This window comes from Streptosporangium sp. NPDC006930, from assembly GCF_040635605.1.
Classification (GTDB): Bacteria; Actinomycetota; Actinomycetes; order Streptosporangiales; family Streptosporangiaceae; genus Streptosporangium.
Genome location: NZ_JBEYID010000001.1, coordinates 604,214 through 661,320, shown reverse-complemented (window position 1 = coordinate 661,320; position 57,107 = coordinate 604,214). Strand labels below are relative to the sequence as shown.

Annotated in this window: 52 protein-coding genes (2 of these 52 running past the window's edge); 28 read left to right on the top strand and 24 right to left on the bottom strand. The window is 70.3% G+C overall.

Features of this window, described 5'->3' with window-relative positions; translation table 11 throughout:
- The 6 genes from ABZ664_RS03090 to ABZ664_RS03065 all read right to left on the bottom strand — a co-directional run.
- A protein-coding gene (locus tag ABZ664_RS03090; protein ID WP_362502098.1) for a maleylpyruvate isomerase family mycothiol-dependent enzyme crosses the window boundary here: on the bottom strand, positions 1–253 show its 5' end (the start). It extends 500 nt beyond the left edge of the window; 253 of the gene's 753 nt are visible here — the first part of the coding sequence; the start codon lies at positions 251–253; the stop codon falls past the left edge of the window.
- Between the two features lies 1 nt (position 254).
- Positions 255–2,771: a protein kinase gene (locus tag ABZ664_RS03085; protein ID WP_362502096.1), complete on the bottom strand. Its 2,517-nt coding sequence runs from the start codon at positions 2,769–2,771 to the stop codon at positions 255–257.
- A 324-nt stretch (positions 2,772–3,095) separates the two neighbouring features.
- Complete coding sequence (locus ABZ664_RS03080; protein WP_362502094.1) at positions 3,096–3,686, bottom strand: hypothetical protein; 591 nt, start codon at positions 3,684–3,686, stop codon at positions 3,096–3,098.
- A gap of 56 nt (positions 3,687–3,742) precedes the next feature.
- The gene (htpX, locus tag ABZ664_RS03075; RefSeq protein ID WP_362502092.1) at positions 3,743–4,648 is read right to left on the bottom strand and encodes a zinc metalloprotease HtpX; all 906 of its coding nucleotides are present in this window, start codon (positions 4,646–4,648) and stop codon (positions 3,743–3,745) included.
- Positions 4,649–4,657: 9 nt separating this feature from the next.
- The gene (locus ABZ664_RS03070; RefSeq protein WP_362502090.1) at positions 4,658–4,936 is read right to left on the bottom strand and encodes a hypothetical protein; all 279 of its coding nucleotides are present in this window, start codon (positions 4,934–4,936) and stop codon (positions 4,658–4,660) included.
- A complete protein-coding gene (locus tag ABZ664_RS03065) occupies positions 4,933–5,772 on the bottom strand; it encodes a PspA/IM30 family protein (RefSeq protein ID WP_362502088.1) in 840 nt (279 codons plus the stop codon). The genes ABZ664_RS03070 and ABZ664_RS03065 overlap by 4 nt, the downstream gene beginning before the upstream one ends.
- A 148-nt stretch (positions 5,773–5,920) precedes the next feature.
- Between ABZ664_RS03065 and ABZ664_RS03060 the strand changes: the two genes are divergently transcribed.
- Positions 5,921–6,529, top strand: a complete 609-nt coding sequence (locus ABZ664_RS03060; RefSeq protein ID WP_362502086.1) for a DUF3043 domain-containing protein — start codon at positions 5,921–5,923, stop codon at positions 6,527–6,529.
- Between the two features lie 355 nt (positions 6,530–6,884).
- The gene (locus ABZ664_RS03055; RefSeq protein ID WP_362502084.1) at positions 6,885–7,883 is read left to right on the top strand and encodes an aldo/keto reductase family protein; all 999 of its coding nucleotides are present in this window, start codon (positions 6,885–6,887) and stop codon (positions 7,881–7,883) included.
- Positions 7,884–7,959: 76 nt separating this feature from the next.
- Here the strand turns inward: ABZ664_RS03055 and ABZ664_RS03050 are convergent, their stop codons facing one another.
- On the bottom strand, positions 7,960–8,166 hold the full coding sequence (locus ABZ664_RS03050; RefSeq protein WP_350947453.1) for a hypothetical protein: 207 nt from the start codon (positions 8,164–8,166) through the stop codon (positions 7,960–7,962).
- Between the two features lie 396 nt (positions 8,167–8,562).
- Here ABZ664_RS03050 and ABZ664_RS03045 point away from each other — a divergent pair, with 396 nt between their 5' ends.
- Positions 8,563–9,804, top strand: a complete 1,242-nt coding sequence (locus ABZ664_RS03045; protein ID WP_362502082.1) for a bifunctional adenosylcobinamide kinase/adenosylcobinamide-phosphate guanylyltransferase — start codon at positions 8,563–8,565, stop codon at positions 9,802–9,804.
- A 216-nt stretch (positions 9,805–10,020) separates the two neighbouring features.
- Positions 10,021–10,986: an adenosylcobinamide-GDP ribazoletransferase gene (locus ABZ664_RS03040; protein WP_362502080.1), complete on the top strand. Its 966-nt coding sequence runs from the start codon at positions 10,021–10,023 to the stop codon at positions 10,984–10,986.
- Between the two features lie 132 nt (positions 10,987–11,118).
- Here the strand turns inward: ABZ664_RS03040 and ABZ664_RS03035 are convergent, their stop codons facing one another.
- The 3 genes from ABZ664_RS03035 to ABZ664_RS03025 form a co-directional block, all read right to left on the bottom strand.
- On the bottom strand, positions 11,119–12,042 hold the full coding sequence (locus ABZ664_RS03035; protein WP_362502078.1) for a CPBP family intramembrane glutamic endopeptidase: 924 nt from the start codon (positions 12,040–12,042) through the stop codon (positions 11,119–11,121).
- 290 nt (positions 12,043–12,332) lie between these two features.
- Positions 12,333–13,370, bottom strand: a complete 1,038-nt coding sequence (locus ABZ664_RS03030) for a DUF1648 domain-containing protein (RefSeq protein WP_362502076.1) — start codon at positions 13,368–13,370, stop codon at positions 12,333–12,335.
- Positions 13,367–13,714 carry a GntR family transcriptional regulator gene (locus ABZ664_RS03025; protein WP_350947448.1) on the bottom strand — a complete coding sequence of 116 codons (348 nt, stop codon included), beginning with the start codon at positions 13,712–13,714 and terminating at the stop codon, positions 13,367–13,369. Before ABZ664_RS03025 ends, ABZ664_RS03030 begins: the two co-directional genes overlap by 4 nt.
- 90 nt (positions 13,715–13,804) lie before the next feature.
- On the opposite strand from ABZ664_RS03025, the gene ABZ664_RS03020 reads away from it, so the two are divergent.
- Positions 13,805–15,361: a leucyl aminopeptidase gene (locus ABZ664_RS03020; protein WP_362502073.1), complete on the top strand. Its 1,557-nt coding sequence runs from the start codon at positions 13,805–13,807 to the stop codon at positions 15,359–15,361.
- 66 nt (positions 15,362–15,427) lie between these two features.
- Here ABZ664_RS03020 and ABZ664_RS03015 read toward each other — a convergent pair whose 3' ends face one another.
- The gene (locus tag ABZ664_RS03015) at positions 15,428–15,559 is read right to left on the bottom strand and encodes a hypothetical protein (RefSeq protein ID WP_362502071.1); all 132 of its coding nucleotides are present in this window, start codon (positions 15,557–15,559) and stop codon (positions 15,428–15,430) included.
- Between the two features lie 11 nt (positions 15,560–15,570).
- Here ABZ664_RS03015 and lpdA point away from each other — a divergent pair, with 11 nt between their 5' ends.
- The 8 genes from lpdA to ABZ664_RS02975 all read left to right on the top strand — a co-directional run bounded on the left by lpdA (position 15,571) and on the right by ABZ664_RS02975 (position 23,668).
- The gene (gene lpdA, locus ABZ664_RS03010) at positions 15,571–16,950 is read left to right on the top strand and encodes a dihydrolipoyl dehydrogenase (RefSeq protein ID WP_362502069.1); all 1,380 of its coding nucleotides are present in this window, start codon (positions 15,571–15,573) and stop codon (positions 16,948–16,950) included.
- 37 nt (positions 16,951–16,987) lie between these two features.
- The gene (sucB, locus tag ABZ664_RS03005) at positions 16,988–18,460 is read left to right on the top strand and encodes a 2-oxoglutarate dehydrogenase, E2 component, dihydrolipoamide succinyltransferase (protein ID WP_362502067.1); all 1,473 of its coding nucleotides are present in this window, start codon (positions 16,988–16,990) and stop codon (positions 18,458–18,460) included.
- 154 nt (positions 18,461–18,614) lie between these two features.
- Positions 18,615–19,511, top strand: coding sequence for a TIGR01777 family oxidoreductase (locus ABZ664_RS03000; protein WP_362502065.1), 897 nt, complete (start codon positions 18,615–18,617; stop codon positions 19,509–19,511).
- A gap of 49 nt (positions 19,512–19,560) precedes the next feature.
- The gene (locus ABZ664_RS02995) at positions 19,561–20,298 is read left to right on the top strand and encodes a peptidase E (protein WP_362502062.1); all 738 of its coding nucleotides are present in this window, start codon (positions 19,561–19,563) and stop codon (positions 20,296–20,298) included.
- 28 nt (positions 20,299–20,326) lie between these two features.
- Complete coding sequence (gene lipB, locus ABZ664_RS02990; protein ID WP_362502060.1) at positions 20,327–21,004, top strand: lipoyl(octanoyl) transferase LipB; 678 nt, start codon at positions 20,327–20,329, stop codon at positions 21,002–21,004.
- Positions 21,005–21,134: 130 nt separating this feature from the next.
- Positions 21,135–22,064 (top strand): lipoyl synthase, encoded by a 930-nt coding sequence (gene lipA / locus ABZ664_RS02985; protein WP_362502058.1) that lies wholly within the window; start codon positions 21,135–21,137, stop codon positions 22,062–22,064.
- Between the two features lie 129 nt (positions 22,065–22,193).
- The gene (locus tag ABZ664_RS02980) at positions 22,194–22,874 is read left to right on the top strand and encodes a DUF4191 domain-containing protein (RefSeq protein ID WP_350947439.1); all 681 of its coding nucleotides are present in this window, start codon (positions 22,194–22,196) and stop codon (positions 22,872–22,874) included.
- Positions 22,874–23,668, top strand: a complete 795-nt coding sequence (locus ABZ664_RS02975; RefSeq protein ID WP_362502055.1) for a class I SAM-dependent methyltransferase — start codon at positions 22,874–22,876, stop codon at positions 23,666–23,668. Before ABZ664_RS02980 ends, ABZ664_RS02975 begins: the two co-directional genes overlap by 1 nt.
- A gap of 56 nt (positions 23,669–23,724) precedes the next feature.
- Here ABZ664_RS02975 and ABZ664_RS02970 read toward each other — a convergent pair whose 3' ends face one another.
- The 4 genes from ABZ664_RS02970 to ABZ664_RS02955 all read right to left on the bottom strand — a co-directional run bounded on the left by ABZ664_RS02970 (position 23,725) and on the right by ABZ664_RS02955 (position 26,967).
- The gene (locus ABZ664_RS02970) at positions 23,725–24,852 is read right to left on the bottom strand and encodes a serine hydrolase domain-containing protein (RefSeq protein WP_362502053.1); all 1,128 of its coding nucleotides are present in this window, start codon (positions 24,850–24,852) and stop codon (positions 23,725–23,727) included.
- A 155-nt stretch (positions 24,853–25,007) separates the two neighbouring features.
- The gene (locus tag ABZ664_RS02965; RefSeq protein WP_362502051.1) at positions 25,008–25,295 is read right to left on the bottom strand and encodes a hypothetical protein; all 288 of its coding nucleotides are present in this window, start codon (positions 25,293–25,295) and stop codon (positions 25,008–25,010) included.
- Positions 25,295–26,341 carry an RNA polymerase subunit sigma-70 gene (locus ABZ664_RS02960; protein WP_362502049.1) on the bottom strand — a complete coding sequence of 349 codons (1,047 nt, stop codon included), beginning with the start codon at positions 26,339–26,341 and terminating at the stop codon, positions 25,295–25,297. Before ABZ664_RS02960 ends, ABZ664_RS02965 begins: the two co-directional genes overlap by 1 nt.
- 164 nt (positions 26,342–26,505) lie before the next feature.
- Positions 26,506–26,967 carry an RDD family protein gene (locus tag ABZ664_RS02955; protein WP_350947434.1) on the bottom strand — a complete coding sequence of 154 codons (462 nt, stop codon included), beginning with the start codon at positions 26,965–26,967 and terminating at the stop codon, positions 26,506–26,508.
- Between the two features lie 127 nt (positions 26,968–27,094).
- Between ABZ664_RS02955 and ABZ664_RS02950 the strand changes: the two genes are divergently transcribed.
- Entirely contained in the window at positions 27,095–28,111 is a 1,017-nt protein-coding gene (locus ABZ664_RS02950; RefSeq protein ID WP_362502047.1) for a hypothetical protein, read from the top strand.
- 170 nt (positions 28,112–28,281) lie between these two features.
- On the top strand, positions 28,282–29,706 hold the full coding sequence (glnA, locus tag ABZ664_RS02945) for a type I glutamate--ammonia ligase (protein WP_350947432.1): 1,425 nt from the start codon (positions 28,282–28,284) through the stop codon (positions 29,704–29,706).
- Between the two features lie 360 nt (positions 29,707–30,066).
- Here the strand turns inward: glnA (ABZ664_RS02945) and ABZ664_RS02940 are convergent, their stop codons facing one another.
- Entirely contained in the window at positions 30,067–30,552 is a 486-nt protein-coding gene (locus tag ABZ664_RS02940; protein WP_362502044.1) for a hypothetical protein, read from the bottom strand.
- A 428-nt stretch (positions 30,553–30,980) separates the two neighbouring features.
- Between ABZ664_RS02940 and ABZ664_RS02935 the strand changes: the two genes are divergently transcribed.
- From ABZ664_RS02935 to ABZ664_RS02925, 3 genes are all read left to right on the top strand, one after another.
- The gene (locus ABZ664_RS02935; RefSeq protein WP_362502042.1) at positions 30,981–31,184 is read left to right on the top strand and encodes a hypothetical protein; all 204 of its coding nucleotides are present in this window, start codon (positions 30,981–30,983) and stop codon (positions 31,182–31,184) included.
- 335 nt (positions 31,185–31,519) lie between these two features.
- Entirely contained in the window at positions 31,520–32,053 is a 534-nt protein-coding gene (locus tag ABZ664_RS02930) for an NlpC/P60 family protein (protein ID WP_362502040.1), read from the top strand.
- Positions 32,054–32,196: 143 nt separating this feature from the next.
- Positions 32,197–33,033: an LLM class flavin-dependent oxidoreductase gene (locus tag ABZ664_RS02925; RefSeq protein ID WP_362502038.1), complete on the top strand. Its 837-nt coding sequence runs from the start codon at positions 32,197–32,199 to the stop codon at positions 33,031–33,033.
- A gap of 24 nt (positions 33,034–33,057) precedes the next feature.
- On the opposite strand, the gene ABZ664_RS02920 is transcribed toward ABZ664_RS02925, so the two are convergent.
- From ABZ664_RS02920 to ABZ664_RS02910, 3 genes are all read right to left on the bottom strand, one after another.
- Positions 33,058–34,263, bottom strand: a complete 1,206-nt coding sequence (locus ABZ664_RS02920) for a hypothetical protein (protein WP_362502036.1) — start codon at positions 34,261–34,263, stop codon at positions 33,058–33,060.
- Positions 34,264–34,591: 328 nt separating this feature from the next.
- Entirely contained in the window at positions 34,592–37,573 is a 2,982-nt protein-coding gene (locus ABZ664_RS02915) for a bifunctional [glutamine synthetase] adenylyltransferase/[glutamine synthetase]-adenylyl-L-tyrosine phosphorylase (RefSeq protein WP_362502255.1), read from the bottom strand.
- Between the two features lie 259 nt (positions 37,574–37,832).
- Positions 37,833–38,543, bottom strand: a complete 711-nt coding sequence (locus ABZ664_RS02910) for a type 1 glutamine amidotransferase (RefSeq protein WP_362502034.1) — start codon at positions 38,541–38,543, stop codon at positions 37,833–37,835.
- Between the two features lie 214 nt (positions 38,544–38,757).
- Between ABZ664_RS02910 and ABZ664_RS02905 the strand changes: the two genes are divergently transcribed.
- Positions 38,758–39,621, top strand: coding sequence for an alpha/beta hydrolase (locus ABZ664_RS02905; protein ID WP_362502032.1), 864 nt, complete (start codon positions 38,758–38,760; stop codon positions 39,619–39,621).
- 4 nt (positions 39,622–39,625) lie between these two features.
- On the opposite strand, the gene ABZ664_RS02900 is transcribed toward ABZ664_RS02905, so the two are convergent.
- The gene (locus ABZ664_RS02900) at positions 39,626–40,360 is read right to left on the bottom strand and encodes a hotdog fold domain-containing protein (RefSeq protein ID WP_362502030.1); all 735 of its coding nucleotides are present in this window, start codon (positions 40,358–40,360) and stop codon (positions 39,626–39,628) included.
- Between the two features lie 262 nt (positions 40,361–40,622).
- Positions 40,623–41,984 carry a type I glutamate--ammonia ligase gene (glnA, locus tag ABZ664_RS02895; RefSeq protein ID WP_362502028.1) on the bottom strand — a complete coding sequence of 454 codons (1,362 nt, stop codon included), beginning with the start codon at positions 41,982–41,984 and terminating at the stop codon, positions 40,623–40,625.
- Positions 41,985–42,180: 196 nt separating this feature from the next.
- Here glnA (ABZ664_RS02895) and ABZ664_RS02890 point away from each other — a divergent pair, with 196 nt between their 5' ends.
- From ABZ664_RS02890 to ABZ664_RS02850, 9 genes are all read left to right on the top strand, one after another.
- Entirely contained in the window at positions 42,181–43,062 is an 882-nt protein-coding gene (locus ABZ664_RS02890; RefSeq protein WP_362502026.1) for a terpene synthase family protein, read from the top strand.
- Between the two features lie 35 nt (positions 43,063–43,097).
- A complete protein-coding gene (locus ABZ664_RS02885) occupies positions 43,098–43,643 on the top strand; it encodes an EF-hand domain-containing protein (RefSeq protein ID WP_362502024.1) in 546 nt (181 codons plus the stop codon).
- 149 nt (positions 43,644–43,792) lie between these two features.
- Positions 43,793–44,740, top strand: a complete 948-nt coding sequence (locus tag ABZ664_RS02880) for a terpene synthase family protein (protein ID WP_362502022.1) — start codon at positions 43,793–43,795, stop codon at positions 44,738–44,740.
- Positions 44,741–44,976: 236 nt separating this feature from the next.
- Entirely contained in the window at positions 44,977–46,938 is a 1,962-nt protein-coding gene (locus ABZ664_RS02875) for a histidine kinase (RefSeq protein WP_362502020.1), read from the top strand.
- 85 nt (positions 46,939–47,023) lie between these two features.
- On the top strand, positions 47,024–48,490 hold the full coding sequence (locus ABZ664_RS02870) for a BTAD domain-containing putative transcriptional regulator (protein ID WP_362502018.1): 1,467 nt from the start codon (positions 47,024–47,026) through the stop codon (positions 48,488–48,490).
- 2 nt (positions 48,491–48,492) lie between these two features.
- Positions 48,493–50,616: a histidine kinase gene (locus ABZ664_RS02865; protein WP_362502016.1), complete on the top strand. Its 2,124-nt coding sequence runs from the start codon at positions 48,493–48,495 to the stop codon at positions 50,614–50,616.
- A gap of 60 nt (positions 50,617–50,676) precedes the next feature.
- A complete protein-coding gene (locus ABZ664_RS02860; RefSeq protein ID WP_362502014.1) occupies positions 50,677–51,741 on the top strand; it encodes a hypothetical protein in 1,065 nt (354 codons plus the stop codon).
- Positions 51,742–52,030: 289 nt separating this feature from the next.
- Positions 52,031–52,429, top strand: a complete 399-nt coding sequence (locus tag ABZ664_RS02855) for a hypothetical protein (RefSeq protein ID WP_362502012.1) — start codon at positions 52,031–52,033, stop codon at positions 52,427–52,429.
- A 432-nt stretch (positions 52,430–52,861) separates the two neighbouring features.
- On the top strand, positions 52,862–54,646 hold the full coding sequence (locus tag ABZ664_RS02850) for an NAD+ synthase (RefSeq protein WP_362502010.1): 1,785 nt from the start codon (positions 52,862–52,864) through the stop codon (positions 54,644–54,646).
- 80 nt (positions 54,647–54,726) lie between these two features.
- Here the strand turns inward: ABZ664_RS02850 and ABZ664_RS02845 are convergent, their stop codons facing one another.
- From ABZ664_RS02845 to ABZ664_RS02835, 3 genes are all read right to left on the bottom strand, one after another.
- Positions 54,727–55,353, bottom strand: coding sequence for a TetR/AcrR family transcriptional regulator (locus ABZ664_RS02845; RefSeq protein ID WP_362502008.1), 627 nt, complete (start codon positions 55,351–55,353; stop codon positions 54,727–54,729).
- A 7-nt stretch (positions 55,354–55,360) separates the two neighbouring features.
- Positions 55,361–56,923, bottom strand: coding sequence for an MFS transporter (locus ABZ664_RS02840; protein ID WP_362502006.1), 1,563 nt, complete (start codon positions 56,921–56,923; stop codon positions 55,361–55,363).
- 110 nt (positions 56,924–57,033) lie between these two features.
- Positions 57,034–57,107 carry the 3' portion of an MFS transporter gene (locus ABZ664_RS02835; RefSeq protein WP_362502004.1) on the bottom strand. The gene runs 1,129 nt beyond the window's last position, so 74 of the gene's 1,203 nt are visible here — the last part of the coding sequence; its start codon lies beyond the right edge, outside the window; the stop codon is at positions 57,034–57,036.

Below are 57,107 nucleotides of genomic sequence, written 5' to 3'. Positions count from 1 at the left end.
CGGCATATCCGGCCGGGTCGGCGGGCAGGCCCATGTCCATGCCGTCGCGGTCGTGGCGCCTCTCGGCCAGGTCCCGCACCATGGCGGCCACCCACCGATGCACGCCTCCGGTGTGGGCGGTGAGCCTCGCCAGATCCCAGCCTGGACAGGTGAGCACGGAAACGGACAGGTCACGTCCGCGCAGGACGTCGGCCATCCGGGTGATCTCCGCGGCGGCGGCCGCGGTGTGCTCGGCGTGGGTCCACTCCCTCATGTCAGCCCTCTCGCGTGAAGCGCATGAACTGCTTCTCGTACTCCTTGGCGTCGGTGCTGGTGGCCAGCACCCGCTGCGCCTTCCCCTTGAAGTCGAACACCACCGCCTCGTAGCCGGAGCCCTTGCGCCGCCAGCCCGCGATGTGCTCGTCGTCGTACCAGCCGATGAGCCGTTCCGTCTCGAACGGGATCCTGACCTTCGCGGGTGCGTCGGAGCCGGTGGACCAGACGCAGATCTCCTTCTTGCTCTCCTTGCAGTACGTCAGCAGGGAGGAGCCGGACGGCGAGATGTCGTCGCCCTCGACCGTGATCGGGGTGCCCACGTCCAGCAGGGTCTGCAGCACGGTGCCCTGGGTGTCGTAGAAGCGGATGCGCTGGGTCTTGCCGGTGAGCGCCCAGGTGCCGACGGCCCGGCCGTCGCCCCTCCAGAAATAACTCCACGTGCCGGCGTCCTTCTCCTTCACGCGGACGACCCTCGCCTTCTTCGTGGCGACGTCGATGATCGCGAAGCCGTACTCCTTGCTGGTGTCGCCGGCCGCCTCGTAGAGGGTGACCAGACCGCGCTTGCCGTCCGGTGACCACTGCGGCAACGTCGGGTAGACCGGCGCCTTGGTGACCCTGATCCTAGTCGCCGCACCGGATCGATGGTCGATGACCGAGACGACCGCGTAACTGTCCGTGTCATAGACCCGGTCGGTGCCCAGCGCCTGGGTGCCCTCGGCGTTGACCGTGTACTGGAAGTACTTGCCGTTCTTGACGAACCGTTCGGTGCCCTGTTGACGAACGTAGAGGGTCTTGTCCCACTCCAGGCTGTAGGAGCTCAGCTTGATCGGGTCCTGCGTGCTCTCGTGAAGGGTGATCGAGCTGCCGGGCAGCTTGATCGTGCTCGTGTCCTGCGGCACCGTCGGGACGGTGGGGGTGGGCGTGGGGGTGCTCACGCCCCTCGTGCTGCCCGCCTGCGCACCCCCCGGCGTCTCCTTGGTGCCGCGCGTCGCCAGTACGACGCCCCCGGCCACGAGCGCGGTGACCAGCACGCCCCCCACGATCGCCGGCCACATCTTGCGCCCGCGCCGCGCGGGGGCCGACTGCCCCGGGTACGTCGGCGCCCCGGGGTTCTGGTACCGGGGACCCGCGGAGGAGGGGAAGGTCGCGGGAGCACCGTAGGACTGGGGTCCGGGATGTCCCGGATATCCGGGCTGCGGATGCCCGGGGCCCTGCGGGGGGTAGCCGCCCGCGTAGCCGTCGCCGGGGTACCCGCCGGGGAAGTGCCGCGTGGGCGGCTCCTGCTGCGGGTAACCGTGCGGCCCGGACTGCTGGGCGTGGCCGCGCGGGTCCGACTGCTGAGGATGCTGAGAATACGGAACCTGACCGCGCGGATCGGACTGCTGGGGATTCGGGACATGACCGTGCGGATTCGACTGCTGGAGGTGCGGGACATGACCGGCGGGGCCGCCCTGCGGACCCCCCATCGGGTAGCCCACGCCGGGCCCGCTCTGCTGGGGATAAGGCTGTGGCCCCGAGTGCTGCCACTGCTCCCCCTCGCCCTGCGGACGCCGCTGCCCGTACGCGGTGTGCTCAGGATCGTTCCCGCCCGGATGTCCACCGGGGCCGGTCCGCTGCGCCGCGGCGGCCGAGCCCTCGGCGAGGATGCCGCGCGGCGCGGTGGGCAGTGCGGCACCGGTCGCGCCGCCCGTGTCGCCGGGGCCACCCGCGTGGCCGAGCAGCCTCAGCAGCGCCTCACCCGCGGTGGGGCGCTGGGTGGGGTCCTTGGACAGGCACTGCCCGACCAGGTCGCGCAGCGCCGGATCGGCGATCGCTCCCAGCTCCGGCTCCATGTTCATGATCCGGTTGAAGATCGCCGGAAGGCTGTCCGTGCCGAACGGCGGCTGCCCGGTGGCCGCGAAGACCATCGTGCAGCCCCACGCGAACATGTCGGCGGGCGAGCCCGCGTTCTCCCCCGCCAGCTGCTCGGGGGTCATGTACGAGGGGGTTCCGATCGCCATCGCGGTCAGCGTGGAGGTCCGGTCGAGCGCCTTGGCGATGCCGAAGTCGATCACTCGGGGGCCGTCGGAGGCGAGCAGCACGTTGGAAGGCTTGAAGTCGCGGTGCACGATCCCCGCCTGGTGGATCGCGACGAGCGCGGTGACCGTGCCGATCGCCAGGCGGTGCAGGCCCGCGCCCTCGCGAGGCCCCTCGCCGGTCACGACCGCGTCGAGCGTCGGGCCGTCGATGTACTCGCTGACGATGTACGGGCGATGCTCGTCGACACCCGTCTCGATCACCGCGGCGGTGCAGAAGGGCGCGACACGCTGGGTCGTGCTGACCTCGCGGACGAAGCGTTCCATCGCCTCCTCGTCCTGCGTGAGATCCGCGCGGAGCAACTTGACCGCGACACGCGCTCCCGTCGGGGAAACGCCCAGGTAGACCGTTCCCTGGCCTCCCTCGCCGAGCCGGGCGGTGAGCCGATACTCCCGCACCCGCTCGGGATCCCCGGGCCGCAGGGACACGAGGTCCGCCATGGTCACACCCTTCTCCCGTGATGATTTCCGGTCCCATTGTGAGGGCAAAGGGTCACAGGACGTACATCAAACCGCAAGCCGGACGGGCGGTGTGGCACGCTCCATGCGTCTCACCGGTCACACGGCAGGGCCTTGCGGGAAAGGGGTTCGCGGGAGAACCTCCAGGAGGCAGGGCGCACCTCGCCGGGTCGCACGAGCACGGCGCCGGGGGGCGAACGTCTCGGAGGCCGGGCACACTTCACCGCGCCACGCGGGCACGTCACCGGGGGCGGCGAACTCTCCAGGCCAGGCGCACCTCGCGGGCACGTCGTGGCGGGCCTTTCATCAGAGGCCGGGCGCGCCCCAGAGGGGGAACCAGCGGCCGAGATCGGGCTCGATCTCCAGCTCGCCGCCGATCGCGCCGCGTACCTGCAGCTCCAGGGCATTGTCCCTGCGCTGCGTCTGCCCCGTCCCATGCTCGGCGGGCAGAGGGGCGAACGGGTAGAAGGTGCCCTGCTTGTAGAGGTAGACCAGGGCGAGCCCGCGACCGTCGGGGTCGGTGAAGGAGATGAGCGAGCAGAGCAGGGAGGGGCCGAAACCCGCCGCCTCAAGGGAGGAGTTGACCGCGTGCAGGTCCGTGACCAGATCACCCAGCATGTCGGGACTACGGCGCACCAGCAGCCACGTGTAGCCGAAGGAGTCCTTCGAGATCTCCACCGGGGGGCCGCCTCCGGCGTTCAGCAGCTGGGTGATGTCGCGCTCCAGCTCGGCGAACGCCCCACCCTCGGCCGAGCGGAAGCAGACCGCCCCCACGCCCGTCGGTGCCAGGCCGGTGGCGGCCTGCAGAGTCACCGCGGCCGAGGGCAGCGCGAACAGCGCGTCCAGGTCGGCCTTGGCCGGTTCGCTGCGCCCCATCAGCACGTTCCACCAGCGCATCGATCACTCCTTCGTCTCGTCCCTCCGCGGCCCGGCGCGCCTGTCCGCGCGTCCGGTCATCCACCCTGCCCGAGCTGGGTGGAGATCCTGTTGAGCTGGTCCAGGCGCTGGTTCAGCGGCGGGTGGGTCGCGAAGAGGGCGGACAGGCCCGCCTTGCCGGACAGGGCCGGCGCGAAGAAGAAGGCGTTGAACGGCTCGGCCTCGCGCAGATCCCTCGTCGGGATGCGGGCCATCTCACCGCTGATCTTGACGAGGGCGCTGGCCAGGGCGGAGGGACGCTGGGTGAGCAGCGCTCCCGCGCGGTCGGCGGCCAGTTCGCGGTAGCGCGACAGGGCGCGGGTGAGCAGGAAGCTGACCGCGTACACCAGAGCCGAGACGAGCAGGATGATGAGGCCGATCGGCAGGCCGCCCCTGTCGTCGCGCCCGCGTCCGCCCAGGCCGCTGTAGAGCGCGACCCTGGTCATGAGCCCGGCGACGATGCCGAGGAAGGACGCGATCGTCATGACCGCGACATCGCGGTGGGCCACGTGGGACATCTCGTGGGCCAGCACGCCCTCCAGCTCGCCCCTGTCGACGCGCCGCAGCAACCCCGTGGTCACGCAGACCACGGAGTTCTTCTGGTTGCGGCCGGTGGCGAACGCGTTCGGGACGTCCGAGTCGGCGATCGCCACCCGCGGCTTGGGCATGTCGGCGAGAGCGCACAATCTGTCGATCATGCCGTGCAACTCGGGAGCCTCCTGCGGGGAGACGACACGCCCGTGCATCGCGAACAGCGCGATGCGATCGGACATGAAGTACTGCACGAGCAGGATGCCACCGGCGATCACGAGCACCACGACGGCCCGGACGCCCAACGCGATCAACACGGCCACGAAGGTCACGTAGAGCAGTCCGAGCAGGAACATGGTGATCACCATGCGCCTTGTCAGGCCCCGGTCCGGGGCAAACCGGGTTTTTGCCATATCCCCAATCTAACCGGGGATCAGTCCTTCGTTGCCGAGCATCTCCCGCACTTCGTCCATGGACGCGTCGGCGGGAGGCAAAATCAGCTCCGAGGACTCCAGGCTGTCGTCGGGCAGAGCCTTGCCGACGTGACGGACCTTGTCGAGCAGGGCGTGCAGCCGCACCCGGAAGGTCTCCTCCTCGCCGGCCTCGATGGCGGCCTCCAGCTCGGCGTCCAGCGCGTTCAGCACGTCGAGGTCGGCGGGGGCGATGTCGATCTGCCCCTCCCCCATGATGCGGACGATCACAGGCCCTCCCCCGGCTGGCGCAGCTGCTGAGTCTGGTTGGACTGCGGCTGCTGTTGTGGCTGCTGGTGCTGCTGGGGCTGAGGCTGCTGCTGGTGCTGAGCCGGTCCGGGCGTGATCGCGCCCTGCGGCGCGGGGCCCTGACCCAGCTCGGCCTTCATCCGGGCGATCTCCAGCTCCACGTCGTTCCCGCCGCCCATGCGGTCGAGCTCGGCCTGGATGTCGTCGCCGCGCTGTCCGCTGAAGTCGTCGAGCGCGCCGCTGGCCAGCAGCTCGTCGATGGCACCCGCGCGGGCCTGCATGGAGGCGGTCTTGTCCTCGGCGCGCTGGATCGCCAGGCCCACGTCGCCCATCTCCTCGGAGATGCCGGAGAAGGCCTCGTTGATCCGCGTCTGCGCCTCGGCGGCGGTGTAGGTCGCCTTGATCGTCTCCTTCCTCGTACGGAAGGAGTCGACCTTGGCCTGCAGCCTGTGGGAGGCCGTGGTGAGCTTCTCCTCCTCGGCCTGCAGGTTGTCGTGCTGCACGCGGAGGTCGGCGATCTGGGTCTGCAGGCTGCCGCGACGGGTCAACGCCTCACGGGCCAGGTCCTCACGGCCGACCCCGAGCGCTTTACGGCCCTGCTCCTCAAGCTTGCGCGACTGCGCCTCGATCTGGTTGATCTGGAGCTCCACGCGCTTGCGCGAGGTGGCGACGTCCGCCACACCCCGGCGCACCTTCTGCAACAGCTCCAGCTGTCGCTGATATGAGTAGTCCAGGGTTTCGCGAGGATCCTCCATCTTGTCCAACGCGTTGTTCGCCTTGGACCTGAAGATCAGCGAAAGTCTCTTCATCACGCTCATGCGCGTCGGCCGTCCCCTTCTTCAAGTGCGCTTCGGGTCACCCCAAGTGATTCCAGCCCCACCGAAAAGCACCGGAGCCACCATAGGGTTCACCCTACGCATAACGCGCGGGGGCGTCACTAAGTTGCAGTCCCGGTAGGCTGACGTTGTGTTCCGACGTACCCAGACCACCGCGGACGACTCCCCCGCCTCCGCTAACGATCCTAAGCCTGCGGGCAAGGGGCGTCCCACACCCAAGCGACGGGACGCCGAAGGCCGTCGCCGGCAGCCGGTGAACGCCCCTCAAAACCGCAAAGAGGCCTACAAGAACCTCCGCGAGCGTCAGGCCAACGAACGCGTCAAGGCGCGCGAGGGCATGTTGCGCGGCGACGAGCGCTACTTCCCCGCCCGCGACAAGGGACCCGTCAGGAAGTTCGCGCGCGACTGGGTCGACTCCCGTCGTCTCGTCAGCCAGTATTTCCTGCCGTTCTCCCTTCTCATCCTGCTGCTCACCTGGATCCCGTTCCCCCTTGAGGTCCGTGGTTACATCTACGCCGCGGTGATCACGGTCGGCTGGCCGCTCATGATGGTCACCGTGCTGCTCACCTCGATCTGGGTGGCCTGGAAGGTGAAGAACCTCGCCGCCGAGAAGTTCCCCAACGAGAACCTCAAGGGCGTCGGCTTCTACGCCGCCATGCGCGCGCTGCAGATCCGCAAGCTGCGCTTCCCGCCGCCCGCCGTGCTGCCCGGCGGCAAGCCCGTCCCGCCGAAGAACTGACGGCGGAGCCCGACCCGAGGAGCACCGCGGCCGAGCGCGTCCGTCCCCGAGCCCCGTCCCCTCCATGGAGGGGACGGGGCTCTTCGCATCCCTCCCGCCAGAAGGGCCTCCCCGGCCTCCCGCAAAAAGGGCCTCCCCGGACGATTCCGCCCTCCTGGTTCCAGCCGGGTGACCTCGTCCAGCGGCTCTTCCGGCGTCCGTCTCCGCTCACCGCCACAGGCGGGCGACCGCCACGACGGCCGCCGGCGCCGCGACGGCGAGCGCGAGCCGTACCTTCCGAACAGTGATCAACCGCAACACGTCCGGCGAGGTATCCCGGGTCATCGCGAAGCATGGCGCCTACTAATCTCGAACCATGGAATTCCGCCACCTTGGCCGCAGCGGTCTCATGGTCAGCGAGATCAGCTACGGCAACTGGATCACACACGGTTCCCAGGTAGAGGAGGACGCCGCCAAGCAGTGCGTGCAGGCAGCACTCGACGAGGGGATCACCACCTTCGACACCGCCGACGTGTACGCGGGCACCAAGGCGGAGGAGGTGCTCGGCCGCGCCCTCTCCGGAGTCCGCCGCGAGTCCCTGGAGATCTTCACCAAGGTCTACTGGCCGACCGGACCCGGCCCCAACGACCGAGGGCTCTCACGCAAGCACATCACCGAGTCGCTGCACGGCTCGCTGCGCCGTCTGCAGACCGACTACGTCGACCTGTACCAGGCGCACCGCTTCGACAACGAGACACCGCTTGAGGAGACCCTCAAGACCTTCGACGATCTCGTACGCCAGGGCAAGGTCCTCTACGTCGGCGTCAGCGAGTGGACCGCCGACCAGATCGGCCGGGCGCTGAAGATCGCCGACGAGATGGGCTTCGACCGCCTGGTCTCCAACCAGCCCCAGTACTCCATGCTGTGGCGGGTCATCGAGACCGAGATCGTGCCGCTGAGCGAGAAGGAGGGCGTCGGCCAGGTCGTCTTCTCCCCCATCGCCCAGGGCGTGCTCACCGGCAAGTACCGGCCGGGGCAGCCGCCCCCCGCCGGTTCGCGTGCCACCGACCCCACCGGGGGCAACTTCATCGCCCGGATGCTCAACGACGACGTGCTCACCCGCGTCCAGCAGCTGGAGCCGATCGCCGCCGACCTCGGCCTGACCATGGCCCAGCTCGCGGTCGCCTGGGTGCTGCAGAACCCCAACGTGGCCTCGGCCATCGTGGGGGCCAGCAGGCCCGAGCAGGTCCGCGACAACGTCAAGGCCTCCGGGGTCAAGCTGGAGTCCGAGGTGCTGAAGAAGATCGACGACATCCTTGGCCCGGTCGTCGAGCGCGACCCCGCCAAGACCGTGAGCCCCGAGCGTCGCCCCTAGCGGCAAAAAACCCTTCGGCCCTCGTTCTTCGTCGAGGAGCCGAAGGGTTTCCGTTCACCCGGGTCATTCAGGGCGCTCATTCAGGGCGCAGCGACATTCCCTCGTACTCGACACGTTCGCCTTCGATCAGGGTGACTCTCTCGACCCCGGCCTCCAGCAGCTCACGCCAGCTTTCACCCAGCCACGACTCGGCGTCCGCCTGGCTCGGGAACGTGTCGGAGGGCGAAACGCCTTCGACCACCTCGCCACCATTCGCGTCTTCGTAACGCCAGCGCCACGTCATGCCACAGCTCCTTCTCGCAGGTCCTGCCGGTGCCCCTCGGCGGCCTCAGCGAACCCTACCTCTCCCGGGCACTCCCGGGCATGAAGGCGAGATCTTGATTTCCTCCCCACGGCCGAAGGTGGGAGTTTCCGGCTGAAAGCAGGACTCAAGGTCCAGGACACCGGAGTGTTCACCTGTCGGCGGCCGCCACCGGGAACCTGCCGGATGGCTTACTCCCACAACCGATGAGGAACACGATGACCGCACTGCACCGCCGGGACGTCCCCCACCTCCCCGTACGATGGCCGCGCTTCACCGCCGGACCTCCCCCACCTCCCTGTACGCCACCCGCCTCCTCCCGGAGGCGGGTGGCCCGCAGTTTCTCGACCAGCCTTTCGACACGACAGGAGACCGGATGTGAAGGTTCTGATCTCCGGCACGGCGGGCGCCGGCGGGTGGCCGTCCCCGGACTGCGGGTGTGCCTCCTGCGCCCGTGTCACACCGGGTCGTCGCGCCACCTCCGTGTTGCTCGACGTCTCGGTGGCAGTGGGTGGCCCCCTGCCTTTCTGCGGCTCCCCTTCGCCCGACGCCCCGGCAGCGCCCGACACTTCGACGGTCTCCGGCGGCCCGGCCGCACTCGGCGGTTCGACGACCCCCGACGACCCGATGACGTCCAACCGTTCGATGCCGCCCAACGGCCCCGTGCGGCTGCCGCTGTCCGGCCCGCTCCCGCCCGGCTACCGCGCCTCGCCCGGCCCGGACGGCCTCACCGTCACCACCCCCGGCGGCCGGCGCGTCCTCTACGCCGCTTCCTCCCCGCCCCTCCCACCCCCGTACGGCGACTCTCCGCGCGGTGGGTCTTCAGATGACGAGCGGGGTGAGCGGACGCTGGACCTGGTGCTGCTGGACGTGCTGGACCGGCCAGAACGGCTCGGGGACCTGCGCCGGCGAGGTCTGGTCGGCGAGCGGACGCACGTGGTGGCCGTCGATGTCGACCACCGGGTGCCGACGGAGACGGAACTGACCCGGCGGGCCGCGCTGTGGGGAGTGCGCGTCGTACCGGACGGCACAGTGGTCGACACGAGCGAGCCCCCTCCCGCTCCGGCTCCCCCGCCCAGGAGAACCCTGCTGCTCGGGGGAAGCCGGTCGGGCAAGTCGGCGGAGGCCGAACTGCGGCTGGCGGCCGAGCCCGAGGTGCTCTACGTCGCGACCGGCCCGTCCGGCGACGGCGATCTCGAGTGGCTGCGCCGGGTCCGGGCACATCGCGACCGAAGGCCCGCCCACTGGCGCACCGCCGAGACCATCGGCCTGTCCGGGTTGCTGCGGTCCGCCGACACCCCACTGCTGATCGACGGGCTCGGCACCTGGGTGGCCGCGGTCTTCGACGAATGCGACGCCTGGCCGGGCGGAGCGGGCGACAACACCCCCGGCGCCATGGAGGCTGTCGCCGCCCGGTGCGACGACCTGGTGGCGGCCTGGAGGCAGACCCGCTCCCGGGTCGTCGCGGTATCCGATGAGGTCGGTCTCGGCCTGGTGCCCGACACCGCCGGCGGGCGGATGTTCCGTGACACCCTCGGCCGCCTGAACCAGCGCCTCGCCCTGGAGTCGGAGGACGTCACCCTCGTCGTCTCCGGCCGTCTCCTCCCCCTCCCCCTCTGACCCATCATTCTTAGCGAGGGGACTGCCAGGTTTACCTGGCAGGTGAATCGCTTCCCTGTTACCGTTCCTGTGTTTGAAACGGTCAGGGCTTGGCCGTCGCCTACCTCGACCGAGGAAAGCGAGAAGCCGCTCCCTTCAGGGAGCGGAGGAGTCACCAAGAACGGTGAACGGATGCGGGCACCGCGCCAGGAGCCGCAAGAACTACGATCGTCGGTCATGTCCCAGCCCTCGCCCCCGCCCGAGGACGACCCGTCCGGCTTCACCGACGGAGTGCGTCTCGCGATCGGCACTCTGAGCGTGTTCCCGGTCCGTCCCGGGGTGGTCGACCGCCGGGCAGGGGGGGTCGCGATGGCGGTGGCCCCGCTGGTGGGCGCGGCGATCGGGGCCTGCGGCGGGCTGGTGCTGGCGACCTCCCTGTGGCTGGGGATGACGCCGCTTCCGGCGGCGGTGCTGGCCGTGGCGGCCGTCGCGCTGTTCACCAGGGGTCTGCACCTGGACGGGCTGGCCGACCTCGCCGACGGGCTGGGCAGCGCCAAGCCCGCCGAGCGGGCGCTGGAGATCATGAAGCGGTCGGACATCGGCCCCTTCGGCGTGGTGACGCTGATTCTCGTCCTGCTGGCCCAGGTTGCGGCCCTGCAGGAGGCCGTCACCTGTGCCGGAGCGGGCGCGGGCGCGATCATCCTGGTCGCGGCCTGCACCGCCGGACGGCTCGCCCTCACCTGGGCCTGCCGCGCGGGCATCCCTCCGGCACGCCCCGACGGACTCGGCGCGATGGTCGCGGGCACCGTGCGGCGGAGCGTCGCGGTGATCGTGACCGCGCTGATGCTCGTGGGAACGACGGCGCTGGTCTATCTCCACGGCATCGGCGCCTTCAGCCCGTGGACTTCCGGCTCCCCGTCCGGGTCCTCCGGCGAATTCGGCTATTTCGCCTACATGGACACCACCTACATGGAAACCGGCGACCTGACGGGCATCACCGATGTGATTCCCGTGACGGGCCTGGGGCCGTTCCTCGCCCCCTGGGGACTCCCCCTCGCCATGCTCGTGGGGCTGCTGGCGGCCTGGGCCGTACGGCGCAGGGCCGTACGGCGGCTCGGTGGCGTCACCGGCGACGTGCTCGGTGCCCTCGTCGAGATCGCCACCGCGACGACCCTGCTGGCCTGCACGATCCTCACGAACTGACCGCCTTTTTTGCCTTCTACCAGGACCGAAGCGCGCGACCTCTCTCGCCCCGTCCACTGGATGCCGGCCGAGCGGAGCCCGTCCAGCGGATGCCGGCCGAACGAGGAGGGCGAGAGGGCACTCGCCCGGCTCTCACGCGGCGACGGTGGCCGGGGCCGATCGCTCGACCGGACGGTACTTGAACAGCAGTGCCGAGACCACGGCCAGCAACACCGAGCCGACCAGACCCGTGATCCCCGCGAAGACGAACACCGGCGGGTCTGCCGCGTCACCGAGGATTATCGCCAGGCCCGCGGAGGCGTTCAGTGACCCGTGCCCGACGACCGCGGGCCAGACGCTTCCCGAATAGAGGCGGAGCCAGCTGAGCAGGGCTCCGAAGCCCACGCAGAAGATGATGAACATCGGTGCGGCCCACGCCCCCAGCTCGGGATAGTTGTATCCGCGCAGGGTGAGCGGGAAGTGCCAGAGCCCCCAGATCACTCCGGACACCAGCAGGGCCCGCCAGGTGCCGAGCGGCATCAGGCGCGGCAGCAGCCACCCCCGCCACCCCCACTCCTCACCGAAGGCCGCGATCGAGTTGATCACTGGGGCGACCAGCACCATCGACACGATCTGCGCGATCACCAGGACTCCGACCTCCACCGGGGGCGGCCCGCCCGGCGCGGCCGCCAGGCTCTGGCGGAACAGGCTGAACTCCCGCAGGTCGACGGAGAGCAGGCCGAAGGCGACGCTGAGCGCGGTCGCGACGACGACCAGCACGGGTACGCCGAACCAGGCGAGTGCGACCAGTGCGAGCATGCGGCCCCGGCTCCCGCCCGCCGACAGGCCGGTTCGCACGGCCCACTCACGCCTGGTGGTGGCGTCTCCGAGCCGCCTGTCGCGCAGCCGGACGGCGAGGACTCCGAGCGTCGGGGTGAACATCATCGCCACCCCCATCGCCATGAACACGGGCATGCTGGTCGAGGCGTCCGCCAGCCAGATGGGGAGGGCGAACAACCAGGACAGGCCGAACGCGACGAGCAGGAACAACCACAGGTCAGGGGCTCGGCGAAGCATGACACCACCTTCGGGGGCTTGGACGCGGGGGGACGGGAGGAGCGGAAAGCAGCGGAGACGACCGCAGGAGTAGGGCCGGGACGCCGCGGGGAGCGGGGAGCGGGGAGCGGGGACAGGAACGTGTGGAGGACGAGACGGGGTGGATGGACGGGCGGAGAGCGGAACAGCGGGCGAAGTCCGGAAGACAGGACGTCGAGGGACGGAGATCAAAGGGGGGGGCCGGAGCCGGGGAAAGTCGGAGTCGGGGAAAGTCGGGGAAGGCAGGAGAAGGCAGGACGGAGGACAGGAGGTCAGCGGGCGGACGGCTCGGTGGCCGCCCGGTCCACGAGGGTGTTCAGCAGGGCGGCCCCGCTCGCCGCGTCGTCGATCGAGACGGCGAAGCGGCCACCGGAGACGTAACCCACCATGAGGCACTCCCCGCCGCGGATCATGACCGTCACGGCCCCGGGCAGGCCCCTGATGCCCCAGCCTCCGACGTCGGACGGGAACAGCTGCTCCGACCAGGCCCGCTCCACCCGCTCGATCGGGATGTGCTTGCGGGGCAGGCGGAGCGGCCCGTAGAAGAGCACGACACCCTCCTCGGTGATCTGCACCCGCACCGAGCTGAAGGTCAGTGCCAGCAGGCCCGCCAGGAACGTGATCGTCGCGGGGGTCCACAGCGCGCTGTCGCCGCCGATCAGGGCGAGCACGGCGAGCCCTCCTCCCACGGCCAGCACGGAGCCGCCGAGCGCGACGAGAGGGCCGCTGCTCACCGAGGAGACCCACACCGCGCGCTGGCCGGGGCGGAGCGGGACCCGCCGGGTGGGGACGGCGGACGACTCGGGACGCTCGTCGGGCCCCGGGCGGGCGGCGAGGGCACCGAGCCAGCCGCCCAGCACCAGCCCCGCGACCGCGAGCAGCGCGCCCCACCCCAGGTCGTCGGCCTGCCTCCAGTGGGGGGCGTCGAGGTTGGCCATCAGCGTGACGACCTGCAACCCCGGGAAGAACAGGCCGACGCCTCCCAGCACGGCGCCGAGCGCCATGCGGCTCGTCCTGCGTCTGAACATCGCGGTGTTGACGAACGCGAACCCCAGCGCGCCGCCCGCGAGCAGCGTCCACAGGCCCACCTGGAACAGCAACGACGCGAGGAACGGCATCGAGTTGTCGGGCGCGCCGGACGGCCCCCAGTGGGTGGCGACCGGATCGGGCAGCCGATCCCGCAGCGCCAACGGCGCCGCGATCAGCGCGACGGTTACCAGCCCGAACCAGCAGGTGGCGATGGACAGGAATCGGGCTCGCAGACCCACGTCGGTCCCCTCTTCGAAGGACCGGGCACCCGGCCCGGTCATGACAGTTCCCTGATGAGCTCGATGACGTCGTCGTGGCGGTAGCCGTACTGGACGGCCTCGTCGAGCAGGGAGCGCAGCTTCTCCTCGATGACGCTGCGCGGATTCGGCCGGCTGAGCACGGTCACGCCGCGGCCCCGGCGGAACTCCAGCACCCCCTCGTCGCGCAGGTCCCTCAGGGCGCGCAGCACCGTGTTGGCGTTGATGCCCAACGCGGCGGCCAGGTCGCGAGCCGGCGGGAGCCGGTCTCCCGGAGCGTACGATCCCTCGGCGACGGCGCGCCTGATCGCCTCGGCGACCTGCTCGTGCAGGGGCCGGGGATCGTTGAGATCCAAGGTGAGTAACATGATGCTAGCGACATTAGCACCAATACGCCCGATGATGCCACCCCGAATAGCACCATCGAAGACCACGATTCGTAGGATGAACCCTCGTTTATGCGTACTGCCCCAGCCCGACTAGCATCGGCATACGTGACCACTGTGCGGCTTACCCCAACTGACAACGCTGTCTCGTTCGCCACCGACGCGTTGGTCGTCGGCGTCCACACCGGACCTGACGGCCTGCTCCCGGCTCCCGGGGCCGAAGGCCTCGACCAGGCGCTCGGTGGCAGACTCGCCGCCACGCTGGAGAGCGTGGGCGCCAAGGGTAAGCCGGGCGAGATCTCCAAGATCCCCACCTTCGGCGCGCTGACCGCGCCCCTGCTGGTCGTCGTCGGCCTGGGCGAGGCCCCCGAGGTCCCCCACGACGGTTCCGGCGACGGCTACGACGCCGAGGTCCTGCGCCGCGCCGCGGGCACCGCGGTCCGCGCCCTGGCCGGCACCGGCCGGGTGGCGCTCGCCCTGCCCGCCGCGAGCGCCGAGCACGCCGGCGCCGTCGCCCTGGGCGGCCTTCTCGGCGCCTACTCCTTCACCAAGTACCGCACCAGCTCAGAGCAGGTCTCCCCGGTGTCGGAGCTGGCCGTGCTCACCGACGCCGAGGGCGCCCAGGCCGCGATCGAGCGCGCCGGCACCCTGGCCGAGTCGGTCTCCCTCGTCCGCGACCTGGTCAACACCCCGCCGTCGGACCTGTGGCCGGCCCGCTTCGCCGAGATCGCCGAGCGGGTGGGCTCCGAGGCCGGTCTGTCGGTGGAGGTCCTGGACGAAAAAGCGCTCAAGGAGGGCGGTTACGGCGGCATCGTCGCCGTCGGCCAGGGGTCGGCCAACCCTCCCCGGCTGGTCCGCCTCTCCTACAGCCACCCCGAGGCCGGCAAGAAACTCGCGTACGTCGGCAAGGGCATCACCTTCGACTCGGGTGGCCTGTCGCTCAAGCCGACGACCTCGATGGACTGGATGAAGTCGGACATGAGCGGCGCGGGCGCGGTCCTCGGCGCCCTCCTCGCGATCGCGAGGCTGGGCCTGAAGGTGAACGCGGTCGGCTACCTCTGCCTGGCCGAGAACATGCCGAGCGGCACCGCGCAGCGCCCCTCCGACGTGTTCACCAGCTTCGCGGGCAAGACCGTCGAGGTGCTCGACACCGACGCCGAGGGCCGTCTGGTCCTCATCGACGGCATCGCCCGCGCCGGGCAGGACGACCCCGATGTGATCGTCGACGTCGCCACGCTCACCGGCGCGCAGATCGTCGCGCTGGGCTGGCGGACGGCGGGCGTGATGGGCAACGACGACGACCTGCGCGCGGAGATCGTCGCGACGGCGGGCGAGCAGGGCGAGGCCGCGTGGCCCATGCCCCTGCCCGACGAGCTGCGCAAGGGTCTCGACTCCCCGGTGGCCGACATCGCCAACCTGCACCCCGAGCGTTTCGGCGGGATGCTGACAGCCGCCATCTTCCTGCGGGAATTCGTGCCCGACGGGGTCCGTTGGGCACATATCGACATGGCCGGCCCCTCCTTCAACAAGGGCGAGGCCCACGGCTACACGCCGAAGGGCGGCACCGGGGCGATCACCCGGACCCTCGTCGGCCTGGCCGAGCGTTACGCGGGCGAGCCTTCGCGCTGACCGTCGGCCCCGCGCGGGCGGGGTCACAAGCAACTCTGGACAAATGAAAAGATGCGGTTGCCGGGGTCAGGCCGAGGGCGGGCACCGGTGCGGCGCCGAGCCGGGTCCGGTGGCGGCGTGGATGCGATCGAGGATCCACGCGGCCGCCCAGGGCACGACGAGGGGTGCGACCGTGAAGACGGTATTACGATCCGACAAGGAGCTTTCCTGTGGCTGATGGCAGCGGCCCCTACGACATCGTCGTCCTAGGTGGCGGTAGCGGCGGGTATGCCTGCGCTCTGCGGGCCGCCGAGCTGGGCAAGACGGTCGCGCTGATCGAGAAGGACAAGATCGGCGGTACGTGCCTGCATCGCGGGTGCATCCCCACCAAGGCGCTTCTGCACTCCGCGGAGGTCGCCGACGAGACTCGCGAAAGCGCGACCTACGGCGTCAAGGCCCGCTTCGAGGGCATCGACGTGCCCGCGGTCCACGCGTTCAAGGACAAGATCGTCACGCGCGCCTGGAAGGGCGTGCAGGGCCTTCTCAAGAGCAAGGGCATCACGATCATCGAAGGTGAGGGCCGTCTCGCGGGCCCGAACCGGGTGGCGGTGGGCTCCGAGGTCTACGAGGGCCGCAACATCGTGCTGGCGACCGGCTCCGCGCCCAGGTCCCTCCCGGGCCTGGAGATCGACGGCGAGCGGATCATCACCAGCGAGCACGCGCTCAAGCTCGACCGGGTGCCCACCTCGGTGGTCGTCCTGGGCGGCGGCGTCATCGGCGTGGAGTTCGCCAGCGTCTGGCGCTCCTTCGGCGCCGAGGTGACGATCGTCGAGGGACTGCCGCACCTGCTGCCCCTGGAGGAGGAGTCCAGCTCCAAGCTGCTGGAGCGCTCTTTCCGCCGCCGCGGCATCAAGCAGGAGCTGGGCGTCTTCTTCGAGGGCGTCAAGACCACCGACACCGGCGTGGTCGTCAGCCTGGCCAACGGCAAGACCCTCGACGCCGAGCTGCTGCTGGTCGCGGTCGGCCGCGGCGCGGTCTCCGCGGGCTTGGGCTTCGAGGAGGCGGGCATCGCGATCGAGCGCGGCACCGTCACGGTGAACGAGTTCTGCCAGACCAGCGTGCCGGGCGTGTACGCGGTCGGCGACCTCATCCCGACCCTTCAGCTCGCGCACGCGGGCTTCGCCGAGGGCATCCTGGTGGCCGAGCACATCGCCGGTCTGAACCCCGTGCCGATCGACTACGACGGCGTCCCCCGGATCACCTACTCCGACCCCGAGGTCGCCTCGGTGGGCATCACCTCCGCCCAGGCCAGGGAGCGCGGCCACGAGATCGTCGAGATGACCTACGACCTCGCGGGCAACCCCAAGAGCCAGATCCTGCAGACGCAGGGCGCGGTCAAGATCATCGCGGAGAAGGACGGCCCGGTGCTCGGCGTGCACATGGTCGGCCGCCGCATCGGCGAGCTGGTGACCGAGGGACAGCTGATCTACAACTGGGAGGCCCTGCCCTCCGAGGTCGCGCAGCTCGTCCACGCGCACCCCACCCAGTCCGAGGCCGTCGGCGAGGCGATGCTGGCGCTCGCCGGCAAGCCGCTCCACGTCCACAACTAACGCAAGCCCTCACTCGGAACGCGAGAGAAGACAACCTATGCCGAAGTCCGTACAGATGCCCCAGCTCGGTGAGAGCGTCACGGAGGGCACCGTCACCCGCTGGCTGAAGAAGGAGGGCGAGCGCGTCGAGGCCGACGAGCCCCTTCTCGAAGTCTCCACCGACAAGGTCGACACCGAGATCCCGTCCCCGGCCGCGGGCATCCTCACGAAGATCGTGGTGGCCGAGGACGAGACCGTCGAGGTCGGCGCCGAGCTCGCCGTCATCGACGAGAACGGCACCGAGGGCGCGGCCCCCGCGCAGGAGAAGGCCCCCGAGCCCGAGCCCGAGCCTGAGCCCGCCCCGCAGCAGCAGGCGCAGCCGGCCTCCTCGATCCCGCAGCCCGCTCCGCAGCAGCAGGCCCCCGCACAGGCACAGCAGGCCCCGGCTCCGCAGCAGCAGGCCCCGCAGCAGGCTCCCCAGACCGCCCAGCCCTCCCAGGCCGCGCCTCCGTCCCCGATGGCGGTGTCCGAGCCCGTCGCGCAGCCGTCGGGCGACAGCCCGTACGTCACCCCGCTGGTGCGCAAGCTCGCCGGCGAGCACGGCGTCGACCTCGACTCGCTCACCGGCACCGGTGTCGGCGGGCGCATCCGCAAGCAGGACGTCCTGGAGGCGGCCCGCGAGCAGCGCGAGCGTGCCAGCGCGGCCCAGGCCCAGCAGCAGGCCCAGCCGCAGACCTCCGCCCCGCAGGCCGCCGCCCAGCCGTCCGCGCCGCAGGCCCCCGAGCCGGTCGCGGTGGACACCACGCTGCGCGGGCGCACCGAGAAGATGTCGCGGCTTCGCCAGACCATCGCCAAGCGCATGGTCGAGTCGCTGCAGGTCTCGGCCCAGCTCACCAGCGTGGTCGAGGTCGACGTCACCAAGATCGCGCGGCTGCGTGAGCAGGCGAAGGCCGAGTTCCAGCGGCGCGAGGGCGTCAAACTCACCTTCACGCCGTTCTTCGCCCTCGCCACGATCGAGGCGCTCAAGCAGCACCCCAAGCTGAACGCCACGATCAACAGCGAGACCAACGAGGTCACGTACTTCGACACCGAGCACCTCGGTTTCGCGACGGACACCGAGCGCGGCCTGCTCGTCCCGGTGATCAAGGACGCCGGCGACCTCAACATCGCCGGGCTCGCCCGCAAGATCGCCGACCTCGCCGAGCGCACCCGCACCAACAAGGTGAGCCCGGACGAGATCACCGGCGGCACGTTCACGCTGACCAACACCGGCAGCCGTGGCGCGCTGTTCGACACGCCGATCCTCAACCAGCCGCAGGTCGGCATGCTGGGCACCGGTGCCGTCGTCAAGCGTCCCGTGGTGCTGGACACCCCCGACGGCGAGGTCATCGCCGTCCGCTCGATGATGTACCTGGCGCTCAGCTACGACCACCGCCTGGTCGACGGCGCCGACGCCGCCCGCTTCCTGACGACGATCAAGCGTCGTCTCGAGGACGGCCGTTTCGAGAACCAGCTGGGCCTGCACGGCTAGCCGTCCGTTCTCTCCTTCCGGGCCGGTCCGCGACCTCGCGGGCCGGCCCGGCTCGCTCTCCCCGGCGGCGGACCGGCCGAGAGGCGGGGCGACGCGAATCCGGTGGGCGCCCGGTTTCCGAAGCTCCAGGGGGAGGTCGATTACATTGGACGACATGACGATCATCGTGACCGGGTCCTCCGGGCTGCTGGGAACGGCTCTGGTCGAGGCTCTGCGGGACGACGGCGCCCGGGTGGTCCGTCTGGTCAGGCGAGTGCCGGAAGGCGATGACGAGGCTTTCTGGAACCCCGCGAAGGGGGTCGTCGACCAGGCCGCGCTGGAGGGCGCGGAGGCGGTGATCCACCTCGCGGGGGCGGGCATCGGCGACCGGCGCTGGAGCGAGGACCACAAGCGTGAGCTGATCCGCAGCCGGGTCGAGGGGACCAGGACCCTGGCGGGCGCGCTCGCCGGTCTGGGAGCGAAGCCCGCGGCGCTGCTGTCCGGCTCGGCGATCGGCTTCTACGGCGACACCGGGGACGTGGCCGTGGACGAGACGGCGTCCGCGGGCGAGGGGTTCCTCGCCCAGGAGGTCGTGGTGCCGTGGGAGGCGGAGACGGCGCCCGCCGAGGAGGCGGGCATCCGGGTGGTGAGACTCCGTACCGGCCTGGTGCTGAGCGGCCGGGGTGGCATGCTGTCGCAGATCCTTCCCGTCTTCAGGATGGGGCTGGGCGCCCCGCTGGGATCGGGGCGGCAGTACTGGTCGTGGATCTCCATCGACGACTGGGTCCTCGCCGTACAACACATCCTGAAAAATCCTGGGATCTCGGGGCCGGTGAACGTGACGGCACCCGAGCCGGTCACCAACGCCGAGTTCACCAAGGCTCTCGGCACGGCCCTCCACCGGCCCACGATGCCGCTCGCCGTGCCGGGGTTCGTGCTGCGCGCGGCCATCGGGGAGTTCGCCGAGGAAGGGGTGCTGACCGGTCAGCGGGTGCTCCCGCGGCGCCTGCTGGAGAGCGGCTACGCGTTCCGGCATACGCGTCTCGACGAGGCACTCGCCGCCGTAATCTGAAATCCCCGTTTTCAGCGTTCCGGTCGATGAAACCACTTGGGAGACAGACATGGGCAGCCCCGGGCAGTCGCACATCCTCGCGATCGGAGGCGGCTCGTTCCGCCTCTCCACGCGCCAGGGGACCATGGAGGCGAGCCCACTGCTCAGATACGCCCTCGACCTCACCGGCCAGGACCGGCCCCGCCTGGGCCTGCTCGCCACCGCCACCGGCGACGACGCGGAGTGGCTGCTGCGGATGTACGGCGCGTTCGGCGCGTGGGACACCGAGGTGAGCCACCTGAGCGTGTTCCCGATGCCCAACGTCGAGGACCCGCGCGAGTGGATGCTCAGCCAGGACATCATCTACGTCAGCGGCGGCAGCGTGGCCAACCTGGCGGCCCTGTGGCGGTTGCACGGCCTCGACGAGATCTTCGAGGAGGCGTGGCGGGCGGGCGTGGTCCTCGCGGGCCAGAGCGCCGGGGCGCTCTGCTGGCACGTGGGCGGCAACACCGACTCCTTCGGGCCGACACTGCGGGTGTGGTCCGACGGGCTGGGCATGCTGCCCTACTCCTGCGGAGTCCACTACAACTCGGAACCGCAGCGCCGGCGGCTGCTGCACGAGGCGGTGGCCTCCGGCGAGCTGCCCGAGGGCTACGCGGCCGACGAGGGCGTCGCCCTGCACTACGTGGGCACCGAGTTCATCCAGGCCGTCAGCGTCCATCCGGACGCCTACGCCTACAAGGTGGAGCACGACGGGGCGGGTGGAGCCAAGGAGTTCCGCATCGAGCCTCGGCTTCTCACGTCTTAACCACGGGCGGGTCAACTACTCTTGAGGCGTGAGTGACCTGGCAGTCGTCCGTCTTGGCGTTGACTTTCCCTACGAGCAGGCGTGGGAGCTTCAGCGGCGCATCCACGCGCGCCGGGTGGCCGAGGAGATCCCCGACACCTGCCTGATGCTCGAACACGCGCCGGTCTACACGGCGGGCAAACGCACCGCGCCGCACGAGAGGCCCTCCGACGGCACCCCTGTCGTCGAGGTCGACCGGGGTGGGCGGATCACCTGGCACGGTCCCGGTCAGCTGGTCGGCTACCCGATCGTCAAACTCGGTGGCTCCCTCGACGTGAACGCCTACGTGAGGCTCCTGGAGGAGACCCTGGTGCACATCTGCGCCGACTTCGGGGTCCAGGCGGGCCGGGTGGAGGGGCGCGGCGGCGTCTGGGTGGCCGGCGACCCCTCGCACGGCCTGCCGGACAGGAAGGTCGGGGCGATCGGCATCCGGGTCTCCGGCGGCGTCACGATGCACGGATTCGCACTCAACTGCTCCAACGACCCGAGCTGGTACAACCGGATCGTCCCGTGCGGCATCAGCGACGCCGGGGTCTCCTCGCTGTCGGCCGAGACCGGCCGCCGGATCGTGGTCGACGAGGTCCTGCCGTACGCCGAGAAGCACCTGGCGGAGGCGCTCGGCGCGCAGGCCTTCGAGCTTTTCGAGGAAGACCTCTTCCGGCGCTGATCCGGGCGCCGCGCCCCGGGGCCGCCGCAGCTTACGGCGGGACATAAGCTGGTGAGGTGAGCGAGCGTGACGACATTTACAGCACCTCGATATGCACCACCTCGGTCCCTCGACCGACGAAGGAGCTCGCATGACCGTCGCCCCCGACGGGCGGAAACTCCTCCGCCTTGAGGTCCGCAACGCCGAGACCCCCATCGAGAAGAAGCCCGACTGGATCAAGACCAAGTTCAGGACGGGCCCGAACCACACCGAGCTTCGGGAGCTGGTCAAACGCGAAGGGCTGCACACGGTCTGTCAGGAGGCCGGGTGTCCCAACATCTCCGAGTGCTGGGAGGACCGCGAGGCCACCTTCCTCATCGGCGGTGACCAGTGCACCCGGCGGTGTGACTTCTGCCAGATCGACACCGGCAAGCCCAAGGCGTACGACACCGACGAGCCGCGCCGTGTGGCCGACTCGGTGCGGCAGATGGGGCTCAACTACGCGACCGTGACCGGTGTCGCCCGCGACGACCTGCCCGACGGCGGCGCGTGGCTGTACGCCGAGACCGCGCGGCAGATCCACGCCCTCCTTCCCGGCTGCGGCGTCGAACTGCTCGTGCCCGACTTCAACGGCGACCAGGCCCAGCTGGAGGAGGTGTTCTCCTCCAGGCCCGAGGTGTTCGCGCACAACATCGAGACCGTGCCGCGGATCTTCAAGCGCATCCGGCCCGCGTTCCGCTACGACCGGTCCCTGGGAGTGATCACCAAGGCCCGCCAGGCCGGCCTGGTGACCAAGTCCAACCTGATCCTCGGCATGGGCGAGGAGCGCGAGGAGATCGTCCAGGCCATGCGCGACCTGCACGAGGCCGGGTGCGACCTGCTCACCGTGACCCAGTACCTGCGGCCCACCCCGCGCCACCACCCCGTCGAGCGCTGGGTGAAGCCCGAGGAGTTCGTGGAGCTCCAGAAGGAGGCGGAGGCGATCGGGTTCGCAGGGGTCCTCTCCGGGCCGCTGGTCCGCTCCTCCTACCGGGCGGGGCGCCTGTACAAGCAGGCCGTCGAGGCTCGCCAGCACGCCTGAGCCCTCTTCGGGCGGCTCGTGAAACCGGAAGGACCCCGCTCGCCGAGCGGGGTCCTTCCGGTTTCACGAGCCGGTGCCCGGCAGATTACGTTTTCACTTCTTGACCCCTGGATTTGTATCCTTCAGAACATGGCCAAGAAGCCCGAAGACTCAGAGCGCCCGGGGCGCATCAAGCAGCTCCGCATGATCGCGAAGATCATCAAGGAGGCCAATCCCAAGGGGATGCCGATCGTCTACGCGTCGGCGCTGGGCACGCTCGCGCTGTGCGTGGTGATCGGCCTGGTCACGGGCTGGTTCTGGTATCTCCTCTTCATCGGGATCATGCTGGCCCTCACCGTCGGGCTGGTGGTGTTCGGCCAGCTCGCCCAGAGGGCCCAGTACTCCATGTTGCACGGGCAGGTCGGCGCCGCCGCCGCGATCCTGCAGGGCATGCGCGGCAACTGGGAGGTCACTCCCGCCGTCGCCGTCACCCGCGACCAGGACATCGTGCACCGTGTGGTCGGCTACCCCGGCATCATCCTGGTCTCCGAGGGACCGGGCAGCCGTGTGCAGAAGATGCTGGTCGCCGAGAAGAAGCGCGTCCAGCGGGTCGCACTGGACGTCCCGGTCTACGACATCCAGTCCGGCGACGGCGATGGGCAGGTTCCGCTGGCCAAGCTGCAACGCCACCTGATGAAGCTGCCCCGCAACCTCAAGAAGCCCGCCCTGTACGAGATCAACAACCGGCTGAAGGCCCTCCCGCAGACGCTGCCGATGCCCAAGGGCCCGCTGCCGCGCGGCGCGAAGATGCCCCGCCCGAAGATGCGCTGATGGGCCTCGCCGGGTTGGGGCGCCACCGGGTGGACGCCGCGGACACCTCCCGGGCCAACCGCGGCTGGTGGGACGCCTCCGCCGACGAATACCAGGCGGAGCACGGGGAGTTCCTGCGCGACTCGGGGTTCGTCTGGGGCCCCGAGGGCCTGGACGAGGCCGACGCCCGCCTGCTGGGCGACGTCGCGGGCAAGAACGTGCTGGAGATCGGCTGCGGTGCCGGACAGTGCGGGCGCTGGCTGGCCGGGCAGGGGGCCAGGGTGGCCGCCTTCGACCTGTCCTTCAGGCAACTCCAGCACTCCGGCCGGATCGACCTGGACGCCGGGTCGGCGCTGCCGGTGGTCCAGGCGGACGCCGAGGTCCTGCCCTTCGCCGACCGGACGTTCGACCTGGCCTGCTCGGCGTACGGCGCGCTGCCGTTCGTGGCCGACGCCGGGGCCGTACTGGCCGAGATCCATCGGGTGCTGCGCCCCGGGGGCCTGCTGGTCTTCTCGGTGAGCCATCCGATCCGCTGGGCCTTCCCCGACGACCCCGGCCCCGCCGGGCTCACCTCCGACCGCTCCTACTTCGACCGTTCCGCGTACGTGGAGATCGGCGAGGACGGACGGCCTTCCTACGTCGAGCACCACCGCACGATGGCCGACTGGGTCGGGCTCATCACCGCCTCCGGGCTGATGCTGCGAGGGCTGGTCGAGCCCGAGTGGCCGCCGGGTCACGACCGCGAGTGGGGTGGCTGGAGTCCGCTGCGCGGCCACCACCTGCCCGGCACCGCGATCTTCACCTGCGCACGGTAGGCGCGCCATCCCGCCTGAACAGCCGGTGGGGTGGCGCGCTCGCGCCGAGCGACGCCCTAACGGTCGCCGCCGAGATCCATGACGAGTCCGCCGAGGATGTCGAAGGTGGTGAAATCCCCGGCGGAGACGAGGTTCTTGGTCACGGCGACCGAGATCCCGGTGGCCGTGTCGGCGTACGCGGCCGACCCTCCGCTTCCCGCCATGCCGAACAGGGTGGGGTTGCTGAGGAGCTCGGTGGCGCCGAGGGCGTATCCGAGTGACCGGGTGGCCGGGAAGGCGGTGATCTCGTCCGTCCCGCTGAACTCCACCGCGGTGATCTCGCGGAGCCGTTCCCGCGAGACGAGCCTGACACCGTCCACCTCGCCCAGCAGGGCGGCGTACATCCGGGCCACGGCACGGGCGGACATGGTGCCGCCCGCCGGGATGTCGGAGGTCAGCACGTCGGCGCGGTTACCGAAACCGGCGTCGGGCATCGCCGCCATCGGCGCCGCCGTGTAGCCGTCCACGACCCTGAAGAACGGGATGTCCGCGAACATCTCCGGGGACATCTCGAAGTCACTCGGGGCGTCCTCCAGGCGGGCGAGCCTGCCCAGCTCGGATTCGGGGACGCCGAAGAACAGCTCGTCGGTCACACCCAGCGGTCCGGCGATCTCCTCCCGCAGGACCTGGGAGATCGGCCTGCCGGTGGCCCGGCGGACGATCTCGCCGACGATGTAGCCGAACGACTGGGGGTGGTAGCCGCTGCCGGTTCCCGGCTCCCACCAGGGCTTGGCGTCGGCGATCACCGCGCACATCCCCTCCCAGTCACACAGGTCCTCCGGCGTGGTGGCCACCGGTACGCCGGGAACGCCCGTCGAGTGGGTGAGGGCGTGCCGTACGGTCGCGCGCTCCTTGCCGTGGGCACCGAACTCCGGCCACAGCTCGACGATCGGCGTGTCGTAGCCGAGGACGCCCCGTTCCACCAGCACGTGCACCACCGTCGAGGTGACGCCCTTGCCGGTCGAGGCGCTCCAGATCGGCGTGTCCGGCGTGACGGGACGCCCGGTGGCCGGATCGGCGACGCCCGCGACGACGTCGACCACCGGCTCGCCGTGCCGGTACGCGGCGACCTGCAGGCCCCGCTCGGCGCCGGACTCCACCAGCTTGTCGGCCGCTTCCTGGACCCGCTTCTGCATATCGTTCATCGTCTCGCCCTTCGTGATGAGGTGTGTGACCTGTACGACGGCGGGAGGCCGGGAAAGGAATCGGTCCGGGAGGAGAAATTCGCTCCGAGGTCCGGCGCCGCCCGGTCACGGGAGGTCGGCGCCGGAAAACCGGGAGGGGAAACAGCGCAGGAAGATCAGCGCCGGGAGATCGCGAGCAGGACGGCGGGCTCCCGCCCCGGGTTGCGCAGGGCCCGCACGGTGAGCCCGTCCAGCCACAGCACGTCACCGCGCAGGAAAACCCGGCGATCGCCGTCGGAGCAGACCAGTTCGATCCGCCCTCGCTCCAGCAGGACGATCGCCCCCCGCCACTCGTCCCCGTCGCGGACGTGCGAGTCCCCGGGCGCGACGACGACCCTGCGCACGTCGAACGCCGGCCCGGCCCCTCCGGGAGGGATGGGCGCCGGGTCCTCACCGGCGCCCATCACAACGTCGGGGGAAGGTCGAAAGCCGGGAAGATCTCGGCGCCGAAGGTCGTGATCTGGGTGACCAGCCCTTCCTCGACCCGCAGGACCCCGAGCCACGAGCCGTGGTACTCGGACTCGCCGGGACGCCTGACATACGCCGCCGCGGCGGGCTGCCGGTTGGCGCGGGTGGGCAGGACCCGCCAATCCCCCCACGCCTCGGGACCGATCATGGCGGGGCGCCACGTGTCGACGATCGAAGGTCCGCCCAGGATCCAGATCGGCGCCGGCGGCATCGACTGCCACGCGTCCGCGCGCAGCACCCCGGCCAGGATGGCGGGATCGGCCTGCTCGACGGCGTCGATGTAGCGCTGCAGCACCGCGCGTTCCTCACCGGTCGGATCCGACGACGGTGCCCATTCCAGCCGTCGCGCGGGCAGGTTCTCCCGCATCGTCGACCGGGCCCGCTGCAGGGTGCTCTTCACCGAGACGACGCTCACCTCCAGCAGGGCGGCGGCCTCCTGCGCCGACCAGCCGAGCACGTCGCGCAGGATCAGTACCACCCGCTGCCGGGGAGGCAGGTGCTGGATGGCGGCCATGAACGCCAGCTCGATCGTCTCCTTGGCGACCACGGCGGCGTCCGGCTCGGCGTCGGCGGGCGCGGCGGGCTCCAGGAGGCGGTCCGGGTAGGGACGCAGCCAGAAGACCTCGGTCGCCGACGGCGACGGCACACCGGGAGTGGCGAGCACCGGCGCCTCGCGAGGGCGCGGGCGACGTGGGTGACGGTCGAGGAAGTCCAGGCACGCGTTGGTCGCGATCCGATACAGCCAGGCCCTGAACGTCGAGCGCCCCTGGAAGCTCTCCCGCCGGCGCCAGGCGCGCAGGAACGTCTCCTGCACCATGTCCTCGGACTCCTCGAACGAGCCGAGCATCCGGTAGCAGTGCACCCGCAACTCACGCCGGTACCTCTCGACGAGCGCGCCGAACGCCGGCTCGTCACCCGCCAGCGCCGCGGCCAGGACCTCGGCGTCCTCCGACCGTTCCCGGCCTGTCTCGTCTCCGCTCACGACCTCATACCTCCCGTACGGCGTCCCGCCCTGCGCGGGCGCCCACGGTATGACGACCGCCGGGCGGAAAAGGAATCGGCGGTCTCGGCCCGCACCGGGGGCCGGGAACGAGCACCGGGAACGGGAGAGCGGAGAAGGGGGAAAGAAACCGGGCGCGGGCCGGCTCAGAGACGTACGACCACGGTGTTCGCCGCGCGGTCGTGCAGGCCGCGCTGGTCGCGGTCCCAGACGAGGGCGGGCACGGCGAGGCAGAGCAGGAAGGTCCGCGCGAGCACCGAGACGAACCCGGGGGCGCCGCCGCCGAGCGCGGCGACCCGGATGCCGAACAGGCGCATCCCGAAGGTCATCCCCATGGTGCCGACCAGCAGGAGGTATTCGACGGCGAGGATCAGGACCGGCACCCAGGGCGTCGCGGCGGCGTCGATCCGCAGGAGACCCTGGGTGATGGCCCAGGTGCAGATCAGCCAGTCGACCATGATGGCGCCGATCCTGCGGCCGAATCCGGCCACCGCGCCGCTGCCCTCCTCGGGCATCCCGAGCCGCTCCCCCGGGTAGCCGAGATCGACTCCGGCCGACCGGACGCCACCGAGCCAGGTCTGGGTCCAACGCGGCTGCTTGCTGCTCATGGTCCCAACGGTATCCGCCCCGGGTACCGCCCTCGTACTCGCCCGGAACGACTGGCGAGACCAGGCGAAAGCCATGGATCATATGCGTCGGTATCTCAACAAGCACATTTCCCCCCGGAGCCCCCCCGTGCCTGACAACAACGACATCGACCAGCGGTTCAAGACGCTCACGGACCAGATCAGCGCGCGGGAACGCAAGCGGATGACCAAGATCGCAGAACAGGAGTGGGCGCGGCAGCCCCGCCTCAGGCGGGCCCGCAGGCGGCGGAGGGCGGTAATCGCCGTCGCCGTCCTGGTGGCGGCGGCCGGGGGGTTCGTCGTCTACCGGCCCGACGTCGTCGAGGGCGTCCGCGCCTCGGTCTTCGCGGGGTTCGCGGACTCCGGCACCGGCCCGACGGCCCAGGGTCCCGAGCAGGCGCAGGTGAAAGCGGCGGACGTCTCCCCCTTCCACGGCTCCCCCGCCCAGGACTACGCCGACGGCACCAAGGGGCTGGTCATGCCGAAAGCTCGGGCGCTCGGCGGGCTGAGCCGCAAAGAGGTGTCGACGGCCCTGCTGCACGCGAGAAAACTCCTGATCGCCTCGCACCTGGACCGCAAGGTGCTGCTGGGCGGCAGGCCGAACGCGCTGATCCGGCTGCTGGACTCCGAGCAGCGCGCCCCCTTCGTCAAGGGCCTCAAGCGTCCTGACAAGTCGAAGAAAGGGTACGAGAGCCGAAGGTGGGTGACCAGCCTGGCTCCGAAGAGCGCGGAACTGGTGAGCGAGACCTTCAAGGTCAGCGGCAGGACCCGGCTCACCACCTTCAAGGAGAACGGGTTCAGCGGCGTCCGGATCAAGGTCAACTACCTGTTCGTGTACGCGATCCAGCGGCCCGGCCGGCCGGAGACCCTCACCAGGCTCGTCGCGCACAACCTCGGCACGCTGGACGTGTGGCGGGAGAGCGGCCGGCTGCGCCTCTGGATCGTCGACTGGAACGGTGGAGGAACGGCCCCGGCCCGGTGCGACGTCGACGACGTCTTCGTACACCCGTTCTATCCGGACTCACCCCCCGACCTGACGCTGAAGACCGGCGCGAAGGCCGTGGACGCCTACTCACTGGAGGAGGAGACGAACGAGGAGTGCAGCCCTCTGAAGTCGGACACGTGAAAATCCGGCAAAACCGGGCAAAGGAAGCCTCCGTCATACCCGTCCACGCGAGATCCGAGAACTAGCGTGGAGGCGACTTTCGCTTAACACGGGTGAAACAAACGAGACACGGGGCGGTAACGGCACAGGCATACTTTCGGTCCTGTTAGCCCGTCCCATGGGAGGTTCGCGTGTTCAACTCCGCCGACGACGTCCTGAAGTTCATTAAGGACGAAGGGGTGCAGTTCGTTGATGTCAGGTTCACCGACCTGCCGGGGACGACGCACCACTTCACGTTCCCCTCGGAGAACTTCGGAGCCGCTGTCTTCACCGATGGCCTGATGTTCGACGGATCGTCGATCCGCGGGTTCCAGGCCATCCACGAGTCGGACATGCTGCTGCTGCCCGACCCGTCCACGGCCGTGCTCGACCCGTTCAGGCAGCACAAGACGCTCAACATCAACTTCTTCGTGCACGACCCGCTGACGGGCGAGGCCTACAGCCGCGACCCGCGCAACGTCGCCCGCAAGGCGGAGGAGTATCTCAAGGGCACCGGCATCGCCGACACGATCTACTTCGGCCCCGAGGCCGAGTTCTACATCTTCGACGACGTCCGGTTCGAGACCAACGCCCACTCGAGCTACTACCACATCGACTCGATCGAGGGCGCCTGGAACAGCGGCAAGGCCCAGGACGGCGGCAACCTCGGTTACAAGCCGCGCTTCAAGGGCGGCTACTTCCCGGTCCCGCCGATGGACCACTTCACCGACCTGCGTTCGGAGATGGTCCGCAAGCTCATCGACGCCGGGATCGACGTCGAGATGCAGCACCACGAGGTGGGCACGGCCGGCCAGGCGGAGATCGACTTCCGCTTCAACACGCTGCTCAAGGCCGCCGACACCATGATGCTGTACAAGTACATCGTCAAGAGCACGGCCCTGGAGCACGGCCACACGGTCACCTTCATGCCCAAGCCGATCTTCGGTGACAACGGCTCCGGCATGCACTGCCACCAGTCGCTCTGGAAGGACGGCGAGCCGCTCTTCTACGACGAGGTCGGCTACGCGGGCCTGTCCGACACCGCCCGCTACTACATCGGCGGCCTGCTCAAGCACGCCCCGTCGCTGCTGGCGTTCACCAACCCGACGGTCAACTCCTACCACCGCCTGGTGCCCGGCTACGAGGCCCCGGTCAACCTGGTTTACTCCCAGCGCAACCGCTCGGCGTGCATCCGCATCCCGATCACGGGCTCCAACCCGAAGGCCAAGCGCATCGAGTTCCGGGTCCCCGACCCCTCCTGCAACCCCTACTTCGCCTTCGCCGCCCAGCTCATGGCGGGCATCGACGGCATCCGCAACAAGATCGAGCCGGTCGAGCCGGTCGACAAGGACCTCTACGAGCTTCCCCCGGAGGAGGCCCGCAACATCCCGCAGGTCCCGGGCACCCTGTCGGACGTGCTCGCGGCCCTGGAGGCCGACCACGAGTACCTCCTGGAGGGCGGCGTCTTCACGCCGGACCTGATCGAGACCTGGATCGCCTACAAGCGCGAGAACGAGATCGACCCGATCCGCCTGCGCCCGCACCCCCACGAGTTCGAGCTCTACTACGACGTCTGAGCCACTGAGCTTCCGACCTGGTTGAACACTGGCGGTTGAGCCGCCAGGGCACTCGGGCTTTCCGCGAAAGGCCGTCGACCGCCCCTCCACCGAGGGTGCGTTCGGCGGCCTTTCGCATACGCACCCGTCCCGACGGCATGAAGTTGTGCGGGTCCGCAGCGTGAACCCGGGGTCCTCGTGGCCGAGAAGCTCGGCGAGGTGGCGACCGGCCGCCCTCTGCCGACAGGAAGTCAGGAGTTCACATCTCCTGGGCTCCATCGGTTCAAACGCACTCTCGCCAAAGGACGTCGGCGAGAGTGCGCGACTATCCGAGTGACCACGATCTCTCTTCCGCTGGAAGCCGATCGGTATTCCGGCGACTCAGTTGTAAGGATTGTCGTAGGTCACGGACTTGGTGCGGCTGTTGTAACTGTTGCCGGGATAGAACCAGCCGCCCGTCACATTAATGGTGACATTCCTGAGGGTGGTGGAGTGGGTGTGTTCACCGTTGTAGAGGGACAGGTACGCCTGGCATCCGGGGGGAGCGGTCGCCGTGCCCGTCAGGGTCGGATACAGGGGCGTGCTGCCGTTGACGGTGATGGAGAAGCTCGGGCTGGGGTAGGCCCCGCTCCCCCAGCACAGCTGGAGCGCGTACCTGAACTTCGTGTTCCCGTCGTCGAACGCCACCGTGCCGGTCAGCTGGGCGAGCATGAGCGGTGGGCCTGCGTTCGAGGTCACCGTGACGGACACGGGCTGGTCTGGACCGTAGGTGGCGTGCGCGGGAGTGACGGGCACCAGGATTGCCGCGAGTGTCGCGATGGCGATGACGACGGAGCCTGCCGCACGACGTACTGTGGAACGTGTCAATTTCAACCTCACCTCTTTTCGTGATGTCGGCGGAGCACAACACGGAGATTATTGCCGGGGTCTACAGGCGTCCAGATAGGCGATTGGGAGACACTGATTCGGCTCGGCGTTAACTTGTGCCATGACAGTTCTCTCGAAGATGGATCAGGTATGCCAGCAGGTCGGAGATTAGTCCCGTAGAGCCGTATTAACGGCGTGCCGGGTGAAACTTTCATTCCACCGGAACGCGATCGACTCAGGCAGTGAAGACGGCTGGACCGGCGTGATCGTCTTCCGGGCCTTCCTCGCAGCGCTCCCCTTCCCCTCGGGCGACTTCAACGCGATCAAGGAGAGTGCCCTGCCGCCGTTAGATCGCCGACAAATGGGACAGAGGGAGTGGGCCGGGCGGTGAACGAGTCCGGCCGGAGATCACTATCTGGAGGTTGCGCATGCTTGCTCAGTCCATACGGAAGGCGGCCGTCGCCGCGGCGGCGATGACGGCGCTCGTCGGCCTGGTCGGCGGTTGCGGGGGCGACGGTGACAACGACAGGGATGACAGCCCGGATGTGGTCAACACGACCGGACCCGGTGTGGACGACGACGGCGGCGTGGACGACGACGGCGGTGTCGACAACGACGGGGACGGCAACTGACCGGCACCGACCAATGCCCACCAGCACAGACCAATACTGACCAACACCGGGGCGGCGAACGGCGTCGCCCACCTCACCGCGACCCGCGTGCCCGGCACGCGGGTCGCGGCATGCCGGACGCTCCCCCGGTCGGTGCCCGCGGATCGTCCGGGAAGGCGAACGGGCGAAGAGCCTTCCAGAAGCCCTCATGAGACGCGCGAGGCCGGGTTGTTGGGCAGACTGGTCGTGACTTATGTGGATAAATCAGGCGAGGTGACGTGACAGACGCCGGTCCTCACCGACTTCGCGATCTTCTCGGGCACCGGCGGCAGGCCGCAGCGGCCGCACTACTGGGAATGCTTCTGCTGCTGAGCGCCTCGACGCCGACCCTGCCGGCCGCCCTCAACCGGATCACCACCATCGCGTACGCGATCGAGGCCGGATCACACCAACCCGGCTGGTGGGGCGGCGCGATCCCGTACTCCTGGGGCGGCGGTCACGGCGAGGAGCCGGGCCCCTCCTTCGGCACCTGCCGGGGTTACACGGGGGCGATCAAGCCCTGCCCGGCCACCCGGACCCTCGGCCTGGACTGCTCCGGTCTCACCCGCTGGGTCTACCACCTCGCCTACGGGCGCGACGTCCTGGGGCCCGGCAACACCGACGACCACGTGAAGCGGCTCAAGAGGGTCCCCGCCGCCGTCGCCAAGGCGGGCGACCTCGTCTTCTACGGCAAGGTCGGCAAGCGCAAGGTCCGCACCCACCATGTCGGCGTCTACATCGGACAGGGCAAGATGATCAATGCGCGGAGGACAGGGACCGAGGTGCGGGTCGATCGTGTCGCGGCCCTCGACGACCTCGCGGGCTACTTCCGCTACTCGGGACCCCTCTGAGCCGCCCTCCCGAAAACAGACCGCCCTGAAAACAGCTGAGTGTCGTGGAAACAGGAGAATGCCCTACAGAGGGGCTGCCGTGAGAACCGCACGGCGAGATCCCCGGCCTTCCATACCAGAAAGACATCGACCGTAGGAGAGACATGCGTCTGGGTGTCATGTTCGACCGCGACCTTCCCCCCGAGTCGCTCATCCCCTTCTGCCGCCATCTGGACGCGGCCGAGGTGGACGACGTCTGGGTGGTGGAGGATCTCGGCTGGACCGGGGCGATCTCGTCCGCGGCCACCGCGCTCGCCGTCACCGAGCGCCTGCGGGTGGGCATCGGGATCACCCCCGCGCCCCTGCGCAACCCGGCCCTGCTCGCCATGGAACTGGGCAACCTGGCCCGCCTGCACCCCGGTCGGCTCGCGGCCGGCATCGGGCACGGCGTCCAGGACTGGATGCGCCAGGTGGGCGCCCTCGCCCCCTCACCACTGGCACTGCTTGAGGAGACGATCACGGCGGTACGCGGGCTGCTGCGCGGTGAGACGGTCACCCTGGAGGGCAGGGCGGTGCGGCTCGACGGGGTGCGCCTGATACATCCTCCCGCCGTCGTACCGCCGGTGCTGGCCGGGGTGTTGCGGCCCCGCTCTCTGGAGCTGTCGGGACGGGTGGCGCAGGGCACGATCCTGCCCGAGGGCGTCGGCCCCCGGGAGATCGAGGAGGCCCTGAAGCTGACCGGTGAAGATGATCACGAGATGGTGGTCTTCGTCAACCTCTACATCGGCGACGACGCCGCGACGGTCACCACCCTGGCCGAGGGATCCGCCGGGTTCCTGAAGATCGCTCCCGACGAGGTGGTGATGGCGGTGGGTTCCGCCGAGGAGGCGGCCGACCAGGTCAGGTCACTGTGGGAGGCGGGTGCCCGCACCGTCGTGGTCCGTCCGTTCGGACCCGACCCGCTCCCCCAGGTCGATCTTCTGCTGGCCGAGCTCCGCTAGCGCCGGACAGCGACACGACCCGGACTAGGAACGACTGCCCCGTACGCCGGTGAGGCGGCGCAGGACGTCCCACCAGAACGAGGCGCCGAACAGCAGCGCGACCATGGTGAGCAGATAGCCGGGCCAGTGCCCGAGGGTGATGAGCCGCTCCCACCAGGCTTCGCCGTTCCAGTTGAAGGACGGGTCGGCGGAGCCGTCGGGCGGGATCGTGATGCTCACGATCGCGTGGTCGAAGATCTTGACCAGCGCCGGGGAGCTGAGGGACTCGGTCACGCACTGGTACGGCTCGGCGAGGCCGACCTCGGCACCTGCGCACTTGTCCTTGAGAGCCGTGTACCCGTCGTCGCCGCCCGCGATGGCGCTCACCCCCGCGCGGTAGGCGTTGTCGCGCAGCAAGGTCTTGCCGTACTCCAGCGCGTCCATGCTGAACGCCAGCGTCAGGACCACTCCCAGTACGAAGACCACCCACTTGACGTAGCGGGCGTAGAGCGTGGACAGGCGCTGCATCTCCCCGTTGAACCAGTCCTCGACCCCCTTGCGGAACCTCGGCAGATCCCGCTGCGCCCCCTCCCAGACTCCCTTGAGGTGACCCGCGAGAGGGCTGTTGATCGCCTCCAGCTTCGCGAGCAGGCCATCGATCCCTCCCTCCTCGGCCGCGACCAACTCCATCACGGCGCCGGAGAACCGTGCGGGCGGGATGTTGGCGATGCTGGTGCGGGAGCCCTTGGGGTGGTCGATCTCCTGGAGCCGCTCGTACAGCCGCGCGGTCATGTCGACCGACGGTTCCGACCTCCCGTCCGTCGGAAAGCCGGACGAACCAGAAGAGTCGGAGGGTCCGGGGGATCCGGTACCCGCCTCCCCCGGGGCGATCCCCTCGGCGATCTCCTCCGAGACCTTCTCCCTGGCCTTCTCCGAGGCGAGGACGGCCACGGGGTCGACCCGCATCGGCTCGACCACCGAGGGCGCGGGATCGGAGCTGTGCACCGGACGCGGATCGTCCCCGGAGAAGGGCAGCTTCGCGAAGACGTCGGCTATCTTCGACGGGATCCACGACCTGCCGTCCTCCGAGCCGTCCAGGGTGTCCCTGAGGTAGGCCCACAGGAACTTACTGCGGATCCCGAGCAGCCGGACGAATGCCTCGTTGATCCCGCTCACCAGGAGCGACAGGAGCAGGAAGGCGAGGATCAGGCCGATGGCCAGATCAATGTAAACGGATATCAAATGGATCACCCGGACCGTTGATACACGCCCGCCCCAGGCGGCGCAACGCGATCACCCAAACAGGTTGGTTTTCGTGACCGGGGAACACGCGAACGAGCGGGTCTCCCCTCCGGTGCGGACCGGCCCTCGATCCGCACCGAACACGCCGGCCCCCGGGAACTCCGGCCAGACCGGCCCTCCCGGAAAGACCAGAAAAGGCCGGGGAAGGCCGGGAAAGACCAGAAAAGGCCGGGGAAGGCCGGAAAAGAACGGCCTTCGGAAAGGGCCCGCACCCAGAGGGACCGGTCCTTCCAATCCGACAGGAGTCGGACCGGAAGGACCCGGAAAACCGGGTGGATCAGTCCTCGTAGAAGACGTGCTCCACGACCCGGCGGGCACGACGGGTGACGCGACGGTAGTCGTCCACGAAGTCCTCCGTACCGTCGGGCGGGTAGCCGAGCGCCCGGGCGAGGAGCGTGCGCTCACGGGCGTCCACCGGGATCGCGTCGGAGGCGCGACCCCTCACCACGACGATGGCGTCGCGGATACGGGAGGCGAACCTCCATGCCTCGGCGAGCACGGCCTCGTCGGCCTCCGCGAGCAGGCCCTCCGTGACCGCCGCGCTCAGCGCCTCCAGGGTGCGGGTGGTGCGCAGCGACGGCCGCTGCCCCGCGTGGCGGAGCTGGATGAGCTGGGCCACCCACTCCACGTCGGACAGCCCGCCGGGGCCGAGCTTGGTGTGCAGGGCGGGGTCGGCGCCGCGCGGGAGGCGCTCGGCCTCCATCCTCGCCTTGAGCCTGCGGATCTCCAGCACGGCCGCGTCGGAGATGCCCTCCTCCGGGTAGCGCAGCGGGTCGGCCAGGTGCAGCAGCCCGACGCCGAGTTCGGCGTCCCCCGCGGAGAAACGGGCGCGCAGCAGCGCCTGCGACTCCCACGGCGACGACCACCGCTCGTAGTAGGCGGCGTAGGAGGCGAGGGTACGGACCAGCGGCCCGGCCTTGCCCTCGGGCCGCAGGCCAGGGTCGATGAGCAGCGGCGGGTCGGGGGCGGGCAGGGCGAGCAGGCGACGCAGCTCGTTGGCCACCTCGAACGCCGTCTCGGTGGCCTCGCGCTCGGACACGCCCTCGCGCGGCGAGTGGACGAACATCACGTCGGCGTCGCTGCCGTAGGAGGACTCGATCCCGCCCAGACGGCCCATCGCGATCACCGCGAACCTCGTACCCAGCGGGGTGCGGCGCTCCATCTCGACCTTGTCGATGGCGGCGTCCAGCGCGGCCTGGATCGTCACGTCGTTGAGCCCGGACAGCGTCTGGCCGACCTCCTCGATGCCGATGATGCCGGAGAGGTCGGCGACGGCCGTACGGAGCAGTTCCCTGCGGCGCAGCGCCCTGACCGCGGCCACCGCGCCCTCGGCGTCCCCGGGATGGCGGGCGACCACGGTCCGCGCCTCGGACAGCACCGCCTCGACGGGTCTGGGGGCGAGTTCCGTGTCCGAGCCGAGCATCGCGACCGACTCGGGAGCGTTCATCAGCAGGCCCGTCACGTAGCGACTGGTACCGAGCATCTTGGCCAGGCGCGACGCCACGGCGGTCTCGTCGCGGAGCAGCCGCAGATACCAGGGGGTGGAGCCGAGCTTGTCCGAGACCTGGCGGAAGCCGAGCAGACCGGCGTCGGGGTCGGGGGCGTCGGCGAACCAGCCGAGCATGACCGGCAGCAGGGTCCGCTGGATCGCGGCGCGGCGGGAGACGCCCGTGGTCAGCGCGCTGATGTGGCGCAGTGCCCCGCCGGGGTCCGCGTAGCCGAGGGCTTCGAGGCGGGCCTTGGCCGCGGCCGTGGAGAGCCGATCCTCCGACTCGGGCAGCCGGGCCACGGCCTGCAGCAGCGGCCGGTAGAACAGCTTCTCGTGCAGGCGCCTCGCCTCCATGGCGTGCCGCCGCCACCTGGTGGTGAACTCCCCCACCGGGTCGGCGGTCATGCCCAGGCTCCGGCCGAGGCGGCGCAGGTCGGCGTTGCCCTCGGGCACCACGTGCGTGCGGCGGAGCCGGTGCAGCTGGATCAGGTGCTCGACCTGGCGCAGGAAGGTGTACGCCTCGGCGAGGGCCTTGGCGTCGTCCCTGCCCACGTAACCGCCGCGGGAGAGGGCACCGAGCGCGGGCAGCGTGGCCCTGCGGCGCAGCAGCGGGTCGAGGCGGCCGTGGACGAGCTGGAGCAGCTGCACCGCGAACTCGATGTCGCGCAACCCGCCCGGCCCGAGCTTCAGCTGGCGGTCGGCCTCGCCGCTGCGGACGTGGGCCTCCACACGGCGGCGCATGGCCTGGACGTCCTCGACGAACTTGTCACGGGTGGCGGCCTGCCAGACCATCTCGTTCATCGCGGCGACGTACTGCTCGCCGAGTTCGGCGTCCCCCGCAACCGGCCTCGCCTTCAGCAGCGCCTGGAACTCCCAGGTCTTCGCCCAGCGCCGGTAGTAGGCGAGGTGGCTGGCGAGGGTGCGGACCAGCGGCCCGGCCTTGCCCTCCGGGCGCAGCGCCGCGTCGACCTCCCACAGCGCGCCCTCCGGAGTGCTGGTCGAGCAGGCGCGCATCATGCCCTGGGCGAGCCGGGTGGCGAGTTTGATCGCCTCGTGCTCGTCGAGGGAGCTGTCGGATCCCTCGCGCGGCTCGGCCACGAAGATGACGTCGACGTCGCTGATGTAGTTGAGCTCGCGTGCCCCGCACTTGCCCATGCCGATGACCGCCAGTCTCACCGCCCCCGCCTCCGGGTGCTCGGACCTGGCGATGGCGAGTCCCGCCTCCAGCGCGGCCCCCGCCAGGTCGGACAGCTCGGCGGTCACCTCCGAGAGTGAGACGACCCCGGTGACGTCGCGCGCGGCGAGATGGAGCAGGCGGCCCCGGTAGGCGGCGCGCAGCGCCGACAGGGTGGCGGTGGAGGCGTCGACGGCGACCGGCTCGGGCTCATCCGGCTCGGCACCGACCGCGAGCAGCAGCTCGGAGCGGAGTTCCTCCTCGGTCGGACGCTCCACGGCCGACGCCCCGCCGAGCGTGCGCCAGTGGTCAGGGTGCCTCACGACGTGGTCGCCGAGCGCGGCGCTGACGCCGAAGACACCGATCAGCCGCTCGCGCATCCCGGGGTCGGCCCGGAGCGCTCCAAGAACGCTGGGATCCTGCTCGGCCAGCCGGTTCAGCGAGGTGAGCGCCAGGTCGGGATCGGCCGCGGCGACCAGCGAGGTCAGCAGGTCGATGTCGCCGACGGCCTCCGGTCCCAGTTCGTCGAGCAGTCGCTCGGCCCTGGCACCGTCGGCGAAGCCGAGTCTCGCCAGGCGTCCGGCGGTCGTCTGCATCCGGGGCACGGTTTCCACCGACCCTCCATGGTCCTCGATCACAAGCACGGGTGCCCTTCCTCAATCCCTACCCCGAGCGATCAAAGGTGCACGCTCCCACACTCGCATGGGCCTCGCTTCCCCGGCGAACCGGGAGGGGCGGTGCGATCTGCTTCCGGGTCCCCACCCTGGTCCGCATCCCAGCGTTCGGAGCGTCGCCGCACAGGTTAATCCTGAAACTGTGCGGCGTCGTTAGCGGATTCGGAACGTAATCGCGCAGTCACGCGGTTTGGACGGCGATGACGACGGCGGCGAAACGTTCGGCGAGAGGTCTCCACGCGCCGACCAGGTCGTTCCTCGCCTCCTTCACCCGCGTGTTCAGCTCCTCGACCGAGTGGCCCAGGCCGGTCAGGGTGTCGGCCGATCCGGCCGTCCAGCCGATGAAGATCTCCGGGGTGGCCTCGGGGTGGAACTGCACCGCCCAGGCGTTCTCCCCCAGCCGGTACGCCTGGTTGGGGTACGGGTCGCCGGTGGCGAGCGGCACCGCGCCCGGGGGAAGCTCCGTGATCGCGTCGCGGTGGTACTGCACGGCGAGCGAGGGGCCGAGACCGGTGAACAGCCGATCCGCTCCGGCCGCGGGAAGAGGGAGGACCTCGGTCACGCCGACCTCAAGTCCGTGCTCCCCGCGCCCGACGGCACCACCGCAGGCGAGCGCCATGAGCTGTGCCCCCAGGCAGATCCCCAGGGTCGGCACGCCCTGCTCGACGCAGACGCGGATCAGGTCGCGGGTGGCGGGCAGCCAGGAACACCTCTCGTCCTCCCAGGCCGCCGCCTCGCCGCCGAGGACGATCAGTCCTCCGGTGATCCGCTCGGGCACCGCCTCGCCCAGGTAGGGCCGGACTACCTCGCAGACGGCCCCGGCCTCGGACAGCCATCCGGCGAGGAACCCGAGCCCCGCGTCGGCCTCGTGCTCGATGACGGTGATCCTCATACCGTAATTATGGGTTGATATAGGCACGAGACGGTCACAGCGGGGGGACCTACGAGATCGCCGCGCCCTCTGACGACCGTATGCCGACCGCATGCCGCACTCGTATCGCCAGCCCTATGTTCGGCGGGGACATTGACCTCGGACGTGAGTACCCGCCACCTTGGCATCAGCCCCGCCGGAACCGAAGGCGAGGCTCCACGCGCAAGGAGAACCGATGAATCCCGTCCTGAGTGATGTCGAGGTCCCCGGCGGCACGTTGCGCGTCGCCCGGTTCGGCACCGGGCCCCGCGTGATCGTGGCGGTGCACGGCATCACCGCCTCGCTCATGGCCTGGGCCGGCGTCGCCCGCAGGCTCCCCGCCGAGTGGTCTGTGGTCGCGATGGACCTGCGGGGCCGCGGCCACAGCGCCGGGCTCCCCGGCCCGTACGGCCTGGCCAGGCACGCCGAGGACGTGAACCTCGTCACCCGGTCCGTGGGCGCCGAGTCCGACATCGTGCTCACCGGTCACTCGATGGGCGCCTACGTCGCGGCCCTCGCCGCCGCGGGGCACGACTACGCCAGGGTGGTACTGGTCGACGGCGGACTCCCGAGGCCGCTGCCCCCCGGCGCCGACCCCGACGCGGTGCTGGAGGCCACGCTCGGCCCGGCCATCGCCCGGCTGGACCAGACCTTCCCCGACGCCGACGCGTACGTGGACTTCTTCAAGGCCCACCCCGCCTTCGCCGGCGCGTGGACCGAGGAGGCGGAGGAGTACGTCCGCTACGACGCGTCGGGGCCGGAGGGCGCGGTGCGCTCGCGGGCGCGGCGGGAACCGGTCCGCGAGGACGGCCGGTGGATGCTCACCGAGGATGAGACGGTCGACGCCGCGCTGCGCGCGATCACCTCGCCCCTGTCCCTGCTGCGCGCCCCACGCGGACTGCTGAACCAGCCGGTCGGCTTCATGCCCGACGAGCTGGCGGCCGCGTGGACCAGGAGGCTGCCCGCGCTGGAGGACGAGGTGATCGACGACTGCAACCACTACACGATCCTCTTCGACGACCGCTGCGCCTCGCTGGTCGCCAAGCACCTCTCCCGCTGAGCCCTCAGCCGGTCTTGGCGGGAGTGATCCAGGTGGCCTTGGCCGCGGCGACCAGGGTGCCGTCGGCCTCGTAGACGGCGCTCTCGCCGAAGAGCTTGCGGCCCTCGCGGCCGGTGGCGCGGGCCACGACGGAGTAGATGCCTCCGGGGTAGACCCGGCGGTGGATCCGCACGGTCAGACGGCCGAGCAGGGCGAACTCGCCGGGTCCGAAGTGCGCCCAGCCGGTGGGGCAGTCGAGGGCGGCCCAGACGACCGTGTGGGGGACGGTGCCGTCCGCCTCGGTGATGGTCATCGGGACCCGCCAGCCGGCGGCGATCAGGTCGGTGCCGGGCACGGGACCCGGGAAGATCCGCAGGCCGTCGCCGGGGGCGCGCAGGCCGCACGCGAAGCAGCCGGGGAAGGCGTGCTCGACGAGACCGGCGAAGCCGACCTCCGCCCGCGCGGCCTCGGTGAAGGGCACGAAGTCCGGGACGTCGAACTCCTCGGCGACCGTGATGGCCTCGACGAGGAGCCTGTCGCCGTGGGTGAGGGTCGCGGTGTTGGCGAGGTGGTGCAGGGAGAGCTCGGTGTCCAGTGGCGTGGGTGCGTGCAGCGTGACCTCGATGGCCGAGTCGTGCCGGGCGCCGTGCAGCGCCTCCGAGACCGTGCCCGCGATCCAGCCTCCGTTCGCGGACCCCTCGGGACCACGGAAACGCGCCGGAACGGTCAGCACGGTTTGCAGCTCGGACGTCGTTGTCATGCCGCACCTCCTGTCGCCTTTATGGCGGTCAATCCTCATAAATCAAGTTAATTGGACTGACCGATTTTATCGGACTGCTTGTACATACAGCCAACTCGGGTTCGATGACGCGCTTGTTAGCCGCGAGTAACACCGGTATGACGTTCGACGGACGCTCCCGGATCACCCGCCATGACGACCACGGCGGGCATCCAGGGCGCATGCCTCACGGGCACGGCGGGCGCCCCGGAGGCCCACCGGGCCCGTGAGACCGTGACCGCGGCTAGAGGACCGGCAGGTAGCGGCCGAGCTCGAACTCGGTGACCTGCCTGCGGTACTCGTTCCACTCCGCGCGCTTGTTGCGCAGGAAGTAGTCGAAGACGTGCTCGCCGAGGGCCTCGGCGACGAGCTCGCTGCGCTCCATGACCGCGATCGCCTCGTCGAGCGACTGGGGCAGCGGCTGGATGCCCAGCGCCCTGCGCTCGGCCGAGGTGAGCGCCCACACGTCGTCCTCGGCCCCCGGGGGCATCTCGTAGCCCTCCTCGATGCCCTTCAGCCCGGCCGCGAGGATCACGGCGAAGGCGAGGTAGGGGTTGCAGGCGGAGTCGAGCGAGCGGAACTCGATGCGGGTCGAGCCGCCCTTGTGCGGCTTGTACATCGGCACCCGGACGAGGGCGGAGCGGTTGTTGTGACCCCAGGAGACGTAGCTCGGGGCCTCACCGCCCGCTCCGGCGATCGCCTCGGCGCCGCCCCACAGCCGCTTGTAGGAGTTGACCCACTGGTTGCAGACCGCGGTGATCTCGGCGGCGTGCGTGAGCAGGCCACCGATGAAGGAGCGGCCGATCTTGGAGAGCTGGTAGTCGGCACCGGGCTCGTAGAAGGCGTTGCGGTCGCCCTCGAAGAGCGACATGTGGGTGTGCATGCCCGAGCCGGGGTACTCGGTGAAGGGCTTGGGCATGAAGCTCGCCCAGATGCCCTGCTCCAGCGCGACCTCCTTCATCACCAGGCGGAAGGTCATGATGTTGTCGGCGGTGGTGAGCGCGTCGGCGTAGCGCAGGTCGATCTCCTGCTGGCCGGGGCCGCCCTCGTGGTGGCTGTACTCGACGGAGATGCCCATCGACTCCAGCATCATGATCGCGTTGCGCCGGAAGTCGTGGCCGGAGCTGTGCGGGGTGTGGTCGAAGTAGCCGCCGCCGTCGATCGGCTCGGGGCGCTCGGCGCCCTCCGGCCGGCTCTTCAGCAGGAAGAACTCGATCTCCGGGTGGGTGTAGAAGCTGAAGCCCATGTCGGAGGCCTTCGCCAGGGTGCGCTTGAGCACCCAGCGCGGGTCGGCGTGCGAGGGCGAGCCGTCCGGCATGAGGATGTCGCAGAACATGCGGGCCGCGCCCGGCGTCTCGCTGCGCCACGGAAGGATCTGGAAGGTCGACGGGTCGGGCTTGGCGAGCATGTCCGACTCGTAGACCCGGGCGAAGCCCTCGATGGCCGAGCCGTCGAAGCCGATGCCCTCGGCGAAGGCCCCTTCAAGCTCGGCCGGGGCGATGGCCACCGACTTCAGGAACCCGAGCACATCGGTGAACCACAGCCGGATGAACCGGATGTCGCGCTCCTCAAGGGTGCGGAGAACGAACTCCTGCTGGCGGTCCAAGGCTTCTCCTTCATTGCCGGCGTGCCGCAACACGCCTAGTGGTCTCCCAGTTTGCCCTCTCAGTGTTTCGCACACGTTACGAGGAAGAACGGTGAGATGTGGCACAGGGACCGTCGTGCCTCCACACGCCCGTCCCTCTCTCCTCTTACAGTGTGCGACCGGGGCCGCTGGGAACCCGATCCGGGGGGAGACGACGATGACGCGTACCGAGGTCCACCGATCACCGCACGCGGTCCCGCCACCGGCCAGGCTCGCCGAACGCCTCGCGGCGCTGGCGATGCCCTGCCCCGTCCACCCGTCGATACACCTGGTCGAGGCCGCGACGTCCGACTGGGCGCGCGCGTCGGGCCTGGACCCCGATCCCGCCGCCGCCCGGCTGGCCGGACGGGCGTTCGCCCGTTGCGAAACCGGCGCGGTGACGCGGCTCGCCCGCTGGCTGACCTGGATGTCGTGTCTGCGCCGGGCTCCCGAGGCCCTCACCCCGGTCCTCGCCGTGGCCGCGGGCGGCGAGCCGGGCCGGGCCCCGCTGGAGCGGGGCTTCTCCGGCCTGTGGACGGCGTGCGCGCCGGAGATGGGCGACGCGTGGCGCGAGCGGTTCACGGCCGGGCTGGCCGCCCAGCGCGAGGCGCTCCTCGCCCCCGGGACAGCCTCGGCCGGGGATCGTACGGGGTCGCCCGTGGACGCCTTCGGTCGCTACCTGTTCGACCTGGTGGAGCCCTGCCTGGGGGTGGAGGTGCCCGACCCGGTGTGGCGGAGCACGCACTGGCGGGCACTCGTCGAGGCGAGCGGCGAGGTGGCCGCCCGGTGCGAGGAGGCGGTGGCCGGGCCCGGCCATGTGAACGCCATTTCTCTGGAACGCTCCAATTCCGGGGCGGAAGAGTGGAAGATCGACGGGGTCGCCACCCGCGTGGAGGAGTTGTGGACGGCCGCCCGCGCGATCCCCGCGCTCACGGAGCGGCACGACCTGGGCTTCACCACCGCCCGTGAGGTGACGCGGGTGGCATGCGCTTTCTTGACCATCCCGAGGGCCTACCTGGAGTGGCTGCTGGAAACACCTCGCTATCGTCACTTGGCGTAACCGTTCTTCTTCGATGAGTAATGCTGGAGTAAGCGATGAGCACCACGCTCCTCAATCACAAGCTCGACCGTGCCTTCGGGCATGTGGACGTCGACGGCGACGGATCGATCGAGCGCGAGGACCTTCTCGGACTCGGCGCCCGGATCCTCGTCGGCTTCGGCGAGGCGCCGACCTCCCACGCCGGCAGCAGGCTCGCCCAGGGCTTCGAGGAGATCTGGCGGACCCTCGCCGCGGAGATCGACACCGACGGCGACGGCGTGATCTCGTCCGAGGAGTTCCGCGCCGGCATGACCTCGGCGTTCGTCGAGGGCGACCGGTTCGACACGGTGTTCGCGCCCGCGGCCGAGGCGTTGGCAGGGCTGTGCGACACCGACGGCGACGGGGTCGTGGGGCCGGACGAGTTCTGGATCATGATGGCCGCGTTCGGCACCCCGCGCGAGGACGTGCGGGCCACCTTCGAGCGGCTCGACGGCGACGGTGACGGCGTCGTGTCCGTGGACGAGCTGGTCGAGGCGACCCGGCAGTTCTACACGAGCGCCGATCCCGACGTGGTCGGCAACTGGCTGTTCGGTCCGCTCTAGTGGCCCTCATCCCAACGTTCGGCGATCCTCTGACCCGTCCCCGACCCCACCCACAGCCCTTGCCATCCTCGACGCACCTTTCCCCGCCTCCCTCCCCCGTCCCACCGGCCGGACCACCAAGACCCGCCGGGCCGCCGAGGTCCTCCGGGGTGGCCGCGGCCCTGCTGCTGCCCCTCACCGAACTCGTGCCGGTGATGTCTGCGCCGTGCCCGATGCACCCCTCGATCGACCTGATCGGCGCCGAGCTCGCCGTCTGGGCCCGCGCGGTGGAGCTCGAACCTCCCCCTGGCGCCGGATTCGAGCGGATGGCCGGCCGCGCCTTCTGCGGATTCGGCGTGGAGTCGGCGCTGCTGTTCGCCAAATGGCTGACCTGGCTGTTCCACTTCGACGACGAGTGGGACGAGAAACCCGCCGGGCGCGCGACCGAGATCGTCAAGGACACCTTCGCGCGGCTCGACCTCGTCGCGCGTTCCCCCGTCCACGCCTCCTCGCCCGTCGAGCTGGCCTTCGGCGACCTCTGGAAGGCCACCACCGAGCGGATGAGCATCCGCTGGCGGCACCGGTTCCTGGCCGGGCTGGCGGCCCAGGGCGAGGCATGCCGTACCGAGGCCGAGAACCGGTGCGCGGGCCGTGTCCCCTCCCCCGTGGAGTACCCGCGGCTGCGGCGGGGCACCGCGGGCCCCTACCTGTTCGACCTGGTGGAGCCCTGCCTGGGGGTGGAGGTGCCCGCGGGGCTGCGCGAGAGCACGACCTGGCGGACGCTGGTGGACGCCTGCAACGACGTCACCGCCTGGTGCAACGACGTCGCCTCGCACCACAAGGAGCGGGCCAACGGCGACGTGCACAACTACGTGACGGTCGCCGTGACCGCGTTCGGGCTCTCCGACGCCGACGCCGTCGCCTGGGTGAACGACCGGATCGCCGCCCGTGCCGAGGACCTGCGGACCTCCGCGCGCCGGCTGCCGACGCTGTTCGACCGGTTCGGGTTCTCGACCGGCCAGGCCAGGGACGTCAGCAAGGTCGCGTGCGCGTTCCTCACGGCGCCGAGGGCCCAGTTGGAATGGCTGCTGGAGTCCAGCCGGTACGACGTACCCTGACCGGCCGCCCCCGGGCGGATCCGTCCGGGGGCCCGCCGAGCCCGCACCCCCGGTCCCGGCTCATCCTCGCGCCTCCGCCCCTCCTTCCCCCGGCGCGAGGACCTCCGGTTTCCGCCGGGGGGCCGACGACCCGCGGGCGTCGTACGGCGCCCAACGGCTTTGAGCACTCGTTGATTGAATTGCGGTCTGCGCCGGTTAAGGTCCTTTTAAGCACGAAATGAAGGGCCGAAACCATCATGCGCGGGCTGTACCGTGTGGTCCCGACGGTGACGCCCGTCCAGAGCAGGGTGGTGGCGGTGCTCACCGCCACCGCGTCCGTGGCGATGGTGTGCGTCAACGTCTGGGTCACGGCGCGGCTCCCGCAGCCCTCCTACACACCGCTGCCGTTCGCGCCCGAGGACGTGGCAGGCGTCGCGTTCCCCATCCTCGGCGCGCTGCTGGTGTTCCAGCGGCCCCGGCTCGTCATCGGCTGGCTGCTCTGCCTGGGCGGACTGTGCTCCGCGCTGAACAGTCTCACGGTGAACCTCGCGCTCCTTGACGCGGGGCACCGACTGCTCCCTCAGGAGGCGGTCCGGACGGTCGCCGGGGTGAGCTGGAAGCTGGCCATCCTCTTCCTGGTCGTGCTGCTGCCGCTGCTCTATCCGGACGGGAGACCGCCGTCGCCGCGCTGGCGGGCGCTGGTGTGGGTCTCCGTCGCCGTCCTGTGCGCCGACGTGTTCCTCATGGACCTCATGTCTCTCGACGGGCAGCGGTACACGAGTTCCGACCCCCACCCGCTGCGGTTCTCGCTGGACATGCTCACCAACGCGATCATGATCCTCGCCTTCGCCTCGCTCGCCGCGAGGTTCCGGCGGGCCGGCCGCGAGGAGCGCCGGCAGATCCTCTGGACGCTGATAGCGCTCGCCACCGTCATCGTCCCCTGGGTGATCGGCAATCCGGTGTGGTGGCTCACGTCGTTCACGATCCCGCTCGTCCCGGTCGCGATCACCTTCTCGGTGCTGCGGCACCGCCTCTACGGGATCGACACGCTCATCACCAGGACGCTGGTCGGCGCGGGCCTCGTCGGCGTGATCGGCGGGGTCTACGTGGCGGTGGGCACCGCCTCCAGCCTGTTCCTGTCGGATGTGGACCGGATCGGCGGCCTGGTCGCCGCGCTCTGCGCGGGGGTGTTCTTCCATCCGATGCGGCGTCTGCTCCAGCGTGGCGCCGACCGCCTCCTGTACGGCGGCAGGGGCGACCCGGTGGCGCTGGCCGCCGGACTCGGCCGCAGGCTCCAGCGCATCGACCCCGAGGCCGGCCTGGCAGCGGCCCTGGACGTGCTGCGCGACGGCCTGGCGGTCACCGGCGCCGGCGTGCGCTTCCAGGGCAGCTGGCCCGAGGAGGTGACGGTGGGGACGCTGGAGGAGGTGACGCGCGACATCCGGCTGGTCTGGCACGGCGAGCCCGTCGGGCGTCTGCTCATCGGCCCGCCGGGGGCCCGGCGCCTGCCCGCCGCGCACAACGAACGGGTCATCGCAGCGCTCACGCCGTACGTGGCCGACGCGGCCCACGCGGTCCGGCTGGTCGGCGCGCTGCGGCGCTCCCGGGAGCGCATCGTCACCACCCGCGAGGAGGAGCGCCGCCGCCTCCGCCGCGACCTGCACGACGGTCTCGGCCAGTCGCTCAGTGGGATGGCGATGTCCATCAACGCGGCCAGGCTCTCCCTGCGCGCCTCCCCCGAGACGGCCGAACGCATGCTCGGCGAGCTGCGCTCCGGCATGGACAGCGTCACCGGCGACATCAGACACCTGGTGTACGGCCTGCGCCCGCCCGCGCTGGACGATCTCGGCCTGGCCGGGGCCGTGGCGGAGATGGCGGGCCCCGGCGTCACCGTCGAGGTGAGGGGCGAGCTGCCGGGACTGCCCGCCGCGACCGAGGTCGCCGCGTACCGCATCGTGCAGGAGGCGCTGACCAACGCGCGCAGGCACGCGGGGGCCGCGACGGTGCGGGTGTCGCTGGAGCGGGGCGAGGACGACCTGAGCGTCCGGGTGCGCGACGACGGGATCGGCCTGCCCTCCGGACGCCGTTCGGGGGTCGGGCTGGCCTCGATGCGCGAGCGCGCCGCCGAACTGGGCGGGACATGCGTGATCACAACGCCCCCCGAGGGGGGAACCGTGGTCGAAGCGATACTTCCGGTGAACTTGAATGTGGAGATCTGACCACGGATGATTTCTTACGGCCTGCGAACGATGGTGAGTATTGCTCTATGAGGTTGGTCCAGGTAGCCCTACCCTTACGCCTGCAATGCTGACATTTCGTGCTCTCGGACCGTTCCAAGCGCGTCACGGCGAGACGTCACTCGACCTCGGAGGCCAGCGCCAGATGGCGGTGCTGGCCCGGCTCCTCGTGGCCGGGGGCCGTGCCGTTCCCGTGACCATGCTCATCGACGAGCTGTGGCCCGGCGAGCCTCCCGCCCAGGCCCTGTCGACCATCCAGGGATACGTGTCGCGGCTGCGGCGTGCCCTGGAGCCCGGCCGCGCACCCCGCGAGGAGGCCGAGGTCCTGGTTTCCGCCCCGCCGGGGTACGCGCTGCGCGCCTCGCCGGGCCAGGTGGACGCCTGGAGTTTCGAGAGCGCGGTCAAGACGAGCGGCGAGCCCGCCGAGGTGTGGGAGCGCCTGGATACCGCCCTCGCGCTCTGGCGCGGCCCGGCCCTGGCCGAGTTCTCCGACCTGCCCTGGGCCGTGAGCGAGGCCGGCAGGTTGGAGGAGCTGCGGCTGATCGCGGTCGAGCGCCGCGCCGACGCGGGACTCCTCCTGGGACACTCCGGCGCCCTGGTCGCCGACCTGGAGGCACACGCCTCGGCGCACCCGCTGCGTGAGGAGGCCTGGCGGCTGCTCGCGCTGGCCCTGTACCGCAACGGCAGGCAGGGGGACGCGCTGGGAGCGCTGCGGCGTGCCAGGGCGCTGCTCCGCGACGAGCTCGGCCTCGACCTGGGCGCCCCCCTGCAGCGCCTGGAGTCCGACATGCTGGCCCAGGCCGTCCACCTCGACCCGCCCGCCGAGGTCGTGCGGACCGCGAAGCCCGCCGTGGAACGGGGACCGGCACTGCCGGGGCTGCGGGTCGTCGTGGTGGACGACCAGGCGCTGGTCCGCACCGGCCTGCGCGTGGTGCTCGACAGCGAGCCCGGCTTCGAGCTGGTCGGGGAGGCCGAGAACGGCGAGCAGGCGATCGCGGTCGTCAAGGAGACCTCTCCCGACCTGGTGCTGATGGACATCCAGATGCCCAGGCTGGACGGGCTGACCGCAGCGCGGAGGATCCTGACCGACGAGGCGCCGCCGAAGGTCATCATGATGACCACCTTCGGCACGGACGACAACCTCTACGCGGCGCTGCGGGCCGGGGTGAGCGGATTCGTCCTCAAGACGTCGGCTCCCGAGCAGTTCATCACCGCGATGCGGGCCGCGCAGGCCGGTGACGCGCTGATCGACCCCGCCGTCACCACCCGCCTGATCGCGGCCTTCGCCGGCCGCACCGACCCGTCGGCACCGCCCGGCCTCGCCGGGCTCGGCGACGCGGAACTCGACCTGATGAAGCTGGTCGCCCGAGGACTGACCAACCGGCAGATCGCGGCGACCCTCGCGGTCCCCGAGGGGTCGGTCTCGCGGTCGGTGCTCAGGCTGCTCGACCACCTCGGGCTGTTCGACCGTGCCCAACTCGTCGTCACGGCGTACGAGTCCGGGCTGGTCAACCCCGGCGACGTGGGCAGATAGGGATGCGTCCGCGGCCGCGCGACCGGAGCCGGACGCTCGACGGCGCCGACGGTGTGCCCAGGCCTGTCGTGGACGCGGTCACCGTGACCGAGGACGCCTCCGCCTGGCCCGCCGTCTCGCCGGTGCGCGCTCTGCTGCGCTCCCCGGCGCGGCTCGCCGCCGTCTCGGCGGCGCTTCTCTCGGTGGGGCTCACCGTCGTCGGCCTCGTGCTCCGTCTCGACCTGCCGCCCGGCTGGCGACCGCAGGTGCCCGCCACTCCCGACCTCGCGGCGGGGCTGACGTTCCCCGTGGTGGGCGCATTCCTGCTGGCACACCGCTCGCGCCCGGTCACGGCGTGGCTGATGTGCGTGGGCGGCCTGATGTGCGCCGTCAACGCGTTCTCCGAGGCGGCGATGTTCACCTTCGCCGCGGCGGGCGAGATGGAGTCCGCCGGCTACCTCCGCCTGAGCATGGTCACGGGGAAGGTTGTCGGCGGGTTCCTGCTCGCGATCCTGCTCCCGCTGTACTCCCCGGACGGCCGGCTGCCCTCGCGGCGGTGGTGGCCGCTGGTGGCGGCCGGCATGGTCGTGTTCACGGCGAACCTGCTGCTGAACCTCACCCGCCCCGACCCCGACCCCGCGCTCTACCCCTGGCCCGAGATCATTCCCAACCCGCTCGTGCTGGGCCTCCTCGCCCCGTACAACCTTGCGGCGCGCGAGCTGGTCGCCGTCCTGGTCTCGGCGCTCGCGGTCCTCGCGCTGGTCTCCATGGTGCTGCGCTTCCGGCGGGCGGGCCCGGAGTTGCGCCGCCAGATCGCCTGGCCGATCTTCGCGTTCGCCGTCTACGTCGCCTTCCTGCTCGCCGGCCCCGACTGGTGGCTGGCCGGGACGATCTGGACCGGGCTCATCCCGGGGGCCATCGTCTTCTCGGTGCTGCGCTACCGGCTCTACGGCATCGACACGGTGGTCAGCCGCGCCTTCGTCGCCGCCGGGCTGATCGCCGCGGTCAGCGCCATGTACGCGGTCGGCGCGGTCGCCGGGCTGGCGCTGTCGGGATACGACCGGATCGGCGGCCTGATCGCGGCCCTGCTCGCCGGGGTCGTCTTCCATCCGCTCCGGCACAGGCTCAGGCGCCTGGTCGACCGGCTCATGTACGGCACGCACGGCGACCCGCGGGCGCTCGCCGCGCTGCTGGCCAGGGAGGTCCGCGAGACCGAGCCCGCCAACGCGCTCGCCGCCGTCGCAGCCGTGATCAAGGACGGGCTGAGCGTCACCGGTGTCGCCGTCGAGGTCTACGGGCCCGGCTCCAGGCAGGTCCAGGTCGGTCTGCTGGGCCCTGAGCCGCGCGAGGTGCCGCTGGTCTGGCACGGCGAGCCGGTCGGGCGACTGCTGCTCGGCGCCCCGGGCCCTCGCAGGTTCGCCGCCGCGCACAACGACCGCCTGGTCGCGGTGGCGGTCCCGTACGTCGCCGACGTGGCGCACGCCGTACGGATGACCGCCGACCTGCAGCGTTCCCGGGAACGCATCCTCACCGCCCGTGAGGAGGAGCGCCGCCGCCTGCGCAGGGACCTGCACGACGGGCTCGGCCACGCGCTGACCGAGATGGCCATGTCGATCAACATGGCCAGGATCAGCCTGCGCACCGCTCCCGCCTCGGCGGACAGGCTCCTGCTCGAACTGCGAAGCGGCATGGACGCGGTTAGCCAGGAGATCAGGGAACTGGTGTACGGCCTGCGCCCGCCCACCCTCGACGAGCTCGGCCTGGCGGGGGCCGTGCGTGCGCTCGCGCAGGAAGGCAGGCCACGGGTCGCGGTGGAGATCGAGGGCGACCTGTCGGATCTGCCCGCGGCGGCCGAGGTGGCCGCGTACCGCATCGCGCAGGAAGGACTCACCAACATCCGCAAGCACGCGGGGGCCAGTTCGGCGGTGATCTCGCTGCGGCGCGGGGAGTCGCTCGTGGTCCGTGTCCAGGACGACGGGAGCGGGTTGCCCTCGGGACCTCGCTCGGGGGTGGGACTGCTGTCCATGCGCGAGCGGGCCGCCGAGCTGGGCGGCACCTGCGTGATCGAGTCGGCGCCCGAGGGCGGAACGGTCGTGGAGGCCGTGCTGCCGATCCCCTCGACTCCGATCGCGGCGGGCCGCGTGTAAACCTTTTCGCCTTCTCGGGGCTCTAACCAGCCGTTGAGGAATTCACCCGAGGAGATCCCCTTGAAGCACTGGGCCCTGGCCACCGGCGTCGCACTCGCCCTGACGGCCGTCGTCACCACTCCTGCCCTCGCCGAGGGCACCGAGGGCACCGAGGGCTTCGGGGCGGCGGCCGGATCCTTTGGTGAGACCGGAGGAACGGCTGGAGGCCCTGGGGGAACGGCCCAATCCACCGGGAACATCGACGCTGCGGCCGAGTCCACCGGAGGCACCGCGCCCAGGGCGATCTCGAACGCGACCGCGGCCCCGGTCTCGGGCGCCGTCTACTTCCGCCACGGGGGAAGCGGAGTCGAGGTGCTGACGTACCGGGGAGGCCGGAGCAGCGGCGGCCTGACCGCCGGCGCCGGCGCCTTCGCCGGCCAGTTCGCGGTCGCGCCCGACGGCCGGAGGATCGCCTGGATCGACGACAAGAACAGGTTGCGCGTCACATCGGCCAACGGACCCCGCACGGGCACGGTGATCGCCAAGAACGCCGCCTTCGGCGGCCCGTGTCTCACCCCCGCCTGGTCTGCCGACGGCAAGCGGATCGCCTACCCGGTGAAGGGCAATGGCGAGGCGATGACGGTCGCCGTGATCGGCCCCGACGGCAGGGGCCGGTTCAACGCCGGGAAGACCTCCGGCCCCTGCCATCTGACCTGGTCGGCCGACGGCAGGACCCTCGCCGGGTACGCGGGCGACACGGACGGCGTCCACCTCCTGGACACCAGGCGGCGGATCTCCAGCCGCGCCCCGGGTGTCAGGCTCGCCAACCACGTGGAGAGCCTGTCACCCGACGGCCGCAGGGTGGTGGTCAACGCCATCGGCGCGAACGCCCCGGGTGGCGACGGCTCCTGGCCCCTGTCGTTCACCCCGTCGATCTACGACACCAGGACCGGCGCGAAGGTCGCCATCCCGGTCAAGGGGCGGCTGCTGGGCGCGCGCTATCTGCGCGACGGACGTCTGGCGGTCCGCGTCAAGGGCACGGCCGCCAACACGATCGTGGTCCTCTCCCGCTCGGGCAAGGAGATCCAGCGGGTGGCCGAGCCCGCATGGGCGAAGAACCTCGGACTGCTCTGGCTCCTCGGCTGACAGGTCCCCTGCGGCGTCTTCCCCGTGGCGTCACGAATGACACCCGGATCTCATCGCGTCTTTTCGGCTCACAAGTCGATTAATGCCTACATGCATTAAGAAATCACATTCCCCGGAAAGTTGCCACAGTAAATAAAAGCCAGGCAAAATCAGCCCCCTCTTAACTTACTCCGAAAATAAGGAAATGAGAGCTCGGGTCCTTTGGTCCGATACGGCTTACCTATATGTTTCCCCCTAGATCATGGCCGTGGGCGGACTCCGCCCACGGCCCGAACAAAAGGGGAAAACCATGTACGGCAAGCGGCAGCTGATGGTGATCGGCCCAACGCTTCTCGCGGCACTCGCCCTCGGACCTGTCTCGTTCTCCTATGCCTCGCCCGCGCCGGACCCCGAGCAGGCCGTGACGGTGAACACCGCGCAGAACGAGACCATGACGGACCCGATCACATCAGCGGAAACATCGGATTCGGCGGCCTTGACGGATTCCGCGGATTCCGCGGATTCCGGGGAATCCGCGGAAGACCCGAACGACTACTGGCGGGGATACAGGAACGGTTACCGGGCCGCCGCACAGGACTGTCGCAGGACCAGGTCGCGGAGCTACGGCGGGCCGCCCAGCGACTACGACAGGGGCTGGTTGGACGGCTACGACGCCGGATACGCCCGCTTCTGCTGGTCGACGAACTGAGAACGCCGTCACCGACGGACGGCGTCACGGCTCTCGACCGTGATCGGCAGGCACCGCCGCGCTCAAGGCGAAGCGAGGCGAGCACGGGCGTGACGGTCCGGGTGATCCCGCGACCTTGCTGACCTTCCTCATCCCGGTGATCCCATTGGTCCCGGCGCGATCCGGGCGATCCTGGCGATCCCTGGAAAGACAGGAACGGCCGGTCGCGAAACCCGGTGGAAGGCCTCGCCCGGCGGGTCCGAATGTTCGTCGAACGTCCGTGGAGGTCACGGAGTCGCGAACGACCTCGCCGAAAGCCCACCGGGCGTCGGCGAGGCCGGCGCCGGAGGAACGCGGGACGGTCCCACGGCGGAGGTCCGCGCTCATTCACCGGTCACCGAGGAGGGATCACCCAAAGGGCACCTTCCTGGTACGCCCTCATAGGATGGCCACGTGGCTCAACTCCGTATCGCCCTGGCCCAGACCAATCCCGCTGTCGGCGACCTGGCCGCCAACACGGACAAGCTCGTCGAGTGGACCCGCCGCGCCGCAGACCGAGGCGCGCACCTGGTCGTCTTCACCGAGATGTTCCTGACCGGATATCCCGTCGAGGACCTCGTGTTGCGCACCTCGTTCGTGGAGGCGTCGATCGCCGCGATCGAGGAGGCCGCGCGACGACTGGCGAAGGCGGGACTCGGCGAGATCCCCGTGGTGGTCGGCTACGTGGACCGCGCGAGGCTCGCCCCGCGCGTCGGCCAGCCCAAGGGCGCCCCGCTCGACGCGGCCGCGCTGCTGCACCGGGGCCGGGTGGTCGTCAAGACCGCCAAGCACCACCTGCCGAACTACGGCGTCTTCGACGAGTTCCGCTACTTCGTCCGCGGCGACCGGCTGCCGATCTTCCGGCTGCACGGTGTCGACGTGGCGATCGCGGTCTGCGAGGACCTCTGGCAGGAGGGCGGTCCCGTCGCGGTGGTGGCCGAGGCCGGAGCCGGGCTGCTGGTGGTGCCGAACGCCTCCCCGTACGAGAAGGAGAAGGACGACGTACGCCTGGAGCTGGTGGCCAGGCGCGCCCGCGAGGCCGGATGCGCCCTCGCCTACGTCAACCAGGTCGGCGGCCAGGACGAGCTGGTCTTCGACGGAGACTCACTGGTCGTCTCCGCCTCCGGCGAACTGGTCGCGCGCGCGGCGCGATTCTCCGAGGAACTGCTGATCACGGACCTGGAGCTGCCCGACGCCAGGTACGGAGGACTCGGCACCTTCCAGACGGACGCCGAGGACGGCACCGTGATCACGGTGGATCGGCTTGAGCTGTCGGCCCGCCCCGTCGAGCCGTACCAGCCGCAGCCCCCCACGATCGCCGAGCAGCTCGACGACACCGCCGAGGTCTACTCCGCGCTCGTCCTCGCGGTCCGCGACTACGTCGCCAAGAACGGCTTCCAGTCGGTGATCCTCGGTCTGTCCGGCGGCATCGACTCGGCGCTCACCGCCACGATCGCCTCCGACGCCGTCGGCCCCGACCGGGTGCACGTGGTGCTGATGCCCTCCCGCTACTCCTCCGACCACTCGGTGAGCGACGCCCAGGAGCTGGTCGACCGGCAGGGGATCAACGCCACGACCGTGCCGATCGCCGAGATCGTGAGCGGCTTCGAGAAGGAGGTCGAGCTCACCGGCCTGGCCTCGGAGAACCTTCAGGCCCGGGTGCGCGGCATGATCCTGATGGGCCTGTCCAACGAGCACGGCCACCTCGTCCTCACCACCGGCAACAAGAGCGAGCTCGCCACCGGTTACTCCACCCTCTACGGCGACTCCGCGGGCGGCTTCGCCCCCATCAAGGACGTGCTCAAGACCTTCGTCTGGGAACTGTCGCGCTGGCGCAACGCCCAGGCGGGCCGGTCGGGCGAGTTCCTGCACCCCTTCACGGTGCCGCCGATTCCGGAGAGCTCGATCGAGAAGGAGCCCAGCGCGGAGCTCCGCCCCGACCAGCGCGACACCGACTCCCTGCCGGAGTACGGGATCCTGGACCGGCTGCTGGACGACTACGTCGAAAAGGACATGGGCTCCGCCGAGCTCGTCGCCGCCGGACACGACCCGGCCCTGGTCGCCAGGGTGATCCGCCTGGTCGACCTGGCCGAGTACAAGCGCCGCCAGTATCCCCCGGGTCCGAAGATCACCCCCAAGAACTTCGGCCGCGACCGCCGCCTCCCCATCACCAACCGCTGGCGCGAGCCCACCGTCTGACACCCGGGCAAGGGCCCTGTGGGAACACCGCGGGAAAACCGTGCGCGGCCCGTACCCGTGCGCGGCCCGTACGGGAACCCTCAGGGGCCGAGGCCCGCCAGAAGGTGGTCGACGATCCGTTCGGCCAGGTCGGAGGAACCTGCGGCCTCGCCGCCCCCCTCGGTGCGGACGTACCACATGACGGTGCCGACCAGGTTCGCCATCGCGATGGGGACGTCGAGGTCGGCCCGCAGTTCGCCGGTGGCGACGCCGCGTCGCAGCAGGGCGGCGATCGCCGCCCTGCGCGGCTCGATGGTCGCCCGGTGGATGCGCTCCACCAGGCGGGGGTGCCGTTCGGCCTCGTTCATCGCGATGTTCATCACGCAGCGGTTGCGCGCGTCGCACGCGTCGCGCAGCATCACCCGCGCGTAGACGATGAGATCGTCTCGGACCGAGACGCCCGCGAGCGGAGGCAGCGGCGTCTTGAGGGTCGACAGCGCGTCGACGAGCAGATCTTCCTTGTTCGACCATCGCCGGTAGATCGTGGTCTTGCCGACCCCCGCGCGGGCGGCGATCGCCTCGATCGACAGCTCGGAGAGGCCGACGCTCTCCCCGACCAGGTCGAGGGTCGCGTCGATGATGGCCTTCTCTGCCCTGGCGCTGCGGGGGCGGCCCGCGGGGCGGGGCGTCTGAGCTCCGGCTGCCTGAAACTCGTCGGTGGTCGTCATGGCGTCTCTACACTACCGCCGGTTCCTTCTCAGGGCTGATCGCGTCGGGAACGGCGGCCCCGGAGGACTTGCCGGGCAGCCACCTGAACACCACCAGGGCTCCGAGCAGCGCGATGACCGCGGAGACGAGGGCGGTGACGTGCATGCCCTCGATGAAGGCGAGCTTGGCCGGTTCGATGAGCGCCGCGCCCTGGGCGCCGAGGCCCTGGGCCACGCCGAGCGTGCCGGTCAGGGACTCGCCCGCGATGTGCTTGAGCTGATCGGGCAGACCGGTCAGGGCCGGGGCGATCTGGTCGCGGTAGGTGGCCGAGAGCAGCGAGCCGAGGAGCGCGACACCGAGCGCACCGGCCACCTGGCGGACGGTGTTGCTCATGGCCGAGCCGACGCCGGCCTTCTCCCTGGGGAGCGCCTCCATGATCGCGGTGGTCGCCGGAGGCATGATGTTCGCCATCGCCGCACCCTGGACGAAGAACACGATCTCCAGCAGGACGATCGGGGTGTGCTGGTCCATCAGCGCGTACGAGGCGAGCGCGCCGGCCACGACGACCATGCTGACGGTGGCGCTCAGCTTGCCGCCGAAGCGGGCGGCCATCTGCTGGCTCAGCGGGGCGAAGATGAGCTGCGCGGCGGCGAAGGGGATCATCAGGGCGCCCGCCTGCAATGCGCTGAAGCCCAGCACGATCTGCAGGTAGAAGACCAGGAAGAACATCGCGCCCATCATCGCGAAGAACACGATGCCGATCATGCCGACCGCGGTGGCGAAGCGCGGGTCGCGGAAGTAGCCGACGTCGAAGGCCGGGTGGTCGATGCGGCGCTCGTACCAGACGAAGGCGGCGAGCACGAGGATGCCGAGGATCGTCGGGACGAGCACCTCGGCGCTGGCGATCGTGGCCAGTTCCCCGCCCCGGATGATGCCGTAGGTGACGGCGACGAGGCCGACGATGGAGAGGACCACGCCGATCGGGTCGAGCCTGGAGGGCTTGGGGTCACGCGACTCGGGCACCACCAGGCTGATGAGCACCATGCTGACCAGCACGATCGGCAGGTTGATCAGGAAGACCGAGCCCCACCAGAAGTGCTCGATGAGCAGACCACCGGTGATCGGGCCGATCGCCACGGCCAGGCCCACCCCGCCGGCCCAGATCCCGATCGCCTTGCCGCGCTCCCGTGGGGGAAAGACGTTGGAGATGATCGCCAGCGTGGCCGGCATGATCGCGGCTCCGCCGATGCCCATGAACGCGCGGGCGACGATCAGCTGCATGGGGTCCTGAGCGTAGGCGCTGGCCAGCGAGGCGAGCCCGAAGAGGACCATGCCGACCATGAGCATGCGCTTGCGTCCGGTGCGGTCGCCGATCACCCCGAAGGTGAACAGCAGGCCCGCGAACACGAGCGTGTAGGAGTTGATCGCCCATTCCAGCTGACTCTGGGTGGCACCCAGACCTGCCACGGGGTCCGCGATCGTCTTCAGTGCGACGTTGAGGATGGTGTTGTCGATCACGACCGCGAGGAGGCTGAAGACCAGCACCCCAAGGATCTGCCACCGCCGCGGGTGGCCGAGCTGTTGTTCCACGAAAGGCCCCGTATTCGATACGCTTGAGTTTCGAAACACCACCGTAGCGCTGGCTTTTACGATACGCAACCGTATCGTTTCGTATTTATCGTGAAATGTCCTGACCAAGGTCAGGCGGCCATCGGGACGGGCTCCTCGACCACGGCCGCGGTGCGCCGCCAGAACGGCAGCGCGACCAGCACCA

Coding starts and splice junctions, on each gene's coding strand:
- ABZ664_RS03085 (WP_362502096.1), bottom strand. CDS start 2,771: ATGGCGGACCTCGTGTCCCTGCGGCCCGGGGATCCCGAGCGGGTGCGG.
- ABZ664_RS03080 (WP_362502094.1), bottom strand. CDS start 3,686: ATGCGCTGGTGGAACGTGCTGATGGGGCGCAGCGAACCGGCCAAGGCC.
- htpX (WP_362502092.1), bottom strand. CDS start 4,648: ATGGCAAAAACCCGGTTTGCCCCGGACCGGGGCCTGACAAGGCGCATG.
- ABZ664_RS03065 (WP_362502088.1), bottom strand. CDS start 5,772: ATGAGCGTGATGAAGAGACTTTCGCTGATCTTCAGGTCCAAGGCGAAC.
- ABZ664_RS03055 (WP_362502084.1), top strand. CDS start 6,885: ATGGAATTCCGCCACCTTGGCCGCAGCGGTCTCATGGTCAGCGAGATC.
- ABZ664_RS03050 (WP_350947453.1), bottom strand. CDS start 8,166: ATGACGTGGCGCTGGCGTTACGAAGACGCGAATGGTGGCGAGGTGGTC.
- ABZ664_RS03040 (WP_362502080.1), top strand. CDS start 10,021: ATGTCCCAGCCCTCGCCCCCGCCCGAGGACGACCCGTCCGGCTTCACC.
- ABZ664_RS03035 (WP_362502078.1), bottom strand. CDS start 12,042: ATGCTTCGCCGAGCCCCTGACCTGTGGTTGTTCCTGCTCGTCGCGTTC.
- ABZ664_RS03030 (WP_362502076.1), bottom strand. CDS start 13,370: ATGACCGGGCCGGGTGCCCGGTCCTTCGAAGAGGGGACCGACGTGGGT.
- ABZ664_RS03025 (WP_350947448.1), bottom strand. CDS start 13,714: ATGTTACTCACCTTGGATCTCAACGATCCCCGGCCCCTGCACGAGCAG.
- ABZ664_RS03020 (WP_362502073.1), top strand. CDS start 13,805: ATGCGTACTGCCCCAGCCCGACTAGCATCGGCATACGTGACCACTGTG.
- sucB (WP_362502067.1), top strand. CDS start 16,988: ATGCCGAAGTCCGTACAGATGCCCCAGCTCGGTGAGAGCGTCACGGAG.
- ABZ664_RS03000 (WP_362502065.1), top strand. CDS start 18,615: ATGACGATCATCGTGACCGGGTCCTCCGGGCTGCTGGGAACGGCTCTG.
- ABZ664_RS02995 (WP_362502062.1), top strand. CDS start 19,561: ATGGGCAGCCCCGGGCAGTCGCACATCCTCGCGATCGGAGGCGGCTCG.
- lipA (WP_362502058.1), top strand. CDS start 21,135: ATGACCGTCGCCCCCGACGGGCGGAAACTCCTCCGCCTTGAGGTCCGC.
- ABZ664_RS02980 (WP_350947439.1), top strand. CDS start 22,194: ATGGCCAAGAAGCCCGAAGACTCAGAGCGCCCGGGGCGCATCAAGCAG.
- ABZ664_RS02975 (WP_362502055.1), top strand. CDS start 22,874: ATGGGCCTCGCCGGGTTGGGGCGCCACCGGGTGGACGCCGCGGACACC.
- ABZ664_RS02970 (WP_362502053.1), bottom strand. CDS start 24,852: ATGAACGATATGCAGAAGCGGGTCCAGGAAGCGGCCGACAAGCTGGTG.
- ABZ664_RS02965 (WP_362502051.1), bottom strand. CDS start 25,295: ATGGGCGCCGGTGAGGACCCGGCGCCCATCCCTCCCGGAGGGGCCGGG.
- ABZ664_RS02955 (WP_350947434.1), bottom strand. CDS start 26,967: ATGAGCAGCAAGCAGCCGCGTTGGACCCAGACCTGGCTCGGTGGCGTC.
- ABZ664_RS02935 (WP_362502042.1), top strand. CDS start 30,981: ATGCTTGCTCAGTCCATACGGAAGGCGGCCGTCGCCGCGGCGGCGATG.
- ABZ664_RS02930 (WP_362502040.1), top strand. CDS start 31,520: ATGCTTCTGCTGCTGAGCGCCTCGACGCCGACCCTGCCGGCCGCCCTC.
- ABZ664_RS02925 (WP_362502038.1), top strand. CDS start 32,197: ATGCGTCTGGGTGTCATGTTCGACCGCGACCTTCCCCCCGAGTCGCTC.
- ABZ664_RS02915 (WP_362502255.1), bottom strand. CDS start 37,573: ATGCAGACGACCGCCGGACGCCTGGCGAGACTCGGCTTCGCCGACGGT.
- ABZ664_RS02910 (WP_362502034.1), bottom strand. CDS start 38,543: ATGAGGATCACCGTCATCGAGCACGAGGCCGACGCGGGGCTCGGGTTC.
- ABZ664_RS02905 (WP_362502032.1), top strand. CDS start 38,758: ATGAATCCCGTCCTGAGTGATGTCGAGGTCCCCGGCGGCACGTTGCGC.
- ABZ664_RS02900 (WP_362502030.1), bottom strand. CDS start 40,360: ATGACAACGACGTCCGAGCTGCAAACCGTGCTGACCGTTCCGGCGCGT.
- ABZ664_RS02890 (WP_362502026.1), top strand. CDS start 42,181: ATGACGCGTACCGAGGTCCACCGATCACCGCACGCGGTCCCGCCACCG.
- ABZ664_RS02885 (WP_362502024.1), top strand. CDS start 43,098: ATGAGCACCACGCTCCTCAATCACAAGCTCGACCGTGCCTTCGGGCAT.
- ABZ664_RS02875 (WP_362502020.1), top strand. CDS start 44,977: ATGCGCGGGCTGTACCGTGTGGTCCCGACGGTGACGCCCGTCCAGAGC.
- ABZ664_RS02870 (WP_362502018.1), top strand. CDS start 47,024: ATGCTGACATTTCGTGCTCTCGGACCGTTCCAAGCGCGTCACGGCGAG.
- ABZ664_RS02865 (WP_362502016.1), top strand. CDS start 48,493: ATGCGTCCGCGGCCGCGCGACCGGAGCCGGACGCTCGACGGCGCCGAC.
- ABZ664_RS02855 (WP_362502012.1), top strand. CDS start 52,031: ATGTACGGCAAGCGGCAGCTGATGGTGATCGGCCCAACGCTTCTCGCG.
- ABZ664_RS02845 (WP_362502008.1), bottom strand. CDS start 55,353: ATGACGACCACCGACGAGTTTCAGGCAGCCGGAGCTCAGACGCCCCGC.